The organism is Rhizobium sp. UFLA01-1127 (assembly GCF_059803845.1).
Genome location: NZ_JAUQTZ010000048.1, coordinates 1 through 42,635 on the forward strand (window position 1 = coordinate 1; position 42,635 = coordinate 42,635).

A 42,635-nucleotide genomic window follows, 5' to 3' on the forward strand; every position below is an offset into this window, starting at 1 on the left:
GACCGGTGACGTATTCGCCCCACTCGGCCGTGTTCGAGATCGAGTAGTTCATGTTGGCGATGCCGCCTTCGTAGATCAGATCGACGATCAGCTTCACTTCGTGCAGGCACTCGAAATAGGCCATTTCCGGGGCGTAGCCAGCTTCGACCAGCGTTTCGAAGCCGGCGCGGATGAGTTCGACGAGACCGCCGCAGAGAACGACCTGTTCGCCGAAGAGGTCGGTTTCGCACTCTTCGCGGAAGTTGGTTTCGATGATGCCCGAACGGCCGCCGCCGACGCCGCAAGCGTAGGAGAGAGCGAGTTCAAGCGCATTGCTGGAAGCGTTCTGATGAACGGCAACGAGGCAGGGAACGCCACCGCCCTTCTGGTATTCGCCGCGAACCGTATGGCCCGGACCCTTCGGAGCGATCATGACGACGTCGACCGAAGCCTTCGGCTCGATGAGGCCGAAGTGAACGTTGAGACCGTGTGCGAAGGCAATCGCAGCGCCGTCACGGATGTTAGGAGCGATGTCGGCCTTGTAGATGTCGGCCTGGAGTTCGTCCGGGGTCGCCATCATCATCAGGTCGGCCCAGGCGGCAGCTTCGGCAACGGTCATGACCTTAAAGCCGTCGGCTTCGGCCTTCTTGATCGTGGGCGAACCGGCCTTGAGCGCGATCACGAGGTTCTGTGCGCCGCTGTCCTTCAGGTTCAGCGCGTGAGCGCGGCCCTGGGAGCCGTAGCCGATGACGGCGACCTTCTTCGACTTGATGAGGTTGAGATCGGCATCACGATCGTAATAGACGCGCATTGTTTGTCCTTCCCTTTGCTTGTCTGGGTGCAGATTTCGAATTGTCAGACGGTCGCTGCCGCTTCCGCCAATACCTTTTCCGTGCCGTAAAGCCGGAGGAAGGCGCTGACCGCCTTTTCCGCCTGACGGCTCGTATCTTTCAAACCGGGCTCGCCGAGCAGCATGCGGACATGCAGATCGGAGACGATGAGCCCGTAAAGCGTGTGATATGCCTCGTCGGCATCGGTGAAGCGCAGCAGTCCTGCCCGCTTGCCGGCATCGATCAGACCGCTGGCGCGGCGGTCGATCTGCCTGCGGCCGCGCTCCAGCAGGAGCTTGCCGAGCTTGGAGCCGTCGCGGTTCGACTGGCCGATCGCCAGGCGGTTCAAAGCGAGCGATACATCGCCCGCCAGAACCTCCAGCAGGTCGCGCGCGAAAATGACGAGGTGGTCATGCAGGCTTGCCGCGTTGAGCCGCTCGCCATTGCGCTCGAAGGTGCGAACCTTGCTCGCCTGATACGTGATCATCGCCGAGAGCAGGCCGTCACGATCGCCGAACCATTTATAAAGACTTTCCTTGGAGCAATTGGCGGCGCGCGCGACGCCCGAGGTCGTCAGCGCCTTTTCGCCGCCATCGACGAGCAGACGCAGCGCCTGTTCCAGAACCGCGTTCTGGCGCGGCGAAAACTCGCTCGTCTGTCCTGCTTCGCTCAGCACGGTGGCTACTCCCAAATGCGTACCGTACGGTACGGTTCGTGGCGCTTTATGCAGGACCACAAAGTGGCCGTCAAGCGGAATTCGTTGCTGCGGTGCGTTAAAAGAGAGAGCTTGTCACGCTGCGAAACGATGGCAGCTGCCACGCGCCGGTCAGTTGATCGAGAAAGCTCGACACAAATGATTGGTGGGAAACAACATCATCTACTCGGCGGCGACCGCGTTGTTGCGCATCGCCTCCACATCCTTCAGCGGCGGCAGGCCGTAGAGGCGGCTGTATTCCCTACTGAATTGCGAGGGACTTTGATAGCCGACGCGATGGCCTGCCGACCCCACGTCAAGCTGTTCGACGATCATCAGCCGCCGTGCCTCATGCAGCCGAAGCTGCTTTTGATACTGCATCGGCGAGAGGGCCGTAACAGTCTTGAAATGGTGATGCAGCGAGGAAACGCTCATGCCGACGCGCTCGGCGAGCTCTTCGATGCGCAGCGGCTGCGTATAGTTGCTGCGGAGCCAGGCGACGGCACGCGCCACACGGTTGCTCTGGCTTTCCGCCATGGCGATCTGCAGGAGCCGAGGACCATTAGGACCAGTCAGCAGGCGGTAGAGGATTTCCTGCTCGATCAAAGGCGCCATAGCTGGAATATCTTCCGGCCGATCGAGCAATCGGAGCAGCCGCAGCGAGGCATCCAGCAGTTCCGGTGAGGCCGCATTGACCGCAATTCCACGCACAGGCTCGGCGGTTAGTGCCTGACGTGGAATGCTGACGCGCGACAGGAGCTCCTTCAACCGTTCGCTGTCGAGTGCCATGCCGAAACAAAGATAAGGCGTATCGCTGCCGACATTGGTGACCTGCGTCGATACCGGAAGGTCGAGCGCGGTTAAAATATACTCGCCGACACCGTAATTGTAGGTCTCGGCACCGATTGTCAGGTTCTTGCGCCCCTGAACCACAATTGCAAAACAGGGCCGATAAGCCCCATGCTGCCACACGGTCGCAGCCGACTGCCGATAGAGATTAAGATTGTCTATCGGCGTGCGGTGCTCGCCGTCGCTCGGAGCGAAACGTGCAACGATCGATGCGAGTTCCTGATTGGGATTGAAAGGCAGTGTCATGCGCAACCAAATGTTTTCGAGCAGATATCGATGCCTATCTAGGTAACACCGTTCGATCGCGAAAGACCTGCCACGCATTTAGATTCGCAGGATCGTACATAAAGCTTGCAGGATCGCTCTAACGCTGCGGCCCGGCCCTGATGCATGGTGGGCCATCCAAATTCTACTCCCAACCCCTCCGAAAAGATAAGGAAATCTCCCATGCCTATCGCAAAGGGTTATGCCGCTACCGACGCGTCCAAGCCGCTCACGCCGTTCACTTTCGAGCGCCGCGACCCGAATGACGACGATGTCGCCATCTCCGTCAAATATTGCGGTGTATGCCATTCCGATATCCACCAGGCCCGCAACGAATGGGGCTTCTCGAAGTACCCGATGGTTCCCGGCCATGAAGTCGCCGGCATCGTGACCGCCGTCGGCTCCAAGGTCACGAAATTCAAGGTCGGCGACCGCGTCGGCGTCGGCTGCTTCGTCGATTCCTGCACGACCTGCGCCACGCGCGACCTGGACTACGAGCACTACATGCCGGGCCTGGTCCAGACCTATAACGACGTCGAAGCCGACGGCAAGACACCGACCTTCGGCGGCTATTCCGACTCGATCGTCGTCAAGGAAGGCTATGTCCTCTCCTTCCCCGACAATATTCCGCTCGACGCTGGTGCGCCGCTGCTTTGCGCCGGCATCACGCTCTATTCTCCGCTGCGCCACTGGAAGGCTGGCCCCGGCAAGAAGGTCGCGATCGTCGGCATGGGCGGCCTCGGCCATATGGGCGTCAAGCTGGCCCATGCCATGGGCGCCGATGTCACGGTTCTCAGCCAGACGCTGTCGAAGAAGGAAGACGGCTTCAAGCTTGGGGCCAAGGACTACTATGCCACCAGCGATGCCGAGACCTTCACCAAGCTCGCCGGCACTTTCGACCTGATCATCAATACGGTCGGCACGGCGATCGACTGGAACGCCTATCTCAACCTGCTGAAGTATGACGGCAGCATGGTGCTGGTCGGCGTTCCCGAACATGCGGTTCCGGTTCATGCCTTCTCGCTGATCCCCGGCCGGCGCAGCCTTTCCGGCTCCATGATCGGCTCGATCAAGGAAACCCAGGAAATGCTCGACTTCTGCGGCGAGCACAACATCGTCGCCGAGATCGAGAAGATCAACATCCAGGAAATCAACGAAGCCTACGAGCGCGTGCTGAAGAGCGACGTCCGCTACCGCTTCGTCATCGATATCGCCTCGCTGGCATAAGCCCCAAAAGGGCGGCGTCCGTATCGGACGCCGCCCTTCCCTATTCCTCGCGCATACTTTCCCTTTGCGTGATCAGCCGGGCGCTGTGCTGCCGGCTGAGATAGATCCACAGCCAGCTCCAGGCGACCGCGATGCGCCAGCGCACGCCGATCAGAAAGTAGATGTGGGCGAGCCCCCAGACCCACCAGGCAATCCAGCCTTTAAGCTTGATCCAACCGAAATCGATGATCGCGGCACTTTTACCGATCGTCGCAAGGCTGCCCTGATGGCGATAATGGAACGGTCCGGGTACCGGCCTGCCTGCAAGCTTCGCCTTGATCGCCTTGGCGACATAAGCACCTTGCTGTTTGGCGGCCGGAGCGATCCCCGGCACCGGGCTGCCGTCTTCACGCAGGACCGACGCCGTATCGCCGATCACGAAGACGTCTCCCGTGCCTGGCGCCCTCAAATTCTTATCGACGATAGTACGGCCGGCGCGGTCTGCAGGAATGTCAAGCCATTTCGCCGCTGGCGATGCCTCGACGCCCGCCGCCCAGACGATGGTGCGGCATGGCACGAAAGCATCGCCGATCGTCACCCCTTCCGCCGTGCAGGACGTGACGGGTTCGCCGAAGCGCAGCTTGACGCCGAGCTTCTCCAGCTCCTTGCGTGCATAGTCCGAGAGATCTTCCGCGAAAGCAGCCAAAACCCGCGGACCGGCCTCCACGAGAATGATCTTCGCCTTGCGCGTATCGATATTGCGGAACTCCTTCGGCAAGGTCGTCCTCGCCAGTTCGGAGATGATGCCGACAAGCTCCACGCCCGTCGGCCCTGCTCCGACGATGACGAAGGTCAGGAGCGCCTCGCGGACGGCCGGGTCCGTTTCCATCTCCGCCCGCTCGAAAGCCAGCAGGATGCGGCGGCGGATGGTCGTGGCGTCTTCAAGGGTCTTCAATCCCGGCGCCACCGGCTCCCATTCATCGTGGCCGAAATAGGCATGGGTGGCACCAGTTGCCAGCACCAGCGTATCGTAGCCGATCTTCTGCCCATCTTTCAGAAGGACCTCGCGCGCCTCGCCATCGACACCGACGACTTCCGCAAGCAACGTCGTTACCTCCGGCCTGTCCCTGAAGAAGCTGCGGATCGGCCATGCAATCTCGGAAGTCGAGAGCAAGGTGGTCGCGACCTGATAGAGAAGGGGCTGAAAGAGGTGATGATTGCGCTTGTCGATCATCGTAACGCGGACGGGGGCGCCTTTCAGATCGTTGACGAGCTGCACCCCGCCGAAACCGCCCCCGACAACGACAACGTGATGATCCTGCATGGCAACACCTCATGGCTGGACTTCACGGAAAACGTAGGGTTGAGACGGGTAAGCGGCAACTATCTTTTATGCATGGCACCTCTGCATGCCCAGGAGACAGCGAAGCGCCTATTGTGCATAACCGACCGGAACCGACGCGCCGCTCTTCAGCTCCTCCATCGAAATGGATGCGGAGACGTCGAATAGTTCAACCCGGCGCACGAGCTGCTTGTAGATGACATCGTAATGTTCGACACGCGGCAACACGATCTTGAGGATATAGTCATAATTCCCGGTAAGCCGATGCGCCTCCACGATCTCTGGAATGTCGCCGATGACCTTGCGGAAGGATTCGATCCATTCGTCGGCGTGATGCGCCGTTTTGATCAAGGCATAGACGGTGGTCGGCACTCCCATCTTTTCGCGGTCGAGCACGACGATGCGCCGGGCGATATGGCCGCTTTCCTCAAGGCGCTGGATGCGGCGCGAGCAGGCCGAGACCGATAACGCGACGCGATCGGCAAGTTCGGTCACCGATATGCCCGCATTGGTCTGCAAAATTTCGAGAATCTTTCGGTCGCGGTCATCAAGCATGTGCGGTAGCCCTTCATTATCACGCTGTTGTTTTGCACGAATTTGAAGTTTTGCGCAAATTGTTGCGGATGGGTGCGACGATCCCACAAAGTTTGCAAACACAAGGCGCGTGAATCGCAGCACTATCGCCTTACTTACAAACAGGAAGCGGAGAACAGCATTATGCGCACCATAGGTCTCATCGGCGGCATGAGTTTCGAAAGCTCGGCGGTTTATTATCGTCTGATCAATGAAATGGTCCGGGAGCGGCTCGGCGGCCTCTCCTCAGCCGAGCTGATTATGTACTCCGTCAATTTCGAAGAGATCGTCGCACTTCAGAAGGCCGGACGCTGGGACGATGCCGCCGATCGTCTCGCCGATGCTGCGGAACGCCTGCAGGCAGCCGGCGCCGAATGCGTGCTCATCTGCACCAACACCATGCATCTGATCGCTCCCGAGGTCGCCTCGCGCATTTCTGTGCCGCTCATTCACATCATCGACGAAACCGCGGCAGCGCTGAAGGCCGCAGGCCGTGTAAAGCCATTGCTGCTCGCGACGCGCTATACGATGGAACACGGCTTCTATGCCGAGCGCATGGCTGAGAACGGCGTCTCCGTCATGGTTCCCGGCCCCGAGGATCGCACCGTGACGCACGATATCATCTTCAACGAACTCTGCGCCGGCATCATCAAGGACGAGTCGCGCCGGAAGCTGAACGGCATCATCGAGCGCGCCAGGGCCGAAGGTGCCGACAGCGTCATCCTCGGCTGCACCGAGATCTGCCTCATCCTCGACCCGAATGCGCTGATCCTGCCCGGCTTCGATACGACGACGATCCACGCCGAAGCCGCCGTAGACTTTGCCCTTGCCGATGAAAAACCTCGCAGAAACTGCGCAGCCTGATCTCAATCAATTTACTTGACTGAGTCCAATAAATGATAGACACCGTCTTTTATATTTGAGGAGACGATGTCATGCCCCCTGCTGCCGGATTCGCAACCATCGATGCCGTCCGTGACTTCAATCGCTTCTATACGAATTTTCTCGGCGTCCTGAACAAGGCCTATCTCGACAGTCCCTACACGCTGACGGATGTGCGCGTGCTGTTCGAAGTCGGCTTCCGCGGCGGCGTCGCCGCCTCGGCGCTGACGCGCGATCTTCATCTCGATCCCGCTTATCTCAGCCGCATCGTCAAGCGCTTTCGCGAGGATGGATTGGTCGAGACGACACCGGACCCGAACGATGCGCGCAGCCAGGTCATAAAAGTCACCGACAAGGGACAGGCGCAATTCGAGGAGTTCGTCCGCCGCTCGCGCGCTCAGATCTCCGGCCACTTCGAAAAGCTTGCGATCGGCGAACCCGAACGCGTCGTCGCGGCCATGCGAACGATTCAGGACACGCTCGGCGCCGATGAAACCAGTGGGGTACCAGCCATCATCCGCAACCATCGGGCTGGAGACATCGGCTGGATCGTACAAAGTCAGGCACGCTTTTACACTGAGGAATTCGGCTGGGACGACCGCTTCGAGGGACTGGTGGCCGAAGTCGCCGGAAAATTCCTGTCCAATTTCAATCCGCAAAAGGACCGCTGCTGGATCGCCGAAAGGGGCGGCCTGAAAGTCGGCTCCGCCATGATTGCCGATGGCGGCGACGGCATCGCCAAGCTCAGGCTGCTCTATGTCGACAAGACCGCGCGCGGCCTCGGCCTCGGCAAGCTGCTGGTCGACGAATGCGTCCGCTTCTCCCGCGACGCTGGCTACAGAACACTCTCGCTCTGGACCAATGACATTCTCGACACCGCACGCGCCATCTACATCAAGGCGGGCTTCAGGCTTGTGGCGGAGGAAAGGCATCGCATGTTCGGCCCGGAATTGAACGGCCAGACCTGGGAACTTGATTTGTAGGTGTTCTTGGGAGCCTTGCCGCAGGGTGAACCGAATTTGTTGAGCAGGCTCCGCGTGTCATGAAGTCGGGGCATCGCTGCCTCACAAAATACGCGACGCAAAAATTCACTTGATTTGGAAACGATCATTTCCTAAAAGAGTGACATGACGACAGATACTCTCGACACCGCACCGAAGCTTCGTGGACGTCCACGCGAATTCGACATGGATTCCGCGCTGGACGAAGCGCTGCGCGTCTTTTCCGAGCGCGGCTACTATGCGGCCTCGATCAGCGAATTGACGGAAGCCATGGGTCTGACCGCAGGCAGCGTCTACAAGGCGTTCGGCGACAAGCGCGGCGTATTCCTTGCTGCTTTCAGCCGATATCGCCAAGTCCGCCAACAGCTCATCGATGAGACGCTTGCGGAAGCTCCGAGTGGCTATGAAAAACTTCGTGCCTTGGTGATGTTCTTCGCGGAGGCCTCGTGCGGTGAGATCGGCCGCCGCGGTTGTCTCGTGGTCGGAAGCGCGACGGAGCTTGCCCTTTTCGACGAAGAGGTTGCCGGTCGTGTCGGCGTCGCCTTCGATTTCGACGAAAGGCGCATCCTCGATCTGATCCGTCTCGGTCAAGAGGATGGCTCCGTGTCGAAAAATGTCGATCCGGAAAGTACCGCCTGCGCCTTGCTGGCCCTGACGAAGGGCATGCGCGTGATCGGCAAGACCGGCCGCAAGACCGAACAGATGCTCGCCGTCGCAGAGACGGCGATGAAACTGCTGACCTGATTCCCATTGAAATCCAGGGGAACGCTTCCCCCTGCCTGTATTGAGGACAAGACATGCCCGCAATTGCCGCTGTCAAACCGGAGAGCACCCCGCTCCCGGAAAAAACCATTTCGCCGCTTCTCACATTCATGTTCGCCGCCGCCTGCGGGCTGGTGGCCGCCAATCTCTATTATGGTCAGCCTCTCGCCGGCCCTATCAGTCAGTCGCTCGGCTTCAGCCCGGCAGCGACCGGCCTTATCGTCACTCTGACACAGATCGGTTACGGCCTCGGCCTGCTGCTGATCGTGCCACTCGGCGACCTTCTCGAAAACCGGAAACTGGTCCTGACGCTGATTGCGCTTTCCGCCGTCGCGCTTATCGGCGCTGCCTTCGCATGGTCGCCGACGCTGTTCCTGCTCGCCTCGCTCTGCATCGGCCTTGCATCCGTCGCCGTGCAGGTTCTTGTCCCCTTCGCCGCCCATATGGCGCCGGACGCCAGCCGAGGCGCCGTCGTCGGCAACGTCATGAGCGGCCTGCTCGTCGGCATCATGCTCGCCCGTCCGGCCGCCAGCTTCCTGTCCGAGCTTTCGTCCTGGCACTCGGTCTATATCATCTCGGCCGGCATCATGATCGGGCTGATCGTCATCCTGCGCCTCGTTCTGCCGGCCCGCGTTCCGCACACCAAGCTTCACTACGGGCAGCTGCTGTCCTCCATGGGCCATCTCGCGCTCCGCACACCGGTTCTGCAGCGACGCGCGCTGTACCAGGCCTGCATGTTCGGCGCCTTCAGCCTCTTTTGGACGACGACCCCGCTTTTGCTGGCGAGCCCAGTCTTCGGCCTCACGCAAAACGGCATCGCGCTTTTCGCGCTTGCCGGAGCCGCAGGCGCCGTCGCCTCGCCGATTGCCGGACGCGTTGCCGATCGTGGCTGGACCAAGCTTGCCACCGCCTTCGCCCTGACGATTGCGATCGTTGCCTTCCTGATCGGCCATTTTTCCGGCAGCGGTTCATTGCTGGCACTGATCACGCTGACACTCTCCGGCATCATGCTCGACTTCGGCGTCCAGACCAATCTCGTGCTCGGCCAGCGTGCCATCTTCGCGCTCAGCGCCGAGCATCGCAGCCGTCTTAACGGCCTCTACATGGCGACCTTCTTCGCCGGCGGCGCCCTCGGCTCCGCACTCGGCGGCTGGGCCTATGCGACCGGCGGCTGGAGCATGGCCTCCTGGATCGGCGTCGCTTTCCCGGTCATCGCACTGCTTGCCTTCCTGACCGAGAGCAATTCCAGGAAAAGTGCGTAGCGGTTTCCCGTCCGGAATTGCATAGAAACAAAGGGATGCAAGAACTGATCAGGAGGGCTGCGGCATAGCCAGCCGCAGCCAGTCGCATTCCTGCAGGCCGGCACCGTGAAACGGGTCGATCAGCGTGCCGGACACAATGCCCGCCAGAATCTGCGGCGCGGGAGGCACCTTGGCGATGGTGGCGACCAGCCGGTCCCTGATCCAGGCGAGCGCCGCTGAATCAGATTGGTAGAAGGGCGTGAAGGCGGACGAGAGCAGCTGGAACAGCCGCACATGCATCCGCCGCGCCTTGGCATAGGCTGAAAGAGCGGCTTCGATGGTTTCATGCTCCGCAAGCGCATGCGCGAGCGCCGCCACATCGAGCAGAGCCATGTTGGCGCCCTGCCCCAGCTGCGGGCTGGTGGAATGCGCCGCATCGCCGACGAAGACAGTCCGTCCGCTATAGGGCGTCATCACGGTACGATGGGCATAACGCGCCAGCGTCAACTGATCCCAGTCTATGATCTGCTCCAGCAAGGGCTCACATTCCGGCCAATAACCGCGGATCGTCTGCTTCCAGCGTTCAAGCCCGCATCTGCGCACCTCATCGGCATCCGCCACCTTCAAGCTCCAGAACAGGGCCGCCTGCTTCGGCATGTGCGGCCGTCTCCTGCCAACCGGCAAGACGCCGATCATCACGCTCGCCTTGTCATAACGCTGCGTCAGCGCCGCCTGATGCACCAATCCGTCCGGGCAATCCAGCGTCGCCCAGAAGGCGCCGTAGACGAGGTTGCGTGCGCGCGGCGCAACAGATGAGGCCGTCACCAGCTCCGAACGTGCACCACTGGCATCGATGATGAGATCGTAAGGCCCGAGGCGCTCGCCGCCGTCGACGGAAAGATGGCTTCCATCACGCTCTTCCGTCACACCGATGACGCGCTGTCCGGTATGGATCGGGTGTCGCCGTACGGAGACTTCATCGTAAAGAGTGTCGAACAGCGCGGCGCGATGAACGCCAAGCCCATAGCGCCCGCCCGGCAACGCGTTGTAGCGCACGTCGAGGACAATGCGGCCGCGGGTGGTTTCCGTACCGAACAGCCGGTCGATGCGATTGCCGGCGGCATGAATGGCCGGACCGAGGCCCAACGATTCGAGTACGGTCAATCCGGTGGGCTGCAGCATCAGCGCCGAGCCGACCGGGGCCGGGCTATCAAATCTTTCGATGATATCGGTCGTGTGGCCGGCGCGAGTGAGAAAGAGAGAGGCGGCAAGACCGGCAGGTCCGGCGCCGACGATGGCGATCTTCAAAGATTTCACTGTAAAGGCTCAGTCCGGCGATTGATCGAAACGGACACGAGCGGCACGCACGGCCTCGTGATTGGCCTCGGCCCAATTAAGAAGCTGTGCCAACGGCTGGTAGAGCGAATAGCCGAGATCCGTCATGCGGTATTCGACACTCGGCGGCTTTGTCGGGAAGACCTCGCGACCGATATAGCCATCACGCTGAAGTTCACGCAGCGTCTGCGTCAGCATGCGCTGGGAAATATCGGGCACCAGACGGCGCAGCTCGCCGAAACGATATGGCCGTTTTGCCAGTGTTTCGAGTATCAGCACCGACCACTTTCCGCCGATCTGCGAGATCAGATCACGCACCGGACAGTTGCTGAAATCGAGATTGCTGAGATCGACGTCGCGTAACGGCGGGTCTATGCTGTCACGCAGATTGACGACGGCGCTGGCTGCCATACCGGTTCCCTTTTGGTAACTTGGAGCCGAAAAACTGCCTTCTTTACATCGCGAAGTCAATTCCTATTCTAGTGCTAGTCTCTTTTTGAGAGCATCAAGGCCTCTGCGAATTTGCGGCGGTCCAACAAGGGAAAACACATGAGCAGCACTCTTCTCGTCACCGGCGCCGCCGGTCAGCTTGGCAAGCGCGTCATTCATCACCTGCTGGAGACATACAAGATCGCGCCCGGCCGCATCATTGCCGCTACGCGCAGCCCGGAGAAGCTGGCCGACCTCGTCGCCAAGGGCGTTATCACCCGCAAGGCCGATTTCGATGATGCCACCTCCCTGGCCACTGCCTTCGCCGGCGTCGACCGTCTGCTGATTATCAGCACCGACGCGCTCGCCGTCCCCGGCCAGCGCCTGAAGCAGCACACCGCCGCCGTCGAAGCCGCGAAGAAGGCTGGGGTGAAGCATATCCTCTACACGTCGATGCCCGCGCCCGAAAATTCTCTCGTCAGTTTCGCACCCGACCACCTCGGCACGGAAAATGCCATCAAGGCAAGCGGCGTCGGCTATACGATCCTGCGCGACGCCTGGTATTTCGACAACTACCTGATGGGCCTGCCGCACAGCCTCGAAACCGGCAAGTGGTATACCGCGACGGGCGGCGGCCGCGTCAGCAACATCAGCCGCGAAGATTGCGCGCTCGCCATCGCCGCAGCCCTGGCGTCTGACGCAACTGACAGCGCCACCTACACACTGACGGGCTCAACCGCCGTCACCGTCGAGGACGTGGCGAGCGTCGTCAGCAAAATCACCGGCCGTCCGCTTGAAGTGGTGCAGGTCAATGACGAACAGTTCGCCGCAGGTCTCGCCGGTGCCGGCTTGCCGCCATTCGTGGTCGACATGCTCGTTTCCGCCGACGCCAACACCCGCGCGGGCAAATTCGATATCCTGACCAACGATTTCCACAAGCTTACGGGCAAGGAGCCGCAGACGCTGCGCAGCTTCATCGAGGAGCACAAGGCCGCATTGCTCGGCTAAGTTTTAGTGAAGGTCAGGCGAGTCTCTTTTCACCGAGACTTCAAGCATGGCCCCTGACCCCAACCCTCTCCCCGCAAGCGGGGCGAGGGAGTTTTCGCGCTTAGCCCAAGAACTCTCTGTCGTTCCTTCTCCCCGCGATGCGGGGGAGAAGGTTAGGATGAGGGACCAGGCAAAGACAGCGCGGCAAAAAACCAACGCGCCTGACCAGCGTTAAAGGCTACTCCCTCAAACTGTCTGGCCACAAGCCCGGCGGAAACGGCGCACCGTCTCGGCCATGCCATATTCCAGCGCATCGGCTGTCAGCCCGTGCCCGATCGAGGTCTCCGCGAGCTTCGGAATGCGCTTCAGCAGCGCTGGAAGATTGGCGACTGTCAGGTCGTGACCGGCGTTGACATCAAGGCCGTTGGCGAAGGCGGCGTCTGCGGTTTTGCCAAGCGCTTCGAGAATGACGGCAGCCTTCTGCGGATCATCGTAGCAGCCGCCATAGGGGCCGGTGTAAAGCTCGATGCGGTCGGCACCCACGTCCCTGGCGATCTTCACGGCGTCTGCATCGCCGTCACCATCGGCAAACAGCGAGACGCGGCAGCCGATCTTTTTATATTTGGCGACGACGTCGACCAGCAGCTCGCGATTCCTACGGAAATCCCAGCCGTGATCCGATGTTGCCTGCGTGGGATCATCAGGCACGAGCGTCACCTGCTCGGGCTCGGCAGACGCACAAAGATCGAAGAATTCGTCGCTCGGATAGCCCTCGATATTGAACTCCGCTTCCGGAAACTCGTCATCGATCAGCGCACGGATATCGGGCAGATCGGAAAAGCGGACGTGGCGCTGATCGGGGCGCGGATGAACGGTCAGACCGCTGGCACCGGCGGCGAGCGCGATGCGTCCCAAACCCGTGACGCTCGGCCAGGGAAGATCACGCCGATTGCGCAGCATCGCGATGGCGTTGAGGTTCACGGAAAGCTTGGCGGGCATGATCGAAATCCCTGATTTTCAAAGCGGATGACAGCAGCCGTTTTATGCCATTATGCCCTGCAAAACCAACAGGATTCCGACATCAACCCATGCAAAACTTTGATGCGCGCATCAGTCACGCACCACCGCTTGGTGACGCATCGGCGGCAAGTCCTTTTTGCGGATATCGATACCTGGGCAACGGCCCCTAACGAACGATGGTCAACGTCTCGGCAGCGCGGGTAATGGCCGTATAGAGCCAGCGCTCGCGGGTATCGCGAAAAGCCCAGCTCTCGTCGAACAGCACGACGTTGTTCCACTGCGAACCCTGCGCCTTATGGACGGTCAGCGCATAGCCGTAGTCGAATTCGTCGTACCGTTTGCGCGTCGACCACGGGATTTCGCCCTCGACATCCTCGAAAGCCTGCTTCAACAGCTTGATCTTGGCAGCACCGCGGTCCATGTCGTCGTCTTCCGGGCGCACCAGCAGATTGATGCCCGGCTTCGTCGTTTCCCGGGAAGAGGTCATGACCTGCCAGAGCGAGCCGTTGAGCAGTCCCTTGGCGGGATCGTTGCGCAGGCAGACCAGCTTGTCGCCGGATTGCGGATAGTCGGCCGTAAACCCTTTCAGCTCGCGCAGACGCTGATTGTAGCGCCGGCGCGTCCTGTTCGTGCCGACGAGCACCTGATCGGCCTCCATCACCAGCGGCTGCGTGACCTCGTTCTTCGAAATCACCTGCGCGGCACCATAGTCGCCATGCATGATCTCCTTGCCTTCGCGCACCTGCATGGCGAGCTGGATGATCGGATTGTCGCGGGCCTGACGATGAATATCCGTCAGCAGGTAATCCGGCTCCTCATTCGTGAAGAACCCGCCGCCGGAAACGGGCGGAAGCTGGCCGGGGTCGCCGAGCACCAGAATGGGCGTTCCGAAGCTCATCAGATCCTTACCGAGCGCTTCATCCACCATCGAGCATTCGTCGACGATGATCAACGCCGCCTTGGCGACCGGGCTCTGGCGGTTGATCGTAAACATCGGTGCGATCGATGTCTTGCCCGTCTCTTCGTCCTCGACGGCCTCTTCGCCGCGCGGCCGGTAGATCAGCGAATGGATCGTCTTGGCATTCGAAGCGCCGCGCGAGCGCAGCACCTGCGCCGCCTTGCCTGTGAAGGCCGCAAACAGCACCTCGCCGTCCACATGCTCGGCAAAATGCCGCGCAAGCGTCGTCTTGCCCGTGCCGGCATAGCCGAACAGACGGAACAGCGGCGAGCGACCCTCCTTCAGCCACTTGGCAACGGCCTGGAGCGCTTCATCTTGTTGCGGCGCGAATTGCATGGGCCGAATTGGCAGGATTCGGCGGCAGGAAGCAAGCAGTAAAAAAATACCCGGCGCGCTGGGAATAAAATCGGAGGCACCGGTGTCTCATGTCCGGCAGCGCGCAAAGCGAGGCCTGGGCAACTACCGTCCACCACCCGAGGAGAGACATCATGAAGACCCTGAGTTTCCTGGCCGCGCTCGCTGCGGCATCTGCCTTTGCCACAGCCGCTTTCGCCGCGGCACCCGTCAAGACGGTCGAAAGCGCCAAAGGCAAGGTACTTGCCGGTGAAAACGGCAAGACGCTCTACACCTTCAAGAACGACAAGGCCGGCGTATCCAATTGCAACGGCGATTGCCAGAAAGCCTGGCCGCCGCTCATGGCCGATAGCAAAGCCAAGGCGGAAGGTGCATACTCGATCATTACCCGCAAGGACGGGATGAAACAATGGGCAAAGGACGGCATGCCGCTCTACTTCTTCGTCAAGGATGCAAAGCCCGGTGATGTTGCCGGCGACGGCTTCAACGGCGTATGGAATGCCGCGCGGCCCTGACCGGACCGGAAACGGCGCGGCAGGATCTTCCTCCGCGCCGGACAGCTTCGAGGCCGAGGTGCTGGCGCTCCTCCCCTCGCTGCGGCGCTATTCCCGCAGCCTTACCCGTTCGGATGCCGATGGCGAAGACCTGCTTCAGGATTGCGTCGAGAAGGTTCTGACCCGGCGCAGCCAATGGCACGGGCCGAACCTGCGCGGCTGGGTCCTCACCATCATGACCAATCTCTATCGCAACGGACTGCGCCAGCAGGGCAATCGCAGCTTCGTCGATATCGATGACAACAGCCATTTATCCGCAACCGAAACCGACAACGATCCATTACAGAAGTCACGCCTTGAAACGGCTCTGAACAGCCTCGGAGAGGACTATCGCGCGGTGCTGATGCTCGTCGTCGTCGAAGGCTACAGCTATCAGGATGTCGCCGATATGCTCGACATCCCGATCGGCACCGTGATGTCGCGCCTGTCGCGCGCACGCCGGAAGATGACCAGCCTGCTGAATGAGGACAATGTTGTCACGCTTCGGAGACCAAGATGAACGAAAACAACCCGACCGTGACCGAAGCTGACCTTCATGCCTTTGCCGATGGGCTGCTGCCGCAGGAAAAGCAGGCGGAATTGCAGACATGGCTAACCGAAAATCCCGAAGACGCTGCCGCCGTTGCGGCATGGCAGGCCCAGAACGATGACATCCGGGCGATGTTCTCCCCCTATGCGGTATCGAAGCAAGGCGACGGAGACCTCATCCTGCCAAAGGGAAAAGTATCGATCGGACAATCGGTGATGCCTCATCGAAGCAGTTGGCTGATGATGTTCGCCGCCTCGGTGGCATTATTCTTCGCTGGAGCCGCGGCCGGCCACTTCGGTCCTGATCTTTTCGCTCGGCCCGCGTTGCAGCTGACATCGATCGAGGCATTGCCGCAGCAGGCGCGCTCGGCCTTCGCCGTCTATGCGAGCGACGTCCGCCACCCAGTCGAAGTCGGCGCGGATCAGGAGGCGCATCTCGCCACCTGGCTCGGCAAGCGCATGAACATTGCCGGCCTCAAGGTGCCGAGCCTGCAGAAATTGGGCTTCCAGCTCGTCGGCGGCCGGCTGCTGCCGGTGAACGGCACGCCGGGCGCGCTGTTCATGTATGAAAATGCCACCGGCCAGCGCCTGACCGTGCTGATGGGACGCAACAGCGGCAACACCACGACCAGCTTCCGTTTCGCCAGCGACAACGCCGTCGAGACCTTCTACTGGATCGACGGCACCCTCGGCTACGCCGTGACCGGCGAGATCTCACGCGACATGCTGCGGCAGGTGGCGGACGAGTGCTACAGGCAGTTCTCGTCTTGAGGATGGCCCCAAGAGGAGCCCTCCTTTAACGCCAGGGATCGTTCTCCAGCATGATCGGCTTGCCATGCGGCGTCGCCTCCGCCGCACGTTGCCAGCTCTGCTGCAAAGCGAGAATCGAATCAGTATCGGCGATACCCTTCGCGACAAGCAAACCTGACAGCGCCGTCACCCAGCAATCGAAATAGTCACTGCCGTCAGCCGCGCGGCCCGGCTTGTGCAATTCGGCCGACAGCCGTTCCGCCCATTCGCTCCAGGCAAACAGGCCCTTCTCGTGCAGATGAACCGTCATCGCAAAGGCGTCCGCCGCCCAGGGCTCGGGAAAGACCGGCTCGCCATCGGCTGATTTCGGCAATCCTGGCGATTGCGTCAGAAGCGAGGCGATCTCACACGCGCTCAAGGTAACTCTCCCAGGCATCGATCGAGACGGTCAGCGAGGGATCGGCGCCCTCGCCCCAGATCTCGGCGCCGTCGAAGGCGACCGTATAGACCCATTGCGGATTTTCGCCGCGGCCATGGGCGTTGTCGTCGGGGAAGACGAAGGAGCCCTGCACCGCTTCGACGATACCCGTCTTGGCTCGGGCATAGCGCGGTAATCTCGTATGGCCCGTCGGATTGAAATTCTTCGTCCGCACGTGATCGCCCACGGCGAAAAGCGGCGCTGAATTAACCGGCCGATCGCAAGGGCCGCCTTTTGCCAAAACGCCATCGACTATTTCAGCCTTCAGAACCCGCTTCGGCACCCTACCCTGCTCGAGCGAGTGACCGATACGCAGTTCCTCGGCTGTTGCAAAACCGTGCCGCTCCAAAAGCATGTCGACGGCACGGATCCAGATCTCGTAGTAGCTGGCGCCAAGATAGCTCGCCGGCGGAATGTTTTCGCGCGCATGCCGGCTTTCATCGATGTTCCAGGCGCCAAAGGCGCCACAGGAGAGCGTGATGCCGAGCGCGCGCTTTTCCCATTCGGCATGAAAATAGGGCTCGTTCTGTTCCGGTGCTATCGGGCCGAAGCCCATCTGGCCGCCGAGATCATGCGGGCCGTTCATAATGTGGCCTCCGGCGGCGCCTTGGCAAGCGCGGTTCCGATCATCGCGTCGCGGCTGACGAGGTCCGCGAGCGCCGCTTCGTCCATGCCCTCGGAACCGGCCGGCCGCTCGGGGATCACCAGATAGCGAAGCTCCGCCGTCGAATCCCATACGCGGATCCTCGTCTCCTGCGGCAGTGTGAGACCAAATTCGGCGAGCACGCCGCGCGGGTCGATCACCGCACGCGAGCGATAGGCCGGCGCCTTGTACCAAACCGGCGGCAGCCCGAGCACGGCCCAAGGATAGCAGGAGCAAAGCGTGCAGACGATCAGATTATGCATTTCCGGCGTATTGAAAACCGCGCGCATGTGCTCGCCCTGACGGCCGGTAAAGCCGAGGCTTGCGATCGCCGCCGTCGCATCGCGCCGCAGCCAGTCGGCAAAATGGGAATCGCTCCAGGCTTTCGCCACCACCTGCGCGCCGTTGCGCGGCCCAACCTTCGTCTCATAGGTCTCGACGATGCGGTCGATCGCCGCCGGATCGATCAAACCCTTTTCCGTCAGCAGCGTCTCGAGCGCCTTCACCCGCGCCTGCATGTCCGAATAATGGTTGTCGTGGTGATGATCGTCGTCGGCATGCGAATGTCCGCGGGACATGGCTGTCTCCTGTCTCTTGCGCGTTACTTTAGCATCGGCCAGAGACTGAGCACCAGCAGGACAGCCATGGTGATGTTGAACCATTTCAGCCGAACGGGATCGGAGAGCCAATCGCGCAGCGCCGAACCGAAGCCAGCCCAGGTCGACACGCTCGGCACGTTCACGATGGCAAATGCAAAACCGACGAGAAGAACGCTGAAGAGGTAGAGTTGCTCGTTGGTGTAGGTCGCCATGGCGGTGACAGCCATGACCCAAGCCTTGGGATTGACCCATTGGAACGCCGCGGCACTCATGAAACTCATCGGCTGCGCCGAGCCTTCGCTCTCCGTCAGGCTGCGTGACGTGCCGATCTTCCAGGCGATCCAAACCAGATAGGCGCCGCCGGCAAATTTCAGCGCAGTGTAGAGCAGCGGCGCCGTATGAAGCACAGCGCCAAGGCCAAGGCCGACGCCGAGCAGCAGCGACAGGAAACCGACACCGATGCCAAGCATGTGCGGAATGGTGCGCCGGAAACCGAAATTCACGCCGGAAGCAAACAACATCATGTTGTTCGGCCCAGGCGTGATCGAGGTCGTGAATGCAAAAAGTAAGAGAGCCAGAAATGTATCCAGCGCCATGATGCCTCCCAGGACACCGTATGCAATGATGGACGGCATCCAAAATTCTTCTCAATGCGCGTGGAATACGACGGCGCATGTCCGTGCGACATTAATTGGCCGACCACATTAACGCCATAGCGCGATTGTCACCGTGACATGCGGATGCCGATTGAAATACGGTTGAATGCCCCTATCCTTCGTTTTTCTGCAGCGAGGAAAGACCATGCGCGCGCCCATCCCGACAGTCACCCTTCCCTCCGGCATCACGGTTCCGGCGCTCGGCCAGGGAACTTGGAATATGGGGGAGAGTGCCGCCACGGCCAGAGACGAGATCACCAGCCTCAAAACCGGACTGGACCTCGGCATGACGCTGATCGATACGGCGGAAATGTACGCAGACGGCGGTTCGGAGGAGATCGTCGGCAAGGCGATCGAAGGCCGCCGCGACGAAGTCTTCCTGGTCAGCAAGGTCTACCCTGCCAATGCAAGCAGCAAAGGCGCGGCCGAAGCCTGCGAGCGGAGCCTGAAGCGCCTGAACACCGATCGCATCGATCTCTACCTGCTGCATTGGCGCGGCAGCTATCCGCTTGAAGAGACGGTGGAGGCTTTCGAAGGCCTGAAGGCGGCCGGTAAGATCGAGGCCTGGGGCGTATCGAATTTCGATCTCGCCGATATGGACGAGCTGCTTTCCGTGCCGAATGGCGGTAATGTCGCCGCCAACCAGGTGCTCTACAATCTTGGCCGGCGCGGCATCGAATATGACCTCCTTCCATGGTGCCAGGAACGCAGCATTCCGATCATGGCTTATTCCCCGGTCGAGCAAGGCCGTTTGCTCCATCACCCAGAGCTGATCCGCCTCGCCAAGACGTATCAGGCGACACCGGCCCAGATCGCTCTCGCCTTTCTGCTGGAGCGCGACAATGTGATAGCCATCCCAAAATCCTCGAACCCGCAGCGTGTCGAGGAAAACCGTGGCTCCATAGATATCGACATAACCGATGAGGATTGGGCCGTGCTCGACGCTGCCTTCCCGCCGCCATCGCGAAAAAAGTCGTTGGAAATGCTGTAGGTTTCAGGCGGCCGCCTTCTGTTGCGCAACGATCAGCTCGATCGCCCGGAAGACGTCGATCTCTCGCCAGTCGGCGGGATCGCGATAGGTCGGATAAAGCGAGAAAGCCGCGGCGGCAATCTCGTCGACGGTTCGCCGCTTCGTCCTGCGGCCGGCAAGCGCAGCCTTGGTGTAAGCACCGAAATGATCCTCGGTCACACCCCAGCCCGCATAGAAGGGCGCGGCATAGCAGCGAACCGGAATGCCGCGAAGCAGCGCATCGAAACCGAACTGGCTCGAAACCGTCCAGACCTCGTCGGCGACTTCAAGGATCGACGCGACCGACACCTCGTCGTCAACAAGGATTGCATCGCCCCTTGAAGCACCATTTGTAAGATAACCCTTACGAAGCCCGGCCATGACATCCGGATGGGTGCGGATGAGGCATTGCGCATCGCTCGCCAGCCCATCGGCAAGCATCTTCTCGAAGGAGGCCTTCGAACCGAGCGCCCTGCCAACGGAAACGTCGCCGACCACCTGATCGACAAGCAGAATGCGACGCTTCGCCGTCCGATCGATGGCTGGCGATCGATGAGGGAGATGATTGTATTTCGAAAGCTTGTTGCGAACGATCTGCTCTCGGATAGCGCGGCCGAGCTCCGCCGCCGCCCCGGCCTCCTCAATCAACCGCTCGAGTCGCGACGGCGCGCTGGCATCGACAGGCAGGCCGAGATCGTCGATGACGATGGACAGCGGAATGGCGCCGGACTTGCCAAGCCCCATGGACCGCAGGAAACCATCTTCCAGATGCCAGTGGCGCAACCGGCGAAACCGCGCAGTCCTCATCGCCATCTTGGCAGGGGCACGGCCGCCCCAGGACACGATGCCACCGATACCTGGCGACAATGCCGACGCAAGTTTCTGCGGGCCGAAATAATGGCCGAGCCAGGGAAAATCGCCACGGACGAAGAAGGCGGCGCCGAGGCGCATGTCCGCAGGCGGATGCCATGGCTTTTCGCCGAGATCAGCCATTGTTGCCGTGTTTCCCCTTCTCCCCTCGGGGAGAAGGTGCCGTCAGGCGGATGAGGGGGTATCTGCCAGGACTACGAAAATTCGCGAATTCAAATCGGAAAGCCCCCCTCATCCGGCCCTTCGGGCCACCTTCTCCCCAAGGGGAGAAGGAGTTTGCAGCGCCGATTTGCCTCATATGCGATCCCCCTCGACGCTACAGGTTCTCACATCCCCTGCGAGCCGCGATTCATCGCGGCAATGCCGGTACGGCAGACTTCGATCAGGCCGAGCGGCTTGATGATGGCGATGAACTGGTCGATCTTCGAGGACTTGCCGGTGATCTCGAGAATGAAGTGCTCGATGGTCGCATCCACCACTTTGGCATGGAATGCGTCGGCCAGCCGCAACGTCTCGGCACGCATTTCACCGCTTCCGGTCACCTTCAGCAACGCCACTTCGCGCTCGATCGGCCGCTCCTGGCCGAGTTCGCGGGCACGCACGGTGAGATCGACGACGCGGTGAACGGGAACGATGCGCTCAAGCTGCGCCTTGATCTGCTCCAGCACCTGCGGCGTGCCGCGCGTAACGACCGTGATCCGCGACAGATGCGCCTGATGCTCCGTCTCCGAAACCGTGAGGCTTTCGATGTTGTAGCCACGGCCGGAAAAGAGGCCGATGACGCGGGCGAGAACGCCGGGCTCGTTGTCGACAAGCACAGAGAGCGTATGGCTCTCGGCCGCCGCGGTTTCCGGCGAAATGAAATAGGCGGAGCCCGTGGGTTGAAGGTGTGCGTTCATTATTCCTGTTCCGTTTCCTCGGTTTTTGTTCGGTGTGCCAGCGAGATCGACCGAGAACGCGGCTTGCACCGCGCCCCCGCTATCGATCAAACCAGCTGGCGACCCTTGGCGTCGATCGCATTGGCGACGGCCTCATCGGTCGCCTCGTCCGGCAGCAGCATTTCGTTATGCGCCTTGCCCGAGGGGATCATCGGGAAGCAGTTGGCGAGATTGGCGACGCGGCAATCGAAGATGACCGGCTTCTTGACGTCGATCATTTCCTGGATGGCGGCATCGAGATCGCCCGGCTTTTCGCAGCGCAGGCCGACGGCGCCATAGGCTTCCGCAAGCTTGACGAAATCCGGCATCGCTTCCGTGTAGGAATTGGAGAGACGATTGCCGTGCAGCAGCTGCTGCCATTGGCGAACCATGCCCATGTACTGGTTGTTGAGGATGAAGATCTTGATCGGCGCATCGTGCTGGATCGCAGCCGACATTTCCTGAATGCACATCTGGATCGAAGCGTCGCCGGCAATGTCGATGACCAGGCTTTCCGGATGGGCGATCTGAACGCCGAGCGCTGCCGGCAGGCCATAGCCCATGGTGCCGAGGCCGCCCGAGGTCATCCAGCGGTTCGGCTGCTCGAAACCGTAGAACTGCGCCGCCCACATCTGGTGCTGACCGACCTCGGTGGTGATGTACGTATCGCGATGCTTCGTCAGCTCGTAGAGGCGCTGGATCGCATATTGCGGCATGATGACATCGTCGCTCGCCTTATAGGCAAAAGAATTGCGCGCACGCCAGCGGGCAACATCGGCCCACCAGTCGCCGAGGCGGTCCGCTGCGGGCTTCTGCGGCAGCGCGCGCCACAGCCGAACCATGTCTTCCAGAACATTGCCGACATCGCCGAGAATACCGACATCGACACGGACGTTCTTGTTGATCGAAGACGGATCGATATCGATATGGATCTTCTTCGAGTTCGGCGAGAAGGCGTTCAGGCGACCGGTAATGCGGTCGTCGAAACGCGCGCCGATGCAGACCATGACGTCGCAATCATGCATCGCCATATTGGCTTCGTAGGAGCCGTGCATGCCGAGCATGCCGAGCCAGTTCTTGCCCGAGGCCGGATAGGCACCGAGACCCATCAGCGTCGAGGTGATCGGGAAGTTCGTCAGCTCGACCAGTTCGCGCAGCAGCTTGGACGCTTCCGGACCCGAATTGACGACACCGCCGCCGGAATAGATGACCGGACGACGGGCATTCTTCATCAACTCGATCGCCTGGTTGATCTTGTTGAGGTCGCCCTGGATCTTCGGCTGATAGCTTTTCTGGACATGGTGCGCTTCCGGCGGCGTATAGGTGCCGGTCGCAAACTGGATATCCTTCGGGATGTCGACGACGACGGGACCCGGACGGCCTGATTGCGCGATGCGGAAGGCTTCATGAATGACGGCAGCCAGCTCGTTGACGTCCTTGACCAGCCAGTTGTGCTTGGTGCAAGGCCGGGTGATGCCGACGGTATCGCATTCCTGGAACGCGTCGGAGCCGATCAGCGTGGTCGGAACCTGGCCACTCAGGCAGACGAGCGGGATCGAATCCATCAAGGCGTCCTGCAGCGGCGTAACCGCATTGGTCGCGCCCGGACCGGAGGTGACCAGCATGACGCCGACCTTGCCGGTGGAGCGGGCATAACCTTCGGCCGCATGGCCGGCGCCCTGCTCGTGGCGTACGAGAATGTGCTTGATATCATCCTGCTGGAAGATCTCGTCATAGATCGGAAGCACGGCGCCGCCCGGATAACCGAAGATGTGTTCGACGCCATTGTCCCTGAGCGCCTGCAACACGATCTCCGCGCCTGTCATTCGATTGCCGCTCGCCTGATTATCTGTGCCGGTCATACGTTTGTTCCGCTGTCTGCTGGAGGTTTGGAAAGATGAAATCTCGATTTCGGGCATAAAAAAAGGCCCCTTGGGGAGCCTGTCATCTAGCGCATGGGTGGCTGTCGCCGGACGGTTACACCATCCTGCCCATGCGCTTTCCCACCACGATAAGAACGATCGAGTTTTTCATGGGCCGAAGTGATAGACAGAAAATTTCGAAGCGTCAACGCGTGAAGCAATAAAAAATCGCGGCCGCCTCATAACCCTGTAAAAAGCGCGGATAGTAGACAGGGTTTTGTTAAGCCCATTTCTCTATGCTCCGACATCTAATAGTTGGGGTAGCTGTTTGCTGAATAATGATCTGCAGACATCCGGCAAGGCTGGAGATTTGGATCGTCGCGACAAATTGAAGCCGGGAAATCGCTTCCTTGGCCGCGTTGTCGCATGCAACGGCTCACGCGCCACGATCGCCGCCGTTGCAGAAGCCGGCGGTACGGATCTCACCGAACTCTGGTCTGTCGGCAGGCTGATTTCCATCAGCGTCGGATCGAACCGCGTGGCGGCCCTCGTCTATTCCATGAACACTCAGGGCGTCGGCTGGGGCGAAGGACAGGACAATCTCTTCCGCATCGAAGTGGAATTGCTGGGCGAAGTCCGCGTCGAACCGGACGGCCGCGAAGAATTTTCGAGCGGCATTTCCGCCTACCCCTATCTCGGCGCCATCGCTCATCGCATCCGCGCGGCAGACCTCATGCGCATCTTCGATGCCGGCAAGGGCAACAGCTGCGTCATCGGCAAGCTGACGCAGGACGAAAGCATCGATGCCGCCATCCATATTCCGTCGATGCTGTCGAAGCATTTCGCCGTTGTCGGCTCGACCGGCGTCGGCAAATCGACCGCCGTCTCGCTGCTGCTGCACAAGGCGATCAGCACCGATCCGAAACTGCGCGTGCTGATCCTCGACCCGCACAATGAATTCGCCGCCGCCTTCCCCAGGCACGCCGTCGTCATTGACACGGATACACTCGATCTGCCGTTCTGGCTGATGCGGCTGGACGAATTCAGCGAAGTCGTCTTCCGAGGCCGTCCGGCCGTGCCGGAGGAACTCGATGCGCTCCGCGATCTCATTCCCGAAGCGAGACGCGCCTTCCGCGGCAGCGATTCAAGCCTGATGCGCCGTCAAACGGAAAAGTCTTCCGTGACGGCGGACACGCCCGTTCCCTATCGCATGGCCGATCTGCTGGCGCAGATCGACGAGCGCATCGGCCGCCTCGAAGGCCGCCAGGAAAAGCCGCATCTGCGCTCGCTGAAGATGCGCATCATCTCGGCGATCAACGATCCGCGCTACCACTTCATGTTCTCCAACAATACGATCACCGATACGATCATGGAGACCATCGCCAAGATCTTCCGCATCCCGGGAGACGGCAAGCCGATCTGCACATTTCAGCTTGCCGGAATTCCCTCGGAAGTCATCAATTCCGTCGCCTCGGTGCTCTGCCGCATGGCATTCGAACTGGCGCTCTGGAGCGATGGCGCGATCCATATGCTGGTCGTCTGCGAGGAAGCACACCGTTACATTCCCGCCGATCCGAATCTCGGCTTCTTCCCGACGCGGCAGGCCATCGCCCGCATCGCCAAGGAAGGCCGCAAATACGGAGTATCGCTCGGCATCATCACCCAGCGGCCGGGCGAACTCGACCAGACGATCCTGTCGCAATGCTCGACGCTGTTTGCCATGCGCCTCGCCAACGATCGCGACCAGGAAATCATCCGTTCGGCCATCCCGAATTCCTCGATCTCCACGACCAGCTTCCTGTCATCGATCGGCAATGGCGAAGCGATCGCCTTCGGCGAGGCCATCGCAGTCCCCATGCGCATGCGCTTTTCACAGGTCGATCGGCATTTGCTGCCGAAAGCCAGCGGCAGTGTGGCGAAAACCAGCGAGGACTCGCCGGACACGGTCGATCTGCGCACGATCATCAGCCGCATGCGCTCGATTTCGGGTCCCGACATCAGTCCTCCGCAGCAGAACTACAATGCTGTGCCCATAACGGATATCAAGGATGACTTCGACGAAGGGCCAGTCCAGCGAACAATTCCGCATCAAGCGGAATCGGGCCTGCCACCGATCGAACCTTACCGTCCCGACATGCTGCCTCGTACCGCCCCACCGCAACCGGCAGCAGCTTCGCAAACATCGATCGACAGTAAGCTTGCGGAATTGCGCCGTGAACTCCGCAGCGACGAGGGAGGCGCGCACCCTGTGGTGCCAAGGGAACTCGCCCCGCCTCCGCGGCGGGAATCCGGCTTGTCCTTGCGGGACAGCATCCTGAAAAAGCCCCTGAGCAGTCTTTACGACAAGGACTGACACCCCGAACTACAGGCTCAAGCGCTCCCAACTCTCGTCCATCTGATTGCGGAACCAAGTCATCTGCCGCTTGGCATATTGCCGCGTCGCCGCCGCTCCTGCTTCAAGCACGTCCGCGCGCGTCATCTCGCCTTTCAGCATCGCGGCGATCTGGGCAACGCCGATCGCCTTCATGACAGGCATTTCCGGCGGCAGGTCCAGTGCCAGGAGGGCTTGCACCTCTTCCTCGGCGCCAATTGCCAGCATCTTCTCGAAGCGGCCGTTGATGCGCTCGTGCAGCACGGTGCGGTCGGGCAGCACGACGATCTTCCGCGCGCGGTCGGGATCGACGACCATTGGTCCGGTCTTGCCTTGAAAGGCAGCGATCGACCGGCCGGTCGCTTCGATCACCTCGAGCGCACGAACGATACGCTGCCCGTCCTGCGGGTTCAAAGTTTCCGCGACGGCGCGATCACGCTCAGCGAGCTCGCGATGCAGCACTTCAGCCCCCTCCGCCAGCAGCCGGCCGCGGAGCCGATTACGGATATCGGACGGTATCTCGGGTATGTCGGAAAGCCCGCCAGTTAGCGCCTTGAAATAGAGCCCCGTGCCGCCGACGAAGACAGGCATTCTCCCCTCGCCGCGCAGACGCTCGACCAAGGCGCCGGCCTCGCGTAGCCAGACACCTGTCGAATAGGCCTGCGCCGCCGGAATGTGGCCGTAAAGATGGTGCGGAATGCCCTCCATATCTGCCTCTGAGGGGCGCGCAGTGAGGATGCGCAGGGTGTTATAAATCTGCATGCTGTCGGCATTGACGACAACGCCATCATGAGAACGCGCCAATTCTACGGCCAGCGCGGACTTGCCGCTGGCGGTCGGCCCGGTTATCAGGATCGCGTCGATATCGCTCATAAGGTTTCTGCTCATGGCCTTCGTTGCCACGCTTATTGCCAATCCGTCAAATCCCGTTCTTGTTCCGGCCATCGCCGAGCAGGCGGCTGAAACGGTCAAGGCGTCCGGACTGTACTGGCTGGCCGACGGCATTGCCTGCGATATCGCGCTGCGCGACGGTACGGACCTGCAGGCCGCAGAGGCCAATCTCCTGGCGATAATCGGCAGCGCGCGAATCGATCTCGTCATCCAGGAAGCGGAAACCCGCCGCAAGAAGCTGCTGATCGCCGACATGGATTCCACCATGATCGGCCAGGAGTGCATAGACGAGCTCGCCGCCGAAATCGGCCTCAAGGAGAAGGTCGCCGACATCACCGCGCGCGCGATGAACGGCGAGATTGCCTTCGAACCGGCCCTGCGCGAGCGCGTGACTCTGCTGAAGGGATTGCCGATCTCCGTTGTCGACGATGTCATTGCCAAGCGCATCACGCTCACGCCGGGCGGCCCTGAACTCATCGCCACCATGAAGGCGAAGGGCTATTACACCGCCCTCGTTTCCGGCGGCTTCACCGTCTTCACCAGCCGGATCGGCATGGCCCTCGGCTTCGACGAGAACCGGGCGAATGTCCTGCTGGAAGAAAGCGGCATCCTGACCGGCCTCGTCGAGGAGCCGATCCTCGGCAAGCAGGCCAAGGTGGATGCGCTGAACGATATCGCCGAGAGGCTCGGCATTTCCGTTGATGAGGCGTTGGCCGTCGGCGACGGCGCCAACGACCTCGGCATGCTGCAGCTTGCCGGCTCCGGCGTCGCGCTCCATGCCAAGCCGACGGTTTCCGCACAAGCAGGAATGCGCATCGACCACGGCGATCTGACTGCCCTGCTCTATATCCAAGGCTATCGCAAGACGGACTTCGTCAAGCCGTAGAACGGCACGAAGCGCCGAAATCAGGGGCCACAGATGATCATCGCCAAAACCGACCGCCTCGTCATCCGCAACTGGCGCGAGACGGATCGCGACCTGGCCTACGAGATCAACTCCGACGAAGCCGTCATGGAATTTTACCCGTTCCGCCGCAATCGTGCGGAAGCAGACGTTTTCTTCGACCGCGTTCGGTCGATGATCGCGGAAACCGGGCTCGGCCTCTACGTGCTGGAGTTGAAGGAAAGCGGCGAAGCGATCGGCTATTGCGGGCTGATGCGAACGGATCATCTGGAACCGTTCGTCCCGGCCGGAACGATAGAGATCGGCTGGCGGCTGGTGGCGCGGCAATGGGGCAAGGGGCTGGTCACCGAAGCGGCGCGGACATTGCTGGCCTATGGCTTCGGAAAGCTCGGCCTCAATCAAATCGTTTCCTTCGCCGTGCACAACAACATCAGATCGACCGCGGTAATGGAGCGGATCGGCATGCATCGCGTCGAGGGCGGCGATTTCGATCACCCCAGCGTCCCCGACACTCATCCCCATTTGCGGCGCCATGTCCTCTACCGCCTGACGGCAGCCGAGTGGCGCTCCGCGCAATGACGAAAATCGAAACATCTCGGCTCATCCTGCGGCCATGCATGGAAGAAGATCGGGAGCTGTTTCATGAGCTGAGCTCCGATCCGGCCGTTCTCGAATTCTTTCCCTTCCGCCGCAGCCGCAAGGATGCGGACGCCATATTCACCATGATCCGGAACGTGACGCCGGAACCCGGATTCGAGCTTCTCGTCATGGTCTTGAAGCACAGCGGCGAGGCAATCGGGTTCTGCGGACTATCGAAACTGCAGCTCCCGCCCCTCTTGCCGCAGGATGCCGTGGAAATCGGTTGGCGGATCTCAGCACGCCATTGGAACAACGGCCACGCGACCGAATCCGGCGTGGCTCTTCTGCATCATGCATTCACGCGGCTGGAGATCGATGAAATCCTGTCGATTGCCGTGCGTGACAACAGGCGTGCACGCGCTGCGATGGCCAAGATCGGCATGCGGCGCGATCCGGCCTGCGATTTCGACCATCCGCACATTCCGGAGACGCATCCGCATCTAAAGCGTCATGTCGTCTATCGCCTGGGTGCCGCGGAATGGCGTGTGCAGCAGGACGGACGAAGAACGCGTTGAATCCTATTCCAGCGCAACGGCGATGAAGCGCAGATCACCATTCGGAGACGCGATCATCATTTGCGCGTTGCGGCGTCCTTCCCGCTTCAGCGAAGCCACCTTCTCCGAAGCCGCACTCGGAGTCTGGACGAATTCCTGAGCAACCTCCACGACGACGTCGCCGGGCTTCAGTCCTTTTTCCGCCGCTGCCGAACCTGGCGCCACTTCGGTAATGACGACGCCATCGACGCTGTCGGCTATGCCGAAGCTCTTGCGGTTTTCGGCCGTCAGTGTCGCAAGCTTCATTCCGAGTATGTTCGACGTTGCCTGTGCTGGCGGCTGAGCCTGTGGCGATTGCTGCGGATCACTGCCCTGATCCTGCCCATCCATGCCGTCGTCATTGCCATTCTCTCCCTCGTCAGGGTTGATGACGCCGTCGCCATTGCTCTTGTCGTCGGGCGCGAGCTGCGGCTTCTTGTTCTTGTCGGTGCTGGCCGCGGCAGCCTGATCGCTGTCCTCCAGTCGGCCGAGGGTCACCTTGACCGTCTGCTCCTTGCCGTCGCGATGGATGACGACATCGACTTCCTTGCCGACGGGGCTTTCGGCAACGATGCGCGACAGATCGCGCATTTCGTCCACATCCTTGCCATCGAATTTCAGGATGACATCGCCCGCCTTTATCGAGCCGTTGTCCACCGGGCCGCCCTTGATGACGCCGGCCACGAGCGCACCCTTGGCGCTGCCAAGACCAAGGCTGTTGGCGACATCATCCGTGACCGGCTGAATACGCACGCCGAGCCAGCCGCGGCGGGTCTCACCGAAATCCTTGAGCTGATTGACAACGCCTTCCGCCAGTTCGGACGGTACGGCAAAACCGATGCCGATCGAGCCGCCGCTCGGGGAGATGATGGCGGTGTTGATGCCGATCACCTCGCCTTTCATATTGAAGAGCGGACCGCCGGAATTGCCCTTGTTGATTGCCGCGTCCGTCTGAATGAAATTGTCGTACGGACCGGCATTGATATTGCGCCCGCGCGCCGAGACGATGCCGATGGTCACGGAGCCGCCGAGGCCGAAAGGATTGCCGATTGCCATGACCCAGTCGCCGATCCTCATCTTGGAGGAATCGCCAAACTTCACGGCCGTCAGCGGATGTTTCGGCTCGACCTTGAGAACCGAAAGATCGGTCTTCGTATCCGTCCCGATCAGCTTGGCCTTCAGTTTGGTACCGTTCGGAAAGATCGCTTCGATATCGTCGGCGCCTTCGATGACGTGATTGTTGGTGACGATATAGCCTGTGGGATCGATGACGAAGCCGGAGCCGAGCGAGCTCACCTTGCGGTTGCTGTCGTCGTCTTTCTTGTTGTTGAAGAAATCGTTGAATTCATCCTGGTAGGGTGAATTGTCCGGCACCTTCGGCGCCGCCGGCCCGCTGCCTTCATCCTTTACCTTCTGCGAGGTGGAGATGTTGACGACCGCATCGAGCAATCCGGCAGCAAGATCGGCAACCGAAGCCGGCCCCGCATTCATGGCCGGGTTCATCGTGACCGTGGGCGATGCTGCCGGAGGCGTCTGACCGGCGGCGGTGCCCGGTGCCTGGACCCCAGCGGCCGCGCCGCTGTTCTGCGCCTGCGCATAAGCCTGTTCGGTTACGCCCGCAACGGGGCCGGCAATCAGCGCGATGCTCGCAAGCAAGGCAAAGGAACGACTGAAAAGCAGGCGATTGGTCGAAGCCATCAGGCATCCTCATCGAGATAGGGGAAAACTTGTATAAGCATCAACATAAGGCGGAATGATGAAGCGTGAAATCACCTTTTTGCGAAATCCCCGGACCTGCGCGCCGCCGTTGCAGGCAGGGTGAACGCGATGCGACCCGCCATAAGGAAAAGGGCCACCCCTGGGCAGCCCTTCAGTTCCTTGATTTGACGACTCACTTCGCTGGCGGCGTCGGATTGGCAGGCGCCGGCGCCCCGGAATTGGGTGCCGTACCCGCAGGACTGTCGAAGAACTTGAAGAAGTCCGACCGGTTCGGCGGCAGCACGAGGGTCTTGCCACCCGAGGCGAGCGCCTTGTTGTAGGCAGCCATCGAGCGATAGAACTCATAGAAGTTCGGATCGCGCTTCGAGGCATCGGCGAAGATGGCGTTGCGCTCGGCCTCGCCTTCGCCGCGCAGCACTTCCGAGTCCTTCTGCGCGTCGGCAACGATCTCGACAACCTGACGATCCGCGATCGCGCGACGGCGCTGACCTTCTTCGTTACCGCGTGCACGGATCAGCTCCGCTTCCGCCAGGCGCTCCGCCTTCATGCGGTCATAGGTCTGCTGCGACACTTCCTGGGTCAGATCGGTGCGGCGGATGCGAACGTCTTCAATGTTGAGACCGAGCGTTTCGGCATCGCGGTGCAGATCGTTGCGCACTTCCGTCATCATGGAGGCGCGTTCGTCGGAAAGCGCCGCTTCGAAGCCGCGCAGACCGTAGACACGGCGCAGAGCGGCATCGAGACGGGTCCTGAGACGCGATTCAGCCGCGTCGCGATCCCCCGATACGGTCTCGCGGAACTTGCGCGCATCCATGATCTTGTAAACGACGAAAGCATCGACTTCATAGAACTTGCCGCCCGATACCTGGACGCGGATATTGTCGAGGTCGAAGCGAAGTTCCTGCAGCTGCACATACTGCACGCGATCGGCATCCATGAAGGCGAAAGGCAGCTTGAAGTACAAGCCCGGTTCCGTCTTGACGTCGCGGATCTGGCCGAAGCGCACGACGATCGCCTGCTCACGGGCGTTGACCACGAACACCGACGAATAAACGAGCAGCAGCAGTACCGCGAGCGCGATGAGGATGGCTGGCAAACGGCTGGACGTCATTATTTGGCCTCCGGCTGAGTTGCAGCGGCGGGCTTGCCCGCCTGCGTCGTGGACTGCTTGCCGACTTCATTCAGCGGCAGGTAGGGCACGACACCTTGCTTGTCGTCGATGATGATGCTGTTGGAATTGCCGATGACGGACTCCATGGTTTCGAGGAACAACCGCTTACGGGTGACGTCAGGTGCCTTGACGTATTCGTCGTAGATCGAGATGAAGCGCTGCGCCTCACCCTGAGCCTCCTTGACGACCCGATCCTTATAGGCGGCCGCCTCTTCGCGGATCTGAGCCGCGCGACCGCGGGCCTGACCAAGCTGCTGGTTGGCGTACTGATTGGCCTCTTCCACCTGCTGGTCTTCATTCTGCTCGGCGCGCTGCACTTCGTCGAAGGCGTCGGCAACTTCTCGCGGCGGCGAAACATCCTCGATCGGCACGGCATTGATGGATATACCCGAACCGTAGCGATCCATCGTATCCTGGATGATGTTTCTCACCTCGGTCGCAACTTCCTGGCGCTTGTCGCGGTAGATGTCCTGAGCGGGGCGGCGACCGACGACCTCGCGCATGGCGCTTTCCGCAACCTGCTGCAAAGTCTCGTCGGGGGTTTCGAGATTGAACAGATAGGATTGCGGGTTGGTCACGGTATAGAGGACGGAAAACTGCACGTTGACGATGTTCTGATCGCCCGTCAGCATCAGCCCCGCCGTCGAACCGGCAGACGACCGACCGCCAATATTGCGCTGCTGCTCGGTCACCTTGACGAATTCGATGCGGTCCATCGGCCAGATATGGAAATGCAGGCCAGGCATCGAAACTTCTTCGCGCGGCTTGCCGAAGCGCAGCTCCACGCCGCGCTCATCCGGCTGCACGGTATAGACGCACTGGATCAGCCAGAAAACGGCGATCACTGCGAGGATGATGAGGACAACGCCCGCGTTGAAGCCACCGGGCACGAAGCCTTTCAATCGGTCCTGGCCGCGGCGAATAATATCCTCAAGGTCCGGAGGCCCTCCGTTGCCGCTTCCCCGCGGCCGGTTCGGTCCTTGCCCCCAAGGTCCCTGATTATTTCCGCCGCCACCGCCGCCCCATGGGCCGCCGCCGCCATTCTGATTGCTCCAAGGCATCAAAACCTCTTTGTTTGTTGACTCCCAGCATCGCAGCTGTCCCGCGAAATTTTTGGCTCGATATCCGCAGGTGGCAGCGATCGTTTCCCGTTATAGGTATCGAAGCACCTGCTTTCAACGCGACTTCAGGAAGTTCGTCGGATTCATTGGAAAATATTTGCTTTTCGGGGCCTGCTTTTATGCTTTCCGCCTGAAATAGCGAACGAAACGTGTTGGATAAGTATCCTTCTCTCCGGCCGGCACGGCGAGTTCGCTGTCAGCCTGCCAGATGCTGGAATCGATCTCCGGAAAGGACGTATCGCCCTCAACGTCCGCCTCGACATGGGTGATCAGCAACCGGTCTGCCAGACCGATCGCCTGGCGATAGATTTCACCGCCGCCGAGGATACAGATTTCCTCGACACTGCCCTCTTCAGCCAGACGCGATGCGGCCTCAATCGCCTCACCGAGCGAATGCGCCACCGTTATCCCGTCGGCCGAAAAACCGCCGTCGCGGCTGATGACGACATTGGGCCGGCCCGGCAACGGCTTGCCGATGGACTGGAAGGTCTTGCGTCCCATGATGACGGGTTTGCCGAGCGTCATCGCCTTGAAGCGCTTGAGGTCGGATGACAGCCGCCAGGGCATATCGCCTTCGCGCCCGATGATGCCGTTGCGCGATACGGCAACGACGATGGTCTTGATCGGTTGGGTCATGCGTCTCCCTCAGTCTGCCTCACCGATACCAATGCGAATCGGCGGGATGATCCTACATCATGACGGCGGCGACGGGGGATGGGCATCCGTCGCCGCCTTGCATCAGGCGCCGCCGTTCAATTTATCGAGCTGGCCGGCCAAAAGGCCTCCCTCTTCCCGATCCCTGGCTATTTTCCGATAGAGCCCGGCCATACCTTTGAAGATCAAGGCGGCTGGATCATCCTCGCCGAGAAACTCGGAGATCTCCTCCATCTCCGCAACCCAGCGGTAGGCCTTCGGATACATGTCAGGAATGCCGTGGACGAATTTTGCGTCGAGATCCGGCAGGCTTTCCTGAAGTTCGCGCTTCAGGGCGACGTCGGCGCCCGAGCGGATCGCGGCAAGCAGCATGGCGGTGCCGAGGCCCGTCACGCCCTTGTTGATGCCGGCATAGCACATCTTCAGCGCCGAAGCCGCGCCGATCGCCCCTGCGATACGGCGGACCTGAAGCCCATGATCCGCAAGCACCGCGCTGTCGCTGGCTGCATCGCCGCTCACATAGAGCTTCGGCCCGTTGTGGCCGGGCTTCGGCGGGCCGCCGATAATGGAGCCATCGAGAACCACGCCGCAACCGCTGCCGAAGATCGTCGCGACCTCCGCCATGGTTTTCGGCGAGATCGCGTTGCAGTCCATGAACGGCGTCTTACTGCCCCTCTCGCGCATTTCGGCGGCGATCTGCCGGGCCACGGCAACGGCCTCAGCGGGCGGAACAATGGAAAGAATAAGACGCGACGAGGCGATGTCGTCCAATCCGACCGGCTCCATGCCGACCTCTTTAGCCCGCTCGATGGTCGAAGCCGAACGTCCCTCGAGATAGGTGATCACCCTCGCCCCATTCTCGACCAAACGCCGGGCAACGGCGCTTCCCATCGCGCCGGCTCCGATGACTGCGATCTCCACGGCCAATCTCCTTCTCCGCTTGAGGAAGATGGCAGCATATCGCCGGTCGCCCAGTCGGACGAGTGGAATGCCGGGCGGCAACGCCAAATTTAGCGCCATTCCTCAAGCGTTGCGAAGCACGAGGACGGCATAGGTGCACGGCTCTTCGCTTTCATTCCTGAAAACGCAATCCTTGGGCCGACCGAGTTCGAGGCAATCGCCTGCCGACATCAAGTGTTTCGTATCTCCCTCGAGAAAGGTCAGCCGTCCCTCCAGCATCCAGATCAGCTGTCTCATGAAGGCATAAGCCGATGCTGGCATCGGAACTTCCGCGCCCGCCGGCAATTCGATGCGGACGAGATCCAGCGGCAGATCCGACTTTGGGGAAACGTGCCGGCGCTCGTAACCTGTCTGCGGATCGATCCAGACGGGTTGCTCGTCCTTCCGGAGAAACCGGCCCTGCTGCATCTCCGCGCGCGCCATCAAGGTCGACATGCTCAAGCTGAAGGCACCTGAGAGCCTGCCAAGCAGCGCTGCCGTCGGGCTGCTCTCCCCGCGCTCGATCTTATGGATCATGGCGCGGGAAACTGTCGAGCGTTCAGCCAGCTCCGTCAACGACCAGCCGCGGCTCTCCCGTTCGATGCGAATGCGGGCGCCAATGCGCCTGTCGATATCATCAAGTTGAGACATGCGTATTACTATAGTGGACATTCGCGGAAATGACAATTGCCCGGAGCAACCTTGGGAAAGTCGGCGCGAGTAAACCCTGCTCCGGAGAAAAGTAAATCCATCCCTCCACCCGAGACGTCGATTAATCATTGAAATCACATTAAATTTGTCAGAACCTTTGATGACATCAGCCGCTAGCGCACTCTTGCTTCGCTGGATGTTTGTAATAATATAATGGACAGATGCGGAAATCGGTGTATGACAAGACGGAACATTAAACCACATATCAATCCAATTTAGTGGATACCCACGGAGCCGCCGATGCAAATTCGCGATGCGAGAGACGAGGATCTTCCGGGAATAACCGCGATCTACAACGATGCCGTCGCCAATACCGCCGCGATCTGGAACGACGCGCAGGTCGATATCGCCAATCGCAGGCAATGGCTGCGGGATCGGCATAAGCTCGGCTATCCCGTACTGGTGGCAACGGACGATCACGGTGGCGTGGTCGGTTACGCTTCCTTCGGCGATTGGCGCGCCTTCGACGGCTATCGGCATACGGTCGAGCACTCCGTCTACGTCCGCAACGATCAGTATCGCGGCGGCATCGGCAAGGCGCTGATGATTGAGCTCATCGAGCGAGCCCGGGCGATCGGCAAGCACGCGATGGTCGCGGGCATCGAGGCCGGCAATGAGGCTTCGATCAGGCTGCACGAAAAGCTCGGCTTCCAGCAGGTCGGCCTTCTCCCCCAGGTCGGAACGAAGTTCGGACGATGGCTCGATCTCGCCTTTCTTCAGCTCCTGCTCGATCAGCGCACAGACCCAGATTCCAAGCCGGCAGCGTAGAGGCGCAAACACGATGCCGATCACGGTGGCAACGCTCATTCTCGCTGGAATATCGCTCGTTCTGCAGAATGCGCTGATGGTGCGGATCACCCAATCGGTATCGACCGTGCTGCTCACGCTTGTCATCAACTCCTCGGTTGGATTGACCGCGCTGCTCGCAATCCTGATTTCGCGCAACGGCCTCGCCGGTCTTACGGAAGCAGCCGGCGCCGTCAGGCCATGGGCTCTGCTCCCGGGCCTGCTCGGCTCGTTCTTCGTCTTTGCCGGCATTGTGGGATATCAGCGCCTTGGAGCGGCCCCAACCATCGCCGTACTCGTCGCCAGCCAATTGCTGGCTGGCCTCGCATTCGACGCCGCCGTCGCCGGGCAAAGGGTCGCGGGCTTCAATACCTGGCAGCTGGTCGGAGCGTTGCTGCTTGTCGCCGGAGCCGTGCTCGTTGCCGGCCGAACTGCCGCTTAAACCGCGACCTCGGCCGCTATCGCGGCATGCGGCTCATAGCCCAGAACTTCGAAATCTTCGATGCGATAATCGTCGATGCTGTCCGGATGGCGAAGCAGGCGCAGGGTCGGGAAGGGCTTGGGCTGACGGCTGAGCTGCTCGCGGATCGCATTCAGATGGTTGAGATAGAGGTGCACGTCACCACCCGACCAGACGAGCTCTCCCATGTCCATATCGACCTGCTGTGCGACCATGGCAAGCAAGGCCGCCTGCTGGCAGATGTTGAAGGGATTGCCGAGGAACAGATCGCATGAGCGCTGAAAGACCATTAGGCTGAGGCGCGGGCGCTTGCCTCCTTCGGCCGAGATATTCGATACGTGAAACTGATAGACCATATGGCAGGGATGCAGCGCCATATCGGCAAGCTCGCCGACATTCCAGGCATGGAAAATCATGCGCCGGCTACTGGGATTGGTCTTGAGATCCTTGATGACCGCGGCGAGCTGGTCGTGCACCCGACCCTCGGCGTCACGCCACTGCCGCCACTGCTTGCCGTAGACCGGACCGAGATCGCCCCATTCGAGAGCGAAAGCCTCGTCCTCGAGAATTCGGTTCTCGAAGGCAAGCTGATCGATATTTTCGCCCGTTGCCTTGCGATATTTCGCCAGCGGCCAGTCGGTCCAGATCCGAACATTTTCCTTCAGCAGATTGCGGATATTGGTGTCGCCGGTCAAAAACCACAGCATTTCCTTAACCGCGAGCTTCCAGTAAACGCGCTTGGTCGTAAAGATCGGGATCTGTCCCTTCGAAAGATCGAAGCGCATCATCGCGCCGAGACCGCTCAAAGTGCCGACCCCGGTGCGATCGATGCGACGATCGCCGTGCTCGAGCAAATGCGCCATCAGGTCGAGATATTGATACTCTGGGTGACGAGCCATCTTGCGCTCCGAAATCGCTTGAATTTTCCGGCGATAAGGCTGCCCAGCGGCCGCCTGCCGATTCCTTGTTCGCGATTTTAATGACAAGCCGACGCGAAACCAACCGCGGCGAAACGTAATTCAGGCAAATCTCGCGACTTTACGGGCAAACCGATGTTTCCACGAAGCATTTATGACAATTGCCCTTCCCTTCGTCCGCGGAAAACACTATATCAGCCTTGCCGGTCTTCGGGCCGGCTATGGCGATAAATGAGCGGTGTAATAAACCTATTGGACCCGGGGGCGGTACCCGGCGCCTCCACCAAAAACCGGCCGGCAGAACTTGCGACAGACCGGCTTTTGATGGGGGCGAAACAGGATCGACAAGGGTGTAAAGATCGACTTTTCGCTCGGCATTGTACCGCCGTTATCGGGCTAAAATTGTAGTTGCAAACGACAACTATGCGGAAGCTCGTCTCGCTGCTTAATCGCGGTGTGACACTTCAAATAAAGTCCTAAGGGGTCGCACTCTTAGGCGGGGTTCGAAGGCACCTGGCAACAGAAGCCTTCACCTTCTTCTCCAGTGCTATATTATAGATCGACGGCGGTGACTCGCTCACAGGGCTTTTCCGGCGGCGTTCAGCGTGGCATAAGCCTATAAAAAACATGGCCAACGAAAGACAGGAAAGCATGGGGCAGGATCATATCCGCTATGACATTTTGGCACAGGACGCCCTGCGTGGGGTTATCCGCAAGGTGTTGACCGAGGTCGGCGCCACCGGCCGCCTGCCCGGTGACCACCATTTCTTCATCACCTTTCTGACCGGCGCTCCCGGCGTGCGCATCTCGCAGCACCTGAAGGCGAAGTATCCGGAGCAGATGACCATCGTCATTCAGCATCAGTTCTGGGATCTGAAAATCAGCGAGAGCCAGTTCGAGATCGGCCTCTCCTTCTCCGACGTTCCGGAAAAGCTCGTGATCCCCTTCAACGCCATTCGCGGCTTCTACGACCCTTCCGTCAATTTCGAGCTGGAGTTCGATGTGCCGCTGGCCGATGAGGAGGAACTCTCCTCTAGCGAAATCACCGCCTATCCCGTGCCGGCCGAAGGTGAGGAAGCGCCCGCAGCTGCAGCCAAGGATGGCGAGGAAAAGAAACCGGGATCGGTTGTCTCGCTCGACGCATTCCGCAAGAAGCAGTAGGCATGACGGGGAAGCATCCGCTTCCCCTTTTCATATCCGCAACGGGAGGAGATCGATGAGCGCCGAAATCGTCAATCTGCGCCAGTTTCGCAAGAAGCAGGCCCGCTCGGACAAGGAAAAGCAGGCAGAGCAAAACCGCATCACCTTCGGGCGGACCAAGGCCGAGAAGAACCTGACGAAAGCGCTGAACGACAAGGCCGAAAAAACGCATGAAGCAGGCCGGATCGAGCCTAAGAAGACCGAAGACTAATTTCGATTCCGAGATAAAAAACCTCAGAAATCAGTTGCTTACTTCCGCATTTTGAATCACTTTCACAGATATCCTGCCATTTCCGATTTTTGATCGATCCGCCGATGATCCGTAAACATTCCGCGACGCTGCATGGCCATCGCACAAGCTTTTCCCTTGAAGACGCCTTCTGGACAGAACTGAAGGCTATCGCCAATACACGCGGCACATCACTCGCTGCGCTGATCTCCGAGATCGATGACGGCCGCGAGGCCGGCAGCAACCTCTCCTCGGCCCTCCGCCTCTATGTCCTCAAATGGCTGAAGGATCGCAACTAAAGGGTGTCGCGCGAAAGTGCGCAGCGGTTTTGCGATGAGGACATGCGCAAAATCAGAGACCGAAAGCGCCGTAAACGAATCTGAAAGATCGCGATGCGCTTCAGGGGCAATTCCAGGAAAAGCGCATGGCGGCATTCCATCCAGAATTGCATAAAGCGCAAGAATAGAGCGCTTTTCGCCATTCGAATGAAAGCGGAAGGACGCGACAGCAGCTCCGCGCTTCACCGAATCGTTCCAGATAGCCAGGGAAAATTCCGTCGTGATTTCACGGTCGTTTCCAGCGTCCATCGACAGCATCGCCTGAAGGCGAGCGTTACTGGGCAACTCCCGGCAATTCATTGAAGTTCAACGGCGCCGTTGTCTGCGGAGCTGGGCTGTTGGGTATCTGCGTCCGTTGGAGCTCCGCCTTGGCCCGCGCTTCGGCAGCCGCCTTGGCCTTATTTGCTTCTTCTTCCGCCGCCTGTCTGGCTTTTGCCTCGTCTTCCGCCTGCTTCTGGGCGGCTGCCTGCCGAGCCAGATCGCGCAGCCGTTCCTCTTCCTCGCGCCGCTGCTTCTCGATGACCGCATCCCGCTGGCGCTGGGCCTCGCGCACGGCCGCCGTATATTTATAGAGCGCCACTTCCCGCCGGAGCCGCTGCTTTTCAAGTACATTGGCCTGCAGACGCTCGACGCGACGGCGCTCGCGCTCGAATGCGCGAACCGAAAGGAAGCTGGTCACGTCGGTCACATCCATCGTCCGGCCCGGCGTCGCAAGCGGTCCAGCGAAATCAAGACGCAAGGCCGGCTCGGCGCCGCTTTGCGCCTCCGTTCCGGCCTTGAAATCAATGCCGAGCGATCCGCGCATGCGCTCATCCGGCAGACTGATTTCGGCATTGCCCGAAAGCTTTGCCACATCGTTGCCGGCTGCGATGTTCGTCGCGCGGATCACGCCTGTAGAAATGTTGAAGGGTATGCTTGTCGCCGGAAGGACCGCTTCTCCATTGTTGAGCAGCGTCTGTATGATCGGCAATACCTTGCCGGCGGTGATATCGCCCTGGATCTGGTCGGTCGCCGACAGCAGCGGCGACAGGATCGAGAGATTGAGGCCGCGTACGTGCGTCTCGCCAAGCTTGATTTCACCCGAACCGCTTGCGTTTGCCGCAAGTTCGGCAATGCTCTTGCCGCTCGTCTCGGTATTCATGGCAAGGCCGAAGCGCCCGCTGGCAAGCGGCGCTCCATCGCGCTGCCAGGCAACGGCCGCAAGATCGCCATTGGTAAGATCGAGCTTCGCCTGCAGCAAGCCGGTGCCGTCGGAATTCGCAAGCATCACGCTGCCCGTCAACGTACCCCCGTTCCAGCCGCCCGTCAGATCGTTCAACCGCAACTCCTCGCCCTTGTAGGCTGCATTGGCGGTGAAGTTCGACATAGGACCGAATATGCCGGGCCATACCTGTTTTGCCGAAAGCTTGAGTCCGATATCCATCCCGCTGAAGGCAGGCAAACCCAGCTTGTCCTTGTTGAGAGCGCCCGTTTTCGGGTCCGTCATCGGCCCGTAGATGGCTTCCGCCAGCCAGCCCATATCCGCCTTGTCCAGCGCCAGTTCGCCCGATGCTTTGAGATTCGGCGCCTTCCGGTCGAGGGTCAGCGTACCCGACATATTATTGTCGGCAAATTGTCCCTTCATGCCCGAAAACACGATCTTGTCCGGATTCAGCGCGGCATTGGCCTGGAATTTCACCGGCAAGCCGGAGCCCATTTGCGGGAGGCCGATGCCGTTCATCACGAAATAGGGGTCGAGATCGGCGCTTTCGAGCGACAGTGCGATGTTGCCGTTGAGGAAGGTAGCGGGGCGGACATCGACTTTGCCATTCGCAGTGAATGAGGTCTTGTCGGTCGCAAATGTCAGTGCCGCGTCGGCAGGATCGCTGCCGTTGGCAGATACTTTCAGCGTCAAACGGCCATTGGCGTCGGCTTCGACAGGCAGAGGATCGATACCCGCCTGACCGAACAGGATCGACGTCACCGAATTTTCGAGCGTCCCCTCAAGGGTCGTGGTGCCCTTGCCGGCGAAAGCCGAAAGATCGGACATGCGATAGTCGAAATTGACGCGACTGCCGTTGGAGACGCCTGCAAGCGTAACCGTCAGCGCACTGTCCTGATCCCCGCCGAGCGTCACGGCGCCGCGAAGCGCGGTGTTTCCATACCAGGCAGCATTGCGCACCAGCCGGTCCATGACGGGATGATGCGGCAGATGCTGGCGCAGCATTTCAAAGAACGGCCCGGGATCTGCGGCCTTGAAGGTAATCTCTCCCGATCCCTTGTAGTCGGAAGGCGAGCCATTGGCGCGGCCAGTTGCGGTGATCTCGGCGCCTGCGACATTGTGCACCGAAAGCTTGTCGATCGTCAGAGCGCCGTCGGCCACGGAGAAGGAGGTATCGACATTATCGGCCGGCACGCCGAAAGCCGTGAATTTTCCGGCCTGCAGATGCGCCGTAATGCGATGATCGAAGAGCGATTCGCCGGTGTCCTGGCCTGTAAACAATCCGGTCAGCGCCCTCAGCGCATCGAGATCGAGCGCGTCGCCGGTCAGATCGACGGCAAGCTTCGGCGGGGTCTTGTCCGTCCCGCTCTGGCGATCGATCCGGCCCTTGAGCGTGGCGGAACCGACTGCGATCTCCAGATTCTCGAAGCGCTGGTCTTCGTGCCGCAGGCTGACATCGGCAGAAAAGCCCGCTTGACGCAGCTGCCGGATCGCTGGATCGACGGAGCCCACGAGCCAGGACGCCAAGCCGGAAGGCTGATTGGAAGCAACGACCAGATTGCCGATGAAATTCGGCTCGCCCTGCAGCATCAGATTGCCGCGCGCCTCGACCTGCGTACGCCCGGGCATAGTGCCGACCGCATGGTCGATCTTCCATCCCGTTCCCGCCGGTTCGAGATCGAGCTGCACGTCGCGTATGGTCGTGTCGCCCGCCACGATCGCCGGCAGCCGGAAGGTCGCCTTGCCGGGAACCTGCGGCACCGGGACTTCGGCGGCGATCGCAATCAGGCTGTTCAGGCGCTGACGGGCCGAGATCGCCGGGTTGCGGTTGGTCTTGCCGTTGGAACCCTTGGTATTGCCGAGGCGGTTGACGTCGATCTGCTGTCCGTCGGCCGTTAACAGAAATTCCGGCTTGGAACCCGTATCCAGCGTCGCCTCGCCGGTGACGACATAGGGATCGTCATCGGCGCCGACTTCCAGACGGTACTCCGGAATGCGAATGCGATCATTCGTCAGCTCGAAGCGCCCCTTGATACGCGGCTGCGCCTTCTGATCGGCAACGTCATGAACCTGTTTGTCGTTAACTCCAGCCGTGAAGGAACCCATGTAGTCGGGCTTGCTGTTGACGAGTTTCAGTTCGCCATCGAGATCGACGTTAAGGGGATGGCGATCCGGTATCAGCCGCGTGCGGACACGCAGGACGCCATTGTCGTCGGGCTGGCTGCTGGAAATGCTGAAATTGCCATGCTCATTGTCGAGTGCCGCATCGCCCTCTATGC

44 protein-coding genes and 1 other RNA gene are annotated in these 42,635 nt (G+C 60.6%); 20 read left to right on the forward strand and 25 right to left on the reverse strand.

Going from position 1 to position 42,635, the window contains the following annotated elements:
• The 3 genes from ilvC to Q4Q11_RS14280 all read right to left on the reverse strand — a co-directional run.
• The coding region (ilvC, locus tag Q4Q11_RS14270) for a ketol-acid reductoisomerase (protein WP_498569908.1) at window positions 1–790 on the reverse strand (790 nt) is incomplete at its 3' end.
• Between the two features lie 44 nt (window positions 791–834).
• Window positions 835–1,485: a TetR/AcrR family transcriptional regulator C-terminal domain-containing protein gene (locus tag Q4Q11_RS14275; protein ID WP_112510093.1), complete on the reverse strand. Its 651-nt coding sequence runs from the start codon at window positions 1,483–1,485 to the stop codon at window positions 835–837.
• Between the two features lie 201 nt (window positions 1,486–1,686).
• Window positions 1,687–2,598, reverse strand: coding sequence for an AraC family transcriptional regulator (locus Q4Q11_RS14280; protein WP_112510096.1), 912 nt, complete (start codon window positions 2,596–2,598; stop codon window positions 1,687–1,689).
• Window positions 2,599–2,799: 201 nt separating this feature from the next.
• Here Q4Q11_RS14280 and Q4Q11_RS14285 point away from each other — a divergent pair, with 201 nt between their 5' ends.
• Entirely contained in the window at window positions 2,800–3,843 is a 1,044-nt protein-coding gene (locus Q4Q11_RS14285) for an NAD(P)-dependent alcohol dehydrogenase (RefSeq protein ID WP_113216239.1), read from the forward strand.
• Between the two features lie 40 nt (window positions 3,844–3,883).
• On the opposite strand, the gene Q4Q11_RS14290 is transcribed toward Q4Q11_RS14285, so the two are convergent.
• Together Q4Q11_RS14290 and Q4Q11_RS14295 are read right to left on the reverse strand one after the other, a co-directional pair.
• A complete protein-coding gene (locus Q4Q11_RS14290; protein WP_498569909.1) occupies window positions 3,884–5,146 on the reverse strand; it encodes an NAD(P)/FAD-dependent oxidoreductase in 1,263 nt (420 codons plus the stop codon).
• A gap of 108 nt (window positions 5,147–5,254) precedes the next feature.
• Complete coding sequence (locus tag Q4Q11_RS14295) at window positions 5,255–5,719, reverse strand: Lrp/AsnC family transcriptional regulator (RefSeq protein WP_498569910.1); 465 nt, start codon at window positions 5,717–5,719, stop codon at window positions 5,255–5,257.
• Window positions 5,720–5,881: 162 nt separating this feature from the next.
• On the opposite strand from Q4Q11_RS14295, the gene Q4Q11_RS14300 reads away from it, so the two are divergent.
• The 4 genes from Q4Q11_RS14300 to Q4Q11_RS14315 all read left to right on the forward strand — a co-directional run bounded on the left by Q4Q11_RS14300 (window position 5,882) and on the right by Q4Q11_RS14315 (window position 9,644).
• Window positions 5,882–6,601 (forward strand): aspartate/glutamate racemase family protein, encoded by a 720-nt coding sequence (locus tag Q4Q11_RS14300; RefSeq protein ID WP_498569911.1) that lies wholly within the window; start codon window positions 5,882–5,884, stop codon window positions 6,599–6,601.
• Between the two features lie 71 nt (window positions 6,602–6,672).
• Window positions 6,673–7,602 carry a bifunctional helix-turn-helix transcriptional regulator/GNAT family N-acetyltransferase gene (locus Q4Q11_RS14305; RefSeq protein ID WP_498569912.1) on the forward strand — a complete coding sequence of 310 codons (930 nt, stop codon included), beginning with the start codon at window positions 6,673–6,675 and terminating at the stop codon, window positions 7,600–7,602.
• A gap of 144 nt (window positions 7,603–7,746) precedes the next feature.
• Window positions 7,747–8,364 (forward strand): TetR/AcrR family transcriptional regulator, encoded by a 618-nt coding sequence (locus tag Q4Q11_RS14310; RefSeq protein ID WP_113216243.1) that lies wholly within the window; start codon window positions 7,747–7,749, stop codon window positions 8,362–8,364.
• A gap of 53 nt (window positions 8,365–8,417) precedes the next feature.
• Complete coding sequence (locus Q4Q11_RS14315; RefSeq protein ID WP_498569913.1) at window positions 8,418–9,644, forward strand: MFS transporter; 1,227 nt, start codon at window positions 8,418–8,420, stop codon at window positions 9,642–9,644.
• 48 nt (window positions 9,645–9,692) lie between these two features.
• Here the strand turns inward: Q4Q11_RS14315 and Q4Q11_RS14320 are convergent, their stop codons facing one another.
• Both Q4Q11_RS14320 and Q4Q11_RS14325 read right to left on the reverse strand, forming a co-directional pair.
• A complete protein-coding gene (locus Q4Q11_RS14320; RefSeq protein WP_498569914.1) occupies window positions 9,693–10,940 on the reverse strand; it encodes an FAD-dependent oxidoreductase in 1,248 nt (415 codons plus the stop codon).
• Between the two features lie 9 nt (window positions 10,941–10,949).
• The gene (locus Q4Q11_RS14325) at window positions 10,950–11,369 is read right to left on the reverse strand and encodes a winged helix-turn-helix transcriptional regulator (RefSeq protein ID WP_112510125.1); all 420 of its coding nucleotides are present in this window, start codon (window positions 11,367–11,369) and stop codon (window positions 10,950–10,952) included.
• Between the two features lie 138 nt (window positions 11,370–11,507).
• Between Q4Q11_RS14325 and Q4Q11_RS14330 the strand changes: the two genes are divergently transcribed.
• Window positions 11,508–12,395, forward strand: coding sequence for an SDR family oxidoreductase (locus tag Q4Q11_RS14330; protein ID WP_113337018.1), 888 nt, complete (start codon window positions 11,508–11,510; stop codon window positions 12,393–12,395).
• Window positions 12,396–12,620: 225 nt separating this feature from the next.
• On the opposite strand, the gene Q4Q11_RS14335 is transcribed toward Q4Q11_RS14330, so the two are convergent.
• Together Q4Q11_RS14335 and Q4Q11_RS14340 are read right to left on the reverse strand one after the other, a co-directional pair.
• On the reverse strand, window positions 12,621–13,373 hold the full coding sequence (locus Q4Q11_RS14335) for a pyridoxine 5'-phosphate synthase (RefSeq protein WP_112510131.1): 753 nt from the start codon (window positions 13,371–13,373) through the stop codon (window positions 12,621–12,623).
• Between the two features lie 187 nt (window positions 13,374–13,560).
• Window positions 13,561–14,688, reverse strand: a complete 1,128-nt coding sequence (locus tag Q4Q11_RS14340; protein ID WP_113216248.1) for an ATP-dependent DNA helicase — start codon at window positions 14,686–14,688, stop codon at window positions 13,561–13,563.
• 152 nt (window positions 14,689–14,840) lie between these two features.
• On the opposite strand from Q4Q11_RS14340, the gene Q4Q11_RS14345 reads away from it, so the two are divergent.
• From Q4Q11_RS14345 to Q4Q11_RS14355, 3 genes are read left to right on the forward strand one after another with little or no spacing between them, the layout of a single operon-like run.
• A complete protein-coding gene (locus Q4Q11_RS14345) occupies window positions 14,841–15,221 on the forward strand; it encodes a COG4315 family predicted lipoprotein (protein ID WP_112510136.1) in 381 nt (126 codons plus the stop codon).
• Window positions 15,205–15,759 carry an RNA polymerase sigma factor gene (locus tag Q4Q11_RS14350; protein WP_113337021.1) on the forward strand — a complete coding sequence of 185 codons (555 nt, stop codon included), beginning with the start codon at window positions 15,205–15,207 and terminating at the stop codon, window positions 15,757–15,759. Before Q4Q11_RS14345 ends, Q4Q11_RS14350 begins: the two co-directional genes overlap by 17 nt.
• Window positions 15,756–16,559, forward strand: coding sequence for an anti-sigma factor family protein (locus Q4Q11_RS14355; protein WP_112510142.1), 804 nt, complete (start codon window positions 15,756–15,758; stop codon window positions 16,557–16,559). Before Q4Q11_RS14350 ends, Q4Q11_RS14355 begins: the two co-directional genes overlap by 4 nt.
• A 25-nt stretch (window positions 16,560–16,584) precedes the next feature.
• Here the strand turns inward: Q4Q11_RS14355 and Q4Q11_RS14360 are convergent, their stop codons facing one another.
• The 4 genes from Q4Q11_RS14360 to Q4Q11_RS14375 are packed head-to-tail and all read right to left on the reverse strand — an operon-like array spanning window position 16,585 to window position 18,854.
• Window positions 16,585–16,956: a nitrile hydratase accessory protein gene (locus tag Q4Q11_RS14360; RefSeq protein WP_498569915.1), complete on the reverse strand. Its 372-nt coding sequence runs from the start codon at window positions 16,954–16,956 to the stop codon at window positions 16,585–16,587.
• Window positions 16,943–17,602 carry a nitrile hydratase subunit beta gene (gene nthB / locus Q4Q11_RS14365; protein WP_112510147.1) on the reverse strand — a complete coding sequence of 220 codons (660 nt, stop codon included), beginning with the start codon at window positions 17,600–17,602 and terminating at the stop codon, window positions 16,943–16,945. The genes Q4Q11_RS14360 and nthB overlap by 14 nt, the downstream gene beginning before the upstream one ends.
• Window positions 17,599–18,237 (reverse strand): nitrile hydratase subunit alpha, encoded by a 639-nt coding sequence (nthA, locus tag Q4Q11_RS14370; RefSeq protein WP_498569916.1) that lies wholly within the window; start codon window positions 18,235–18,237, stop codon window positions 17,599–17,601. The genes nthB and nthA overlap by 4 nt, the downstream gene beginning before the upstream one ends.
• Before the next feature lie 23 nt (window positions 18,238–18,260).
• Complete coding sequence (locus Q4Q11_RS14375; RefSeq protein ID WP_113216326.1) at window positions 18,261–18,854, reverse strand: LysE family translocator; 594 nt, start codon at window positions 18,852–18,854, stop codon at window positions 18,261–18,263.
• Between the two features lie 205 nt (window positions 18,855–19,059).
• Between Q4Q11_RS14375 and Q4Q11_RS14380 the strand changes: the two genes are divergently transcribed.
• The gene (locus tag Q4Q11_RS14380) at window positions 19,060–19,905 is read left to right on the forward strand and encodes an aldo/keto reductase (protein ID WP_498569917.1); all 846 of its coding nucleotides are present in this window, start codon (window positions 19,060–19,062) and stop codon (window positions 19,903–19,905) included.
• Window positions 19,906–19,908: 3 nt separating this feature from the next.
• On the opposite strand, the gene Q4Q11_RS14385 is transcribed toward Q4Q11_RS14380, so the two are convergent.
• The 3 genes from Q4Q11_RS14385 to Q4Q11_RS14395 form a co-directional block, all read right to left on the reverse strand.
• On the reverse strand, window positions 19,909–20,916 hold the full coding sequence (locus Q4Q11_RS14385; protein WP_498569918.1) for a capsular polysaccharide export protein, LipB/KpsS family: 1,008 nt from the start codon (window positions 20,914–20,916) through the stop codon (window positions 19,909–19,911).
• A gap of 203 nt (window positions 20,917–21,119) precedes the next feature.
• Complete coding sequence (ilvN, locus tag Q4Q11_RS14390; RefSeq protein WP_112334546.1) at window positions 21,120–21,692, reverse strand: acetolactate synthase small subunit; 573 nt, start codon at window positions 21,690–21,692, stop codon at window positions 21,120–21,122.
• Between the two features lie 86 nt (window positions 21,693–21,778).
• Complete coding sequence (locus Q4Q11_RS14395; protein WP_112510153.1) at window positions 21,779–23,572, reverse strand: acetolactate synthase 3 large subunit; 1,794 nt, start codon at window positions 23,570–23,572, stop codon at window positions 21,779–21,781.
• A gap of 328 nt (window positions 23,573–23,900) precedes the next feature.
• Here Q4Q11_RS14395 and Q4Q11_RS14400 point away from each other — a divergent pair, with 328 nt between their 5' ends.
• Complete coding sequence (locus tag Q4Q11_RS14400; protein WP_498569919.1) at window positions 23,901–25,925, forward strand: ATP-binding protein; 2,025 nt, start codon at window positions 23,901–23,903, stop codon at window positions 25,923–25,925.
• A 9-nt stretch (window positions 25,926–25,934) separates the two neighbouring features.
• On the opposite strand, the gene miaA is transcribed toward Q4Q11_RS14400, so the two are convergent.
• Window positions 25,935–26,816, reverse strand: coding sequence for a tRNA (adenosine(37)-N6)-dimethylallyltransferase MiaA (gene miaA, locus Q4Q11_RS14405; protein ID WP_498569920.1), 882 nt, complete (start codon window positions 26,814–26,816; stop codon window positions 25,935–25,937).
• Between the two features lie 13 nt (window positions 26,817–26,829).
• Here miaA and serB point away from each other — a divergent pair, with 13 nt between their 5' ends.
• Genes serB through Q4Q11_RS14420 form a run of 3 tightly spaced genes read left to right on the forward strand, consistent with a single transcriptional unit; the run spans window position 26,830 to window position 28,892 of the window.
• Entirely contained in the window at window positions 26,830–27,720 is an 891-nt protein-coding gene (gene serB, locus Q4Q11_RS14410) for a phosphoserine phosphatase SerB (protein WP_498569921.1), read from the forward strand.
• 33 nt (window positions 27,721–27,753) lie between these two features.
• On the forward strand, window positions 27,754–28,317 hold the full coding sequence (locus tag Q4Q11_RS14415) for a GNAT family N-acetyltransferase (protein ID WP_498569922.1): 564 nt from the start codon (window positions 27,754–27,756) through the stop codon (window positions 28,315–28,317).
• Window positions 28,314–28,892: a GNAT family N-acetyltransferase gene (locus Q4Q11_RS14420; protein ID WP_498569923.1), complete on the forward strand. Its 579-nt coding sequence runs from the start codon at window positions 28,314–28,316 to the stop codon at window positions 28,890–28,892. The genes Q4Q11_RS14415 and Q4Q11_RS14420 overlap by 4 nt, the downstream gene beginning before the upstream one ends.
• Before the next feature lie 3 nt (window positions 28,893–28,895).
• Here the strand turns inward: Q4Q11_RS14420 and Q4Q11_RS14425 are convergent, their stop codons facing one another.
• The 6 genes from Q4Q11_RS14425 to Q4Q11_RS14450 all read right to left on the reverse strand — a co-directional run bounded on the left by Q4Q11_RS14425 (window position 28,896) and on the right by Q4Q11_RS14450 (window position 35,165).
• On the reverse strand, window positions 28,896–30,608 hold the full coding sequence (locus Q4Q11_RS14425) for a Do family serine endopeptidase (protein ID WP_498569924.1): 1,713 nt from the start codon (window positions 30,606–30,608) through the stop codon (window positions 28,896–28,898).
• Between the two features lie 193 nt (window positions 30,609–30,801).
• Window positions 30,802–31,740 (reverse strand): protease modulator HflC, encoded by a 939-nt coding sequence (hflC, locus tag Q4Q11_RS14430; RefSeq protein ID WP_112510170.1) that lies wholly within the window; start codon window positions 31,738–31,740, stop codon window positions 30,802–30,804.
• Window positions 31,740–32,861, reverse strand: a complete 1,122-nt coding sequence (hflK, locus tag Q4Q11_RS14435; RefSeq protein ID WP_113216260.1) for an FtsH protease activity modulator HflK — start codon at window positions 32,859–32,861, stop codon at window positions 31,740–31,742. The genes hflC and hflK overlap by 1 nt, the downstream gene beginning before the upstream one ends.
• Before the next feature lie 177 nt (window positions 32,862–33,038).
• Window positions 33,039–33,557: a dihydrofolate reductase gene (locus Q4Q11_RS14440; RefSeq protein WP_112510174.1), complete on the reverse strand. Its 519-nt coding sequence runs from the start codon at window positions 33,555–33,557 to the stop codon at window positions 33,039–33,041.
• Window positions 33,558–33,659: 102 nt separating this feature from the next.
• Window positions 33,660–34,496, reverse strand: a complete 837-nt coding sequence (locus Q4Q11_RS14445) for an NAD(P)-dependent oxidoreductase (RefSeq protein ID WP_498569925.1) — start codon at window positions 34,494–34,496, stop codon at window positions 33,660–33,662.
• Between the two features lie 102 nt (window positions 34,497–34,598).
• Window positions 34,599–35,165 carry a helix-turn-helix domain-containing protein gene (locus tag Q4Q11_RS14450; RefSeq protein WP_498569926.1) on the reverse strand — a complete coding sequence of 189 codons (567 nt, stop codon included), beginning with the start codon at window positions 35,163–35,165 and terminating at the stop codon, window positions 34,599–34,601.
• 300 nt (window positions 35,166–35,465) lie between these two features.
• On the opposite strand from Q4Q11_RS14450, the gene Q4Q11_RS14455 reads away from it, so the two are divergent.
• Both Q4Q11_RS14455 and Q4Q11_RS14460 read left to right on the forward strand, forming a co-directional pair.
• Window positions 35,466–35,993: a GNAT family N-acetyltransferase gene (locus Q4Q11_RS14455; protein ID WP_113336959.1), complete on the forward strand. Its 528-nt coding sequence runs from the start codon at window positions 35,466–35,468 to the stop codon at window positions 35,991–35,993.
• A 13-nt stretch (window positions 35,994–36,006) separates the two neighbouring features.
• Window positions 36,007–36,453 (forward strand): DMT family transporter, encoded by a 447-nt coding sequence (locus Q4Q11_RS14460; RefSeq protein ID WP_498569927.1) that lies wholly within the window; start codon window positions 36,007–36,009, stop codon window positions 36,451–36,453.
• Here Q4Q11_RS14460 and Q4Q11_RS14465 read toward each other — a convergent pair.
• Window positions 36,450–37,370, reverse strand: coding sequence for a thymidylate synthase (locus tag Q4Q11_RS14465; RefSeq protein ID WP_112510186.1), 921 nt, complete (start codon window positions 37,368–37,370; stop codon window positions 36,450–36,452). The genes Q4Q11_RS14460 and Q4Q11_RS14465 overlap by 4 nt on opposite strands.
• 181 nt (window positions 37,371–37,551) lie before the next feature.
• Between Q4Q11_RS14465 and ssrA the strand changes: the two genes are divergently transcribed.
• The 4 genes from ssrA to Q4Q11_RS14485 all read left to right on the forward strand — a co-directional run bounded on the left by ssrA (window position 37,552) and on the right by Q4Q11_RS14485 (window position 39,116).
• Window positions 37,552–37,922, forward strand: a transfer-messenger RNA (tmRNA) gene (ssrA, locus tag Q4Q11_RS14470).
• Window positions 37,923–38,039: 117 nt separating this feature from the next.
• Window positions 38,040–38,549 carry an SspB family protein gene (locus Q4Q11_RS14475; RefSeq protein WP_113336962.1) on the forward strand — a complete coding sequence of 170 codons (510 nt, stop codon included), beginning with the start codon at window positions 38,040–38,042 and terminating at the stop codon, window positions 38,547–38,549.
• Window positions 38,550–38,604: 55 nt separating this feature from the next.
• Window positions 38,605–38,799, forward strand: coding sequence for a DUF4169 family protein (locus Q4Q11_RS14480; RefSeq protein ID WP_112510190.1), 195 nt, complete (start codon window positions 38,605–38,607; stop codon window positions 38,797–38,799).
• A gap of 104 nt (window positions 38,800–38,903) precedes the next feature.
• Window positions 38,904–39,116, forward strand: coding sequence for a ribbon-helix-helix domain-containing protein (locus Q4Q11_RS14485; protein ID WP_112510371.1), 213 nt, complete (start codon window positions 38,904–38,906; stop codon window positions 39,114–39,116).
• 313 nt (window positions 39,117–39,429) lie between these two features.
• Here Q4Q11_RS14485 and Q4Q11_RS14490 read toward each other — a convergent pair.
• Window positions 39,430–42,635, reverse strand: a 3,206-nt coding sequence (locus Q4Q11_RS14490; RefSeq protein ID WP_498569928.1) for an AsmA family protein, incomplete at its 5' end; no start/stop codon positions are given.

Coding starts and splice junctions, on each gene's coding strand:
- Q4Q11_RS14280 (WP_112510096.1), bottom strand. CDS start 2,598: ATGACACTGCCTTTCAATCCCAATCAGGAACTCGCATCGATCGTTGCA.
- Q4Q11_RS14285 (WP_113216239.1), top strand. CDS start 2,800: ATGCCTATCGCAAAGGGTTATGCCGCTACCGACGCGTCCAAGCCGCTC.
- Q4Q11_RS14290 (WP_498569909.1), bottom strand. CDS start 5,146: ATGCAGGATCATCACGTTGTCGTTGTCGGGGGCGGTTTCGGCGGGGTG.
- Q4Q11_RS14295 (WP_498569910.1), bottom strand. CDS start 5,719: ATGCTTGATGACCGCGACCGAAAGATTCTCGAAATTTTGCAGACCAAT.
- Q4Q11_RS14300 (WP_498569911.1), top strand. CDS start 5,882: ATGCGCACCATAGGTCTCATCGGCGGCATGAGTTTCGAAAGCTCGGCG.
- Q4Q11_RS14305 (WP_498569912.1), top strand. CDS start 6,673: ATGCCCCCTGCTGCCGGATTCGCAACCATCGATGCCGTCCGTGACTTC.
- Q4Q11_RS14310 (WP_113216243.1), top strand. CDS start 7,747: ATGACGACAGATACTCTCGACACCGCACCGAAGCTTCGTGGACGTCCA.
- Q4Q11_RS14315 (WP_498569913.1), top strand. CDS start 8,418: ATGCCCGCAATTGCCGCTGTCAAACCGGAGAGCACCCCGCTCCCGGAA.
- Q4Q11_RS14325 (WP_112510125.1), bottom strand. CDS start 11,369: ATGGCAGCCAGCGCCGTCGTCAATCTGCGTGACAGCATAGACCCGCCG.
- Q4Q11_RS14330 (WP_113337018.1), top strand. CDS start 11,508: ATGAGCAGCACTCTTCTCGTCACCGGCGCCGCCGGTCAGCTTGGCAAG.
- Q4Q11_RS14335 (WP_112510131.1), bottom strand. CDS start 13,373: ATGCCCGCCAAGCTTTCCGTGAACCTCAACGCCATCGCGATGCTGCGC.
- Q4Q11_RS14340 (WP_113216248.1), bottom strand. CDS start 14,688: ATGCAATTCGCGCCGCAACAAGATGAAGCGCTCCAGGCCGTTGCCAAG.
- Q4Q11_RS14345 (WP_112510136.1), top strand. CDS start 14,841: ATGAAGACCCTGAGTTTCCTGGCCGCGCTCGCTGCGGCATCTGCCTTT.
- Q4Q11_RS14350 (WP_113337021.1), top strand. CDS start 15,205: ATGCCGCGCGGCCCTGACCGGACCGGAAACGGCGCGGCAGGATCTTCC.
- Q4Q11_RS14355 (WP_112510142.1), top strand. CDS start 15,756: ATGAACGAAAACAACCCGACCGTGACCGAAGCTGACCTTCATGCCTTT.
- nthB (WP_112510147.1), bottom strand. CDS start 17,602: ATGAACGGCCCGCATGATCTCGGCGGCCAGATGGGCTTCGGCCCGATA.
- nthA (WP_498569916.1), bottom strand. CDS start 18,237: ATGTCCCGCGGACATTCGCATGCCGACGACGATCATCACCACGACAAC.
- Q4Q11_RS14375 (WP_113216326.1), bottom strand. CDS start 18,854: ATGGCGCTGGATACATTTCTGGCTCTCTTACTTTTTGCATTCACGACC.
- Q4Q11_RS14380 (WP_498569917.1), top strand. CDS start 19,060: ATGCGCGCGCCCATCCCGACAGTCACCCTTCCCTCCGGCATCACGGTT.
- Q4Q11_RS14385 (WP_498569918.1), bottom strand. CDS start 20,916: ATGGCTGATCTCGGCGAAAAGCCATGGCATCCGCCTGCGGACATGCGC.
- ilvN (WP_112334546.1), bottom strand. CDS start 21,692: ATGAACGCACACCTTCAACCCACGGGCTCCGCCTATTTCATTTCGCCG.
- Q4Q11_RS14395 (WP_112510153.1), bottom strand. CDS start 23,572: ATGACCGGCACAGATAATCAGGCGAGCGGCAATCGAATGACAGGCGCG.
- miaA (WP_498569920.1), bottom strand. CDS start 26,816: ATGAGCGATATCGACGCGATCCTGATAACCGGGCCGACCGCCAGCGGC.
- serB (WP_498569921.1), top strand. CDS start 26,830: ATGGCCTTCGTTGCCACGCTTATTGCCAATCCGTCAAATCCCGTTCTT.
- Q4Q11_RS14415 (WP_498569922.1), top strand. CDS start 27,754: ATGATCATCGCCAAAACCGACCGCCTCGTCATCCGCAACTGGCGCGAG.
- Q4Q11_RS14420 (WP_498569923.1), top strand. CDS start 28,314: ATGACGAAAATCGAAACATCTCGGCTCATCCTGCGGCCATGCATGGAA.
- Q4Q11_RS14425 (WP_498569924.1), bottom strand. CDS start 30,608: ATGGCTTCGACCAATCGCCTGCTTTTCAGTCGTTCCTTTGCCTTGCTT.
- hflC (WP_112510170.1), bottom strand. CDS start 31,740: ATGACGTCCAGCCGTTTGCCAGCCATCCTCATCGCGCTCGCGGTACTG.
- hflK (WP_113216260.1), bottom strand. CDS start 32,861: ATGCCTTGGAGCAATCAGAATGGCGGCGGCGGCCCATGGGGCGGCGGT.
- Q4Q11_RS14440 (WP_112510174.1), bottom strand. CDS start 33,557: ATGACCCAACCGATCAAGACCATCGTCGTTGCCGTATCGCGCAACGGC.
- Q4Q11_RS14450 (WP_498569926.1), bottom strand. CDS start 35,165: ATGTCTCAACTTGATGATATCGACAGGCGCATTGGCGCCCGCATTCGC.
- Q4Q11_RS14455 (WP_113336959.1), top strand. CDS start 35,466: ATGCAAATTCGCGATGCGAGAGACGAGGATCTTCCGGGAATAACCGCG.
- Q4Q11_RS14460 (WP_498569927.1), top strand. CDS start 36,007: ATGCCGATCACGGTGGCAACGCTCATTCTCGCTGGAATATCGCTCGTT.
- Q4Q11_RS14465 (WP_112510186.1), bottom strand. CDS start 37,370: ATGGCTCGTCACCCAGAGTATCAATATCTCGACCTGATGGCGCATTTG.
- Q4Q11_RS14475 (WP_113336962.1), top strand. CDS start 38,040: ATGGGGCAGGATCATATCCGCTATGACATTTTGGCACAGGACGCCCTG.
- Q4Q11_RS14480 (WP_112510190.1), top strand. CDS start 38,605: ATGAGCGCCGAAATCGTCAATCTGCGCCAGTTTCGCAAGAAGCAGGCC.
- Q4Q11_RS14485 (WP_112510371.1), top strand. CDS start 38,904: ATGATCCGTAAACATTCCGCGACGCTGCATGGCCATCGCACAAGCTTT.